This is a genomic window from Mycobacterium sp. 852013-51886_SCH5428379, from assembly GCF_001665575.1.
Taxonomy (GTDB): domain Bacteria; phylum Actinomycetota; class Actinomycetes; order Mycobacteriales; family Mycobacteriaceae; genus Mycobacterium.
The window spans coordinates 54,483-106,832 of the sequence record NZ_LZSU01000008.1 but is presented as its reverse complement, the minus strand read 5'-3'; the positions used below and the strand labels follow the sequence as shown (position 1 = coordinate 106,832).

37 protein-coding genes (1 of these 37 cut by a window edge) are annotated in these 52,350 nt (G+C 69.3%); 24 read left to right on the top strand and 13 right to left on the bottom strand.

The window, feature by feature from the left end; translation table 11 throughout:
• Positions 1 to 1,309 (bottom strand): septum formation family protein (locus A5757_RS02220; protein ID WP_082929268.1); only part of this gene is annotated, 1,309 nt, incomplete at its 3' end.
• A 105-nt stretch (positions 1,310 to 1,414) separates the two neighbouring features.
• Here A5757_RS02220 and serS point away from each other — a divergent pair.
• From serS to A5757_RS02200, 4 genes are read left to right on the top strand one after another with little or no spacing between them, the layout of a single operon-like run.
• On the top strand, positions 1,415 to 2,671 hold the full coding sequence (gene serS / locus A5757_RS02215; RefSeq protein WP_066828324.1) for a serine--tRNA ligase: 1,257 nt from the start codon (positions 1,415 to 1,417) through the stop codon (positions 2,669 to 2,671).
• A complete protein-coding gene (locus A5757_RS02210) occupies positions 2,668 to 3,474 on the top strand; it encodes a DUF5718 family protein (RefSeq protein WP_066828323.1) in 807 nt (268 codons plus the stop codon). Before serS ends, A5757_RS02210 begins: the two co-directional genes overlap by 4 nt.
• Positions 3,475 to 3,518: 44 nt before the next feature.
• Positions 3,519 to 4,667 carry a zinc-dependent alcohol dehydrogenase gene (locus A5757_RS02205; RefSeq protein ID WP_066828322.1) on the top strand — a complete coding sequence of 383 codons (1,149 nt, stop codon included), beginning with the start codon at positions 3,519 to 3,521 and terminating at the stop codon, positions 4,665 to 4,667.
• Positions 4,668 to 4,692: 25 nt separating this feature from the next.
• Positions 4,693 to 5,295 carry a hypothetical protein gene (locus A5757_RS02200; RefSeq protein WP_066828321.1) on the top strand — a complete coding sequence of 201 codons (603 nt, stop codon included), beginning with the start codon at positions 4,693 to 4,695 and terminating at the stop codon, positions 5,293 to 5,295.
• Here A5757_RS02200 and A5757_RS02195 read toward each other — a convergent pair.
• The gene (locus A5757_RS02195; RefSeq protein WP_066828320.1) at positions 5,261 to 5,593 is read right to left on the bottom strand and encodes a hypothetical protein; all 333 of its coding nucleotides are present in this window, start codon (positions 5,591 to 5,593) and stop codon (positions 5,261 to 5,263) included. The genes A5757_RS02200 and A5757_RS02195 overlap by 35 nt on opposite strands.
• Complete coding sequence (locus tag A5757_RS02190) at positions 5,590 to 7,152, bottom strand: Rieske 2Fe-2S domain-containing protein (RefSeq protein WP_066828319.1); 1,563 nt, start codon at positions 7,150 to 7,152, stop codon at positions 5,590 to 5,592. The genes A5757_RS02195 and A5757_RS02190 overlap by 4 nt, the downstream gene beginning before the upstream one ends.
• 115 nt (positions 7,153 to 7,267) lie before the next feature.
• Between A5757_RS02190 and A5757_RS02185 the strand changes: the two genes are divergently transcribed.
• From A5757_RS02185 to A5757_RS02175, 3 genes are read left to right on the top strand one after another with little or no spacing between them, the layout of a single operon-like run.
• On the top strand, positions 7,268 to 8,053 hold the full coding sequence (locus tag A5757_RS02185; protein ID WP_066828318.1) for a 1-acyl-sn-glycerol-3-phosphate acyltransferase: 786 nt from the start codon (positions 7,268 to 7,270) through the stop codon (positions 8,051 to 8,053).
• Between the two features lie 5 nt (positions 8,054 to 8,058).
• Positions 8,059 to 8,811, top strand: a complete 753-nt coding sequence (locus tag A5757_RS02180) for a 1-acyl-sn-glycerol-3-phosphate acyltransferase (RefSeq protein WP_066828317.1) — start codon at positions 8,059 to 8,061, stop codon at positions 8,809 to 8,811.
• Positions 8,808 to 9,623, top strand: a complete 816-nt coding sequence (locus A5757_RS02175) for a Cof-type HAD-IIB family hydrolase (RefSeq protein ID WP_066828316.1) — start codon at positions 8,808 to 8,810, stop codon at positions 9,621 to 9,623. The genes A5757_RS02180 and A5757_RS02175 overlap by 4 nt, the downstream gene beginning before the upstream one ends.
• Here A5757_RS02175 and A5757_RS02170 read toward each other — a convergent pair whose 3' ends face one another.
• Positions 9,624 to 11,246, bottom strand: a complete 1,623-nt coding sequence (locus A5757_RS02170; protein WP_066828315.1) for an N-acetylmuramoyl-L-alanine amidase — start codon at positions 11,244 to 11,246, stop codon at positions 9,624 to 9,626.
• 129 nt (positions 11,247 to 11,375) lie between these two features.
• Positions 11,376 to 12,302: a hypothetical protein gene (locus tag A5757_RS02165; protein ID WP_066828314.1), complete on the bottom strand. Its 927-nt coding sequence runs from the start codon at positions 12,300 to 12,302 to the stop codon at positions 11,376 to 11,378.
• A 186-nt stretch (positions 12,303 to 12,488) separates the two neighbouring features.
• Here A5757_RS02165 and glf point away from each other — a divergent pair, with 186 nt between their 5' ends.
• The 13 genes from glf to A5757_RS02100 all read left to right on the top strand — a co-directional run bounded on the left by glf (position 12,489) and on the right by A5757_RS02100 (position 33,750).
• Positions 12,489 to 13,709 carry a UDP-galactopyranose mutase gene (glf, locus tag A5757_RS02160; RefSeq protein ID WP_369815904.1) on the top strand — a complete coding sequence of 407 codons (1,221 nt, stop codon included), beginning with the start codon at positions 12,489 to 12,491 and terminating at the stop codon, positions 13,707 to 13,709.
• 15 nt (positions 13,710 to 13,724) lie between these two features.
• Positions 13,725 to 15,647 (top strand): glycosyltransferase, encoded by a 1,923-nt coding sequence (locus tag A5757_RS02155; RefSeq protein WP_066828312.1) that lies wholly within the window; start codon positions 13,725 to 13,727, stop codon positions 15,645 to 15,647.
• A gap of 3 nt (positions 15,648 to 15,650) precedes the next feature.
• The gene (locus A5757_RS02150; protein ID WP_066828311.1) at positions 15,651 to 16,196 is read left to right on the top strand and encodes a phosphatase PAP2 family protein; all 546 of its coding nucleotides are present in this window, start codon (positions 15,651 to 15,653) and stop codon (positions 16,194 to 16,196) included.
• Between the two features lie 4 nt (positions 16,197 to 16,200).
• Complete coding sequence (locus A5757_RS02145; RefSeq protein WP_066828310.1) at positions 16,201 to 17,118, top strand: decaprenyl-phosphate phosphoribosyltransferase; 918 nt, start codon at positions 16,201 to 16,203, stop codon at positions 17,116 to 17,118.
• Entirely contained in the window at positions 17,096 to 19,084 is a 1,989-nt protein-coding gene (gene zomB, locus A5757_RS02140) for a flagellar motor control protein ZomB (protein ID WP_369815903.1), read from the top strand. Before A5757_RS02145 ends, zomB begins: the two co-directional genes overlap by 23 nt.
• 474 nt (positions 19,085 to 19,558) lie before the next feature.
• The gene (locus tag A5757_RS02135; protein WP_066828309.1) at positions 19,559 to 20,602 is read left to right on the top strand and encodes an esterase family protein; all 1,044 of its coding nucleotides are present in this window, start codon (positions 19,559 to 19,561) and stop codon (positions 20,600 to 20,602) included.
• Between the two features lie 149 nt (positions 20,603 to 20,751).
• Positions 20,752 to 21,636 (top strand): alpha/beta hydrolase-fold protein, encoded by an 885-nt coding sequence (locus tag A5757_RS02130; RefSeq protein WP_066828338.1) that lies wholly within the window; start codon positions 20,752 to 20,754, stop codon positions 21,634 to 21,636.
• Between the two features lie 63 nt (positions 21,637 to 21,699).
• Positions 21,700 to 22,197 carry a hypothetical protein gene (locus A5757_RS02125; protein WP_231983857.1) on the top strand — a complete coding sequence of 166 codons (498 nt, stop codon included), beginning with the start codon at positions 21,700 to 21,702 and terminating at the stop codon, positions 22,195 to 22,197.
• A gap of 9 nt (positions 22,198 to 22,206) precedes the next feature.
• Positions 22,207 to 23,214, top strand: coding sequence for a cutinase family protein (locus A5757_RS02120; protein ID WP_066828308.1), 1,008 nt, complete (start codon positions 22,207 to 22,209; stop codon positions 23,212 to 23,214).
• A gap of 198 nt (positions 23,215 to 23,412) precedes the next feature.
• A complete protein-coding gene (gene fadD32 / locus A5757_RS02115; RefSeq protein WP_066828307.1) occupies positions 23,413 to 25,302 on the top strand; it encodes a long-chain-fatty-acid--AMP ligase FadD32 in 1,890 nt (629 codons plus the stop codon).
• Positions 25,303 to 25,341: 39 nt separating this feature from the next.
• Positions 25,342 to 30,858 (top strand): polyketide synthase Pks13, encoded by a 5,517-nt coding sequence (pks13, locus tag A5757_RS02110; RefSeq protein WP_066828306.1) that lies wholly within the window; start codon positions 25,342 to 25,344, stop codon positions 30,856 to 30,858.
• The gene (locus A5757_RS02105; RefSeq protein ID WP_066828305.1) at positions 30,855 to 32,426 is read left to right on the top strand and encodes an acyl-CoA carboxylase subunit beta; all 1,572 of its coding nucleotides are present in this window, start codon (positions 30,855 to 30,857) and stop codon (positions 32,424 to 32,426) included. The genes pks13 and A5757_RS02105 overlap by 4 nt, the downstream gene beginning before the upstream one ends.
• Positions 32,427 to 32,433: 7 nt before the next feature.
• A complete protein-coding gene (locus tag A5757_RS02100) occupies positions 32,434 to 33,750 on the top strand; it encodes a serine/threonine-protein kinase (RefSeq protein WP_066828304.1) in 1,317 nt (438 codons plus the stop codon).
• A gap of 15 nt (positions 33,751 to 33,765) precedes the next feature.
• On the opposite strand, the gene A5757_RS02095 is transcribed toward A5757_RS02100, so the two are convergent.
• From A5757_RS02095 to A5757_RS02070, 6 genes are read right to left on the bottom strand one after another with little or no spacing between them, the layout of a single operon-like run.
• A complete protein-coding gene (locus tag A5757_RS02095; protein WP_156618113.1) occupies positions 33,766 to 37,005 on the bottom strand; it encodes an arabinosyltransferase domain-containing protein in 3,240 nt (1,079 codons plus the stop codon).
• Positions 36,969 to 40,235 (bottom strand): arabinosyltransferase domain-containing protein, encoded by a 3,267-nt coding sequence (locus A5757_RS02090; RefSeq protein WP_066828302.1) that lies wholly within the window; start codon positions 40,233 to 40,235, stop codon positions 36,969 to 36,971. The genes A5757_RS02095 and A5757_RS02090 overlap by 37 nt, the downstream gene beginning before the upstream one ends.
• A gap of 24 nt (positions 40,236 to 40,259) precedes the next feature.
• Complete coding sequence (locus A5757_RS02085) at positions 40,260 to 43,520, bottom strand: arabinosyltransferase domain-containing protein (RefSeq protein ID WP_066828301.1); 3,261 nt, start codon at positions 43,518 to 43,520, stop codon at positions 40,260 to 40,262.
• Positions 43,513 to 45,339, bottom strand: coding sequence for a galactan 5-O-arabinofuranosyltransferase (locus tag A5757_RS02080; protein ID WP_066828336.1), 1,827 nt, complete (start codon positions 45,337 to 45,339; stop codon positions 43,513 to 43,515). Before A5757_RS02080 ends, A5757_RS02085 begins: the two co-directional genes overlap by 8 nt.
• A 37-nt stretch (positions 45,340 to 45,376) precedes the next feature.
• The gene (locus A5757_RS02075; protein ID WP_066828300.1) at positions 45,377 to 46,153 is read right to left on the bottom strand and encodes a decaprenylphospho-beta-D-erythro-pentofuranosid-2-ulose 2-reductase; all 777 of its coding nucleotides are present in this window, start codon (positions 46,151 to 46,153) and stop codon (positions 45,377 to 45,379) included.
• Positions 46,153 to 47,523, bottom strand: coding sequence for an FAD-binding oxidoreductase (locus tag A5757_RS02070; protein ID WP_066828299.1), 1,371 nt, complete (start codon positions 47,521 to 47,523; stop codon positions 46,153 to 46,155). Before A5757_RS02070 ends, A5757_RS02075 begins: the two co-directional genes overlap by 1 nt.
• A 70-nt stretch (positions 47,524 to 47,593) precedes the next feature.
• Here A5757_RS02070 and A5757_RS02065 point away from each other — a divergent pair, with 70 nt between their 5' ends.
• The 3 genes from A5757_RS02065 to A5757_RS02055 are packed head-to-tail and all read left to right on the top strand — an operon-like array spanning position 47,594 to position 50,270.
• Positions 47,594 to 49,426 (top strand): alpha/beta hydrolase, encoded by a 1,833-nt coding sequence (locus A5757_RS02065; protein WP_066828298.1) that lies wholly within the window; start codon positions 47,594 to 47,596, stop codon positions 49,424 to 49,426.
• Positions 49,423 to 49,962: an LppA family lipoprotein gene (locus tag A5757_RS02060; RefSeq protein ID WP_082929267.1), complete on the top strand. Its 540-nt coding sequence runs from the start codon at positions 49,423 to 49,425 to the stop codon at positions 49,960 to 49,962. Before A5757_RS02065 ends, A5757_RS02060 begins: the two co-directional genes overlap by 4 nt.
• Positions 49,959 to 50,270 carry an ESX-1 secretion-associated protein gene (locus A5757_RS02055; RefSeq protein WP_066828297.1) on the top strand — a complete coding sequence of 104 codons (312 nt, stop codon included), beginning with the start codon at positions 49,959 to 49,961 and terminating at the stop codon, positions 50,268 to 50,270. Before A5757_RS02060 ends, A5757_RS02055 begins: the two co-directional genes overlap by 4 nt.
• A gap of 3 nt (positions 50,271 to 50,273) precedes the next feature.
• Here the strand turns inward: A5757_RS02055 and A5757_RS02050 are convergent, their stop codons facing one another.
• Positions 50,274 to 50,669: a GtrA family protein gene (locus A5757_RS02050; RefSeq protein WP_066828334.1), complete on the bottom strand. Its 396-nt coding sequence runs from the start codon at positions 50,667 to 50,669 to the stop codon at positions 50,274 to 50,276.
• A 41-nt stretch (positions 50,670 to 50,710) separates the two neighbouring features.
• Positions 50,711 to 52,138 carry a PLP-dependent aminotransferase family protein gene (locus A5757_RS02045; RefSeq protein WP_066828296.1) on the bottom strand — a complete coding sequence of 476 codons (1,428 nt, stop codon included), beginning with the start codon at positions 52,136 to 52,138 and terminating at the stop codon, positions 50,711 to 50,713.
• A 49-nt stretch (positions 52,139 to 52,187) separates the two neighbouring features.
• Here A5757_RS02045 and A5757_RS02040 point away from each other — a divergent pair, with 49 nt between their 5' ends.
• Positions 52,188 to 52,350 carry the beginning of a carboxymuconolactone decarboxylase family protein gene (locus tag A5757_RS02040; protein ID WP_066828295.1) on the top strand. It continues 305 nt past the right edge of the window, so only the first 163 of its 468 coding nucleotides appear in the window; the start codon lies at positions 52,188 to 52,190; its stop codon lies beyond the right edge, outside the window.

Sequence of the window (52,350 nt, the reverse complement as noted above, 5' to 3'; positions counted from 1 at the left end):
AGATGTGTATAAGAGAGTTGAGGAACGTGTTGCCCTGACCGGGCGGTGCCCCCTCGGGCGGCGCGGGGGGTGCGGGCGATTCGGCGGTCTCCGACGCTGCGGGCACCGGCACGTGCGGTACGCCGGTCTCCTGGGTCTGCTGCGAGCTGGTGCTGCTACTGCTGCTCGAGTTGTCGGTGTACTGCGAGGACGTGTCGGAGACGTCGCTGTCGGGCATCGGGATGGGCGGCAGGTTGAGCCGCTCCTCCGGGATGTCCGGCGGCGGGACCGGGGGCTGACCGTTGATCTGCAGCGGGCCCTTCGCGCTGTTGAGCAGCGTGGACCAGCCGCCGTTGCCGAGCGTCGCGCCGATGCTGCACGAGACCTGGCGGCTGCCCGCCGACCAGCTCGGCAGTGAGACCGTGCTGTAGATCAGCGTCAGCGTGGTGTTGCGCAGTTCGATCGGTGCGAGGTACTCCTCGGTCAGCCGGGTGCAGGTGTCCTTGATGAAGGTGTCCTGCTCGGCCTCGGGCGGCAGTCCGCCGGGGAACCGCTCACCCACGTTGACCGAACCGGTGACCTCCATGGCGTGTGGGGCCGCGCAGTCGACGGGGATGTCGGTCGGCTGATTGGTGGTGGGGTCGATGCCGAGGCAGGTGCCCGTCGGCCACACCTTCGACTGATCGATGTCGGCGATCTTGCCCTGGAACGGGATCTGCTGGTTGTTGGGGCCGGGCAACTGCATGCCGCAGAGGATGCGGCGCTCGCCGGCCTGCCGCCACGCTTTGTCGCCGGACCACAGCATGCTGATGGTGAACCGGCTGTTGGGGTCGAAGCGCGGCCCGAGATAGCGCCGGACGGCGGCCTGGCACTGCTCCTGGCTGATCTGCTGGATGCGGGCCGGTGACGGCGGGGCGGCGTCCGGACCGTATTCGCTGCCCGGGAAGGTCCGCATGTCCACCGACTCGGCGACCTCGAAGCGGTGCTCGTTCGCGCAGTCGACGATTTCGGCGGAGTCCGGATTGCGGTCCGGCCAGTTGAGGCAGTCGCCGCTCTTGGCGTGGTTGAAGGTGGCGTTGCCGCGCGGGCCGAGCGTGATGGCGCTGGCCGTCAGCCCCGTGCCGTCCGCGCCCTGGCCGACGGGCAGCGCGGTGATGACCCCGGCGATCAACAGTCCGCCGAGTGCGGTCAGCAGCAGGGCCCGTCGGGTCGATGCCGCCTGCAGGCTCCTCCACCACGAACCCTGCCACCGAGAACTCAGGCTCCCCGGGCCCTCGGGCCCGTGGGGAACCTGATCGTCGTGTTCGGGTGCCACCTGCATCGGGTCCATTGTGACAGGCGTGTCGGGCTGTGTGACAAGTGATGCGTTTGTAAAGTTATGGGGTTGTGCCAGGCGCTCTGCCCAACGCAGCCGCACGAAAGTAAGGTTGCGGCCGTGATCGACCTCAAGCTGCTGCGCGACGATCCCGACGCGGTGCGTGCCTCGCAACGAGCCCGCGGCGAGGATCCCGCGCTCGTCGACGCACTCCTGCACGCCGACTCCGCGCGGAGGGCCGCGATCTCGGCCGCCGACAACCTGCGCGCCGACCAGAAGGCGGCCAGCAAACGGGTCGGCAAGGCGTCCCCCGAGGAGCGGCCCGCACTGCTGGAGGCCGCCAAGGCGCTCGCCGAGCAGGTCAAGGCCGCCGAGACCGCCCAGGCCGACGCGGACCGCGCGTTCACCGCGGCGCATCTGGCCATCTCCAACGTCATCGTCGACGGCGTCCCGGCCGGTGGTGAAGACGACTTCGCCGTGCTGGACGTGGTCGGCGAACCGCCGGTGCTCGACGATCCCAAGGACCACCTCGAGCTCGGGGAGTCACTCGGGCTCATCGATATGGAGCGCGGCGCCAAGGTGTCCGGGTCGCGCTTCTATTTCCTGACCGGCGTCGGCGCGCTGCTGCAGCTGGGCCTCATGCAGCTGGCGGTCCGGCTGGCCACCCAGAACGGGTTCACGCTGATGATCCCGCCGGTGCTGGTGCGTCCCGAGGTGATGGCGGGCACCGGCTTCCTCGGCGCCCACGCCGACGAGATCTACCACCTCGAGGCCGACGACATGTACCTCGTCGGCACCTCGGAGGTCCCGCTGGCCGGTTACCACTCCGGCGAGATCCTCGATCTGACCGACGGGCCGCGCCGCTACGCCGGCTGGTCGTCGTGTTTCCGGCGCGAGGCAGGCAGCTACGGCAAGGACACCCGCGGCATCATCCGGGTGCACCAGTTCGACAAGGTCGAGGGCTTCGTCTACTGCATGCCCGACGAGGCCGAGGCCGAGCATCAGCGGCTGCTCGGCTGGCAACGCGAAATGCTGGCGCTGATCGACGTGCCCTACCGCGTGATCGACGTCGCCGCAGGCGATCTCGGCATGTCCGCCGCACGCAAGTTCGACTGCGAGGCCTGGGTGCCCACCCAGCAGACCTACCGCGAACTGACTTCGACGTCGAACTGTTCGACGTTCCAGGCCCGCCGCCTGGCCACCCGCTACCGCGACGCCAACGGCAAACCGCAGATCGCGGCGACCCTCAACGGCACACTGGCCACCACCCGGTGGCTGGTCGCAATCCTGGAGAACCATCAGCAGCCGGACGGAAGCGTCCGCCTACCCGAAGCCCTGGTGCCGTTCGTCGGCGCCGAGGTATTGGAGCCGAAATGAACATCGACCTCGACGACATGCGCACGTGGTTCGGTTTCGGGGTGGCGGGCAACTTCGCCGGCCACCTCGAACAGGCCGGGGAGGCAAGCGATTTCGTCAGCGTCGTCGCCGAGCACAACGCCCCCAAGGGAATCTTCCCGTGGTACGTGCCGGGGCACGACGGTTTCCTCGGTGAGTTCCCGCTGTCCAGCGACGCCATCGTGCTCCCCGAGAGTGCCGAGCCGCTGAACCTGCAGATCGAACCCGAGGTCGCGCTGGCCTGCCGGGTGGACTGGGACGGCGATACCGTCGTGCGGCTGCGGCCGTTCGCGCTCGGCGCATTCAACGACTGCTCGATCCGCCGGCCCGGCGCCCCCAAGATCAGCCACAAGAAGAACTGGGGCCCCGCGTCGAAAGGCGTGGCGCCGTGGTTCTTCGACATCGACGACCTCACCCCGGACGGACCCACCGCCACGCTGCGGCTGGCGTGTTTCCTGCGCGGCGCCGACGGCACCGAACAGGCCTACGGTCTGGACAGCCCGCTGCTGGGTTACTCCTACTACGGTGAGATCCTGCTGGACTGGGTGGTCGAACGGCTGGCCAACCAGAAGGGCGCCGAGGGCACGCCGCTCGAGGACGTGGGCGCCCTGATGGCCGGCGCCGGCCACCCCGCGAACGTGCTGATCGGGATCGGCGCGACCCGGTACACCGAACTCGGCGAATCGACCTATCTGCAGCCCGGCGACGAGGCGATCGTGCGGGTCTACGACACCGAGTCGGCCCAGAGCTCGGAGCTGCGGCAGACGGTGTCCGCCCGCGGATAGCCGCCGCGGGGTTTGCGCCCTGTGCCGCCGGGTAGCACTTCGGCGTGAAGGCGATGGTGTACCGCGGTCCGTACAAGGTGCGGCTGGAAGAGAAGGCCCCTCCGAAGATCGAGCATCCCAACGATGCGATCGTGCGGGTGGAGCTGGCCGCGATCTGCGGCTCGGATCTGCACCTGTACCACGGCATGATGCCCGACACCCGGGTCGGCATGACGTTCGGACACGAATTCATCGGCGTGGTGCACGAGGTCGGTCCGTCGGTGCGCAACCTCACACCCGGCGACCGGGTGATGGTGCCGTTCAACGTCTACTGCGGGTCGTGCTACTTCTGCGCCCGCGGGCTGTATTCGAACTGCCACAACGTCAACCCCAACGCGACGGCGGTCGGCGGGATCTACGGCTACTCGCACACCTGCGGTGGATACGACGGCGGCCAGGCCGAATTCGTGCGGGTGCCGTTCGCCGACGTCGGGCCTGCGCTGATCCCGGACTGGCTGTCCGACGAGGACGCGTTGATGTGTACCGATGCGCTGGCGACCGGATACTTCGGCGCGCAACTCGGCGACATCGTCGAGGGTGACGTGGTCGCGGTGTTCGGCGCCGGACCGGTCGGGCTGTTCGCCGCCCAGTCGGCGTGGCTGATGGGCGCCGGCCGGGTGATCGTGATCGACCATCTCGAGTACCGGTTGGAGAAGGCCCGCACGATGGCCCACGCCGAGACCCGCAACTTCGCCGAATACGACGACATCGTGGTGGAGATGAAGAAGGCCACCGGATATCTGGGCGCGGACGTGGTGATCGACGCCGTGGGCGCGGAGGCCGACGGCAACCTGATCCAGCACGTGACCGCCGCCAAACTCAAGATGCAGGGCGGTTCGCCGATCGCGCTCAACTGGGCGATCGACTCGGTGCGCAAGGGTGGGACGGTCTCGGTGATGGGTGCCTACGGACCGATCTTCAGCGCGGTCAAATTCGGTGATGCGATGAACAAGGGCCTGACGCTGCGGATGAACCAGTGCCCGGCGAAAAGGCAATGGCCGCGGTTGTTCTCACACATCCAGAACGGCTACCTCAAGCCCAGCGAGATCATCACGCACCGTATCCCGCTCGAGCACATCGCCGAGGGGTACCACCTCTTCTCCGCCAAACTCGACGAGTGCATCAAACCGGTCGTCGTACCGTCTGCCGCCTGACCGCCAGCCGCCTGAGAGGGAAGCCATGACCTACACCGCCGCCCATCCGCCGGTCCCGTCGTCGGACGAATTGCGGGCCCGAATCCCGGGCTGGGGCGCCGATCTCGACCCCGCCGACCGGCCCGCAGTGCCCAAGATGCGATTCGAGGAGACCGGCGCGCACTGGGATTTCCCCGACCGTCAGCCCGAGTCGTGGCCGCGGGAACGGTCGATCGAGCACCAGTTCCTCACCCCGGTCTTCGGCACTTCGACGCCGCCGCGGTTGCTGTCCGGCGTGATCCGCAAGTACGCCTATGCCAAGCACAGCGAGACCAAGGCCGCGCACTGGCTGCTGCTGATCCTCGCCGACCGCGTCGACGCCTTCGAGCACCATCTGCAGTCGTTCGCGACGCTGCGGCCCGACAACCCGATCACCGAGACCGGCCTCAAGGCCGAGATCACCTACAACGGTGTTGCGGCCCGCACCAATACCACCCGTGTTGACCGCAACCATGCGTGGATCGACCCGGTGCTGGTCGGTGCGCCGTGGGTGGTCTCGACCGTCGTCGTCGGCCGGGGGGTCGCGCGCGGGGTGGGAAAAGTGGTGCGCCGCATCAACTCTCGAGCAGCTCGTCGAGCTGCGCGGTGAAATCGGCCGGATCGGCGGGGGTGAACGCCGGCCGCCACCGGTGGCCGTCGACGTCCAACGTGACCAGCGTCGACTTGAGCGGCCTTCGCATGTCCAGCGGCAACCACCGCCGCAGATCCGAGCTGCCCCACAGCCGGTAGCGGTGCATCAGGTTCAACGGTTCGGCGGTGTACCCGCGCACGTTCGACAGCGGGATGACTTTCGCGGTCCCGGACGGGAAGTGGTAGCGGCGCAACGTGATCGCTCGCTTGTCCAGCTGGACCTGCCCGTCGTCGTAGTACTGCCGCGGCGCGTTCACGGCTGCTCCGTGCGCAGTTCGTGGCCCTTGGTCGTCAAGCATCGTCCCGTTTCCAGATTCCATTGCCAGCCGTGCAGGTTGCAGGTCAAGGTGGCGCCCTCGACCACCCCGAACTTCGACAGGTCGGCCTTCAGGTGGGGGCAGCGGCGCTGGAACCGGTAGCCGCCCATGTCGATCGAGGCCGAATCGTCGTGCGCCTCGGCGAACCAGCCGTCGGCGTAGGCGACCCGTTCGTCGGTGAGGCATTTGAAGAATGTGTACAGATACTCGTTGTAACCGCCGACCCGCCAGGCTCGGAACCGGGTGGACAGGAAGATCGTGTTCACCCAGTCCGGTTCGCCGTCGCGGAGCACGGTGCGCACCAGTTCACTGCCGATCTCGAACCCGTACCGGAACTTCTCGTCTGCAATCGGTTCGCGCACAATGCGTTTCGGGAAGTCGATGACGACGGTCTCCTGATGGCCGCGGCCGGACAGCCGCAGTTCGACGGGATAGCCGATGCCGTCGCAGATCTGGTCGCTCTGCACCATGATCGGCTCGAACAGCGCGCGCAGCGGTTCGAGCAGCGGTTCACCCTCGGCGGGCGCCCACGACGCCTTCTCCGCGGCCAGGACCGGGGCCATCCGCTGCGCATACGCGGCGATGTAGTCGGCCTTGCCGGTGGTGAAGATCGCCTCCACCTCGTCGTCGGGCAGCGGGTGGCGCAGCGAATCCAGTTGGGAGCCCGTGAAATCCGCCGTCGATCCGGGAATCATCAGCAGGCCGCCGTCGTGGCCGTGCCGCTTCATCTGGTCCAGGAACACCACCTGGTCGGGGAAGATGTTCGCCGGATCGCCGTGGTCGTCGTTGAGGTCGCGCAGCGCGTCGTCGAGGAAGCACGGCGGCCCGGCCGACGGGATCACCCAGGTGGCGCCGACCTGCGCGATGTACTGCCTGCAGCGGTCCATTTGCCGCTGGCGCTTCTGGGTGCCGAAGGCCTCCTTGGCGCGGGCCGGCATGTCGTAGACCATCGGGTACCAGATCGCGCCGGAGTACTGCAGCATGTGGACGTCGATCTGACCGAAGTCCGCGGCCAGCACGTCGAGGTCGACCGGCCGGGCGTCGTTCATGTTGAACGCGGTGGTGACACCGTCGTCGACCACCAGTCCCGAGTCCCCGATCGGACCGTCGGCCGGTGCCCGCAGCGCGATGATCATCACGTCGAGATCGCCCTTGGGGCCGCTGACCGTGTGCTTGACCGAGTCGCTGGTCTCGAAGAACCGGTGAAAGCCCAGCTTCTCCAGCTCGCGGCGCAGATCCGGCACCGGGAAGTCCGGCAGCAGCACCACGGCGTCCTTGTTGACGTGGGCGCTCAGGTTGGCCGGGTCGAAGTGGTCCTTGTGCAGATGCGACACGTAGAGGTAGTCCACGTCGCCGAGCGCGTCCCAGTCGAGTGCGCTGTTGTCGGGGAAGGGGAACCACGACGCGAAATACGCCGGGTTGACCCACGGATCGCACAGAATGCTCCCCGCCTTGGTGTCGATCCGGAAGCCGGCGTGCCCGACGCTGGTGACCTGCACTTCTACTCTTCCCGTCCGTCCTGGGGGCATCCCCGGCGCCGTCGCTGTCGCCCGCCCAGTCTAGGCGTCCGGCAGCGCTGACCCCTGCTGGTGTGGCGCGCACTACGCTGGCGGTGTGGAACCGGTGTACGGAACAGTCATCCAGCTCGCCCGGCTGGCCTGGCGGATGCAGGGGCTGACCTTCACGGTGACCGGGGTGGAGAACCTGCCGAAGACCGGCGGCGCCGTGGTCGCGATCAACCACACGAGTTATTTCGACTTCACCTTCGCCGGGCTGCCCGCCTATCAGCAGGGGCTGGGGCGCAAGGTCCGCTTCATGGCGAAGAAAGAGGTCTTCGACCACAAGATCACCGGACCGATCATGCGCAGCCTGCGCCACATCGAGGTGGATCGCGACAGCGGCGCCGCATCGTTCGAGCACGCCTGCCAGGCGCTCGCGGCCGGTGAGCTGGTCGGCGTGTATCCCGAGGCCACGATCAGCCGCAGCTTCGAGATCAAGGAGTTCAAATCCGGCGCGGCGCGGATGGCGATCGCCGCCGGCGTGCCGATCGTCCCGCACATCGTGTGGGGTGCCCAGCGGATCTGGACCAAGGGCCACCCGAAGAAGCTGCTGCGGCCCAAGGTGCCGATCTCGATCGCCGTCGGCGAACCGATCGCGCCGACGCTGCCCGCTGCCGAGCTCAGCGCGCTGCTGCACCACCGCATGCAGCATCTGCTCGAACGGGTGCAGGACGCCTACGGTCCATACCCGCCCGGCGAGTTCTGGGTGCCGCACCGGCTCGGCGGCGGGGCGCCGACGCTGGCCGAGGCGAACCGGATGGATCTCGAGGAGGCCGCCCAGAAGGCCGCCGCACGCGAGGCCCGCCGTCAGGACCCGGGCCCGGCGGGGGCCTCGGGGTAGCGCCTATGGAGCCGGTCTTTCGTGCACTGGAGATCACCGCGGAGGCGATCACCAGGGTCACCGGAACCCGCATCGACTACCACGGCCTCGAACACATCCCCGCCCGCGGCGGGGCCGTGGTGGCCATCAACCACACCAGCTACGTCGACTGGCTGCCCGCCGCGCTGGCGATCAAGCGCCGCCGGCGGCGGCTGCGGTTCATGATCAAGGCCGAGATGGAGCAGGTGAAGGCGGTCGGCTTCCTGATCAGACACACCGGCACCATTCCCGTCGACCGGCGGGCCGGGGCAGGCGCCTACGCGGTGGCCGTACAGTCGCTGCGCGCCGGCGAGCTCGTCGGGGTGTATCCCGAGGCCACCATCAGCCGCAGCTTCGAACTCAAGGAGTTCAAGACCGGCGCGGTGCGGATGGCGCAGGAGGCGCAGGTGCCGATCGTCCCGCTCATCGTGTGGGGCACCCAGCGGATCTGGACCAAGGACCATCCCCGGGCGCTGGGCCGCCGCAAGATCCCGGTCGCCGTGCAGGTCGGTGCGCCGATCCCGCCGGCCGGCAGCCCCGACGACCTCGGCACCGCGCTGCGTGCCGCGATGACCGATCTGCTGGACCGGGCGCAGGCGGGGTATCCGCGCCCGGCCGGCGAGTACTGGGTGCCGCACCGCCTCGGCGGCAGCGCCCCGACACCGGCCGAGGCCCGGCGCCTCGAAGAAGCCGAGCTGGCCGAACGGGCCCGCAGGCGTACAGGAGAAAGCCCAGGATGACACTTCCCGCGATGATCGCCACCGACGTGGACGGCACGCTGCTCGACGACGCCGAACGGGTGTCCCCGCGCACCCGGGCCGCGGTGCACGCCGCGGTCGACGCCGGTGCGCAGTTCGTGCTGGCCACGGGTCGTCCGCCGCGGTGGATCGGCCCGGTGGTCGACGAGTTGGGGTTGGCGCCGATGGCGGTGTGCGCCAATGGCGCGGTGATCTACGACCCCTCGACCGACCGCATCGTGTCGGCGCGCACGCTGTCCATCGAGGCGCTGCAGGAGCTCGCCGACATCGCCACCCGCGTCATCCCCGGTGCGGGGCTGGCCGTCGAACGGGTCGGCCGGTCCGCGCACGACGCCGCGACACCGCAGTTCGTGAGCTCCCCCGGGTACGAACACGCATGGCTGAACCCGGACAACACCGAGGTGTCGATCGAGGATCTGCTCAGCGCGCCCGCGGTGAAACTGCTGATCCGCAAGGCGGGCGCCCGCAGCGCGGATATGGCCGCCGAGCTGATCGGGCACGTCGGCGCCGCCGGCGACCTCACCTACTCCACCAACAACGGCCTCATCGAGGTGGTGCCGCGGGGGATCAGCAAGGCCACCGGCGTCGACGAACTGGCCCGGCCCCTCGGGCTGATCGCCGCGGACGTCGTCACCTTCGGTGACATGCCCAACGACATCCCGATGCTGCGCTGGGCCGGGCACGGGGTGGCGATGGGCAACGCCCATCCGGAGGCGCAGGCCGCCGCCGACGAGGTGACGGCCCGCAACAGCGAGGACGGCCTCGCGCGGGTGCTCGAGCGCTGGTGGATGTAGCTAGCTGAGCGGGCTGATCGGGGCGCTGAAGCGTTCCAGCTGCACCGGCGGGGCGTGTGAGGACGCCGGCGGCAACTCGAGCGGCACACCGTCGATCACCCGGGTGACGTTGCCGGTCTCCCGGTCGAAGTTCAGCGTGCCGTGCTGGAAGTTCTGCTTGATCCACAGCGGTGTGTGGATCTCGCCGCTGGTCGGCAGGCCGAGCGCGCCGCGTTCGAAACCGAGGGAACCCCAGGCGTCGTAGATCACGCCGGTCACCGGGGCCGCACCGCTCTCGGGCGACCAGTAGATCGCGCCACGGTCGAAGCGCACATAGCGGGCGTTGCCGGCCCCGGGCGCCTCCGGGGTGGTGGGGGCGCCGAGCATGCTCGCCATCCCGCCCATCTTCGCCCACCGCTCGTGGATGGCGCCGCCGCGCAGCGATTCGGCGAGATCCTCCGGACCGGGCGGCTTGTTGAACCGGGCCGCGATCGCGCGCAGTTCGCCCATCGCGGCGTAGGCGGCGTTACCGGGGCATTCGGTGTTCCCCACGTCGCGGTGGGTGAAGATCGACGGCAGCGTCGGCGTCGAGCCCGCGGGGAAGTGGGTGAACGAACCGCCCGCCGAGGTCAGCACCGCCGTGCCCAGCGGATCGACGTGGTCGAGGCCCAGGCGCCAGCCCAGCAACCTGCCGGTGTTGCGCAGCTGGATCGGCGTGGGCGGCACCACCTCGAAGTTGCCCATCATCGCCACACCCCAGGTGTCGGTGTTGAACCCGCCGGTGTGCGAACCCGCGACCGGGCGGTCCATCCCGCCCGCGCGACCCTCGAAGACCTGGCCGTATTTGTCGACCAGAGCGTTGTAGCCGAGGTCGCACCAGCCCAGCGTGCGCGTGTGGTACTCGTAGATCGACCGGATCATGCCCGCCGAATCCTCGGGGGTGTAGTCGTTGCTGCCGGCCGTGTGATGCACGATGCCCGCGCGGACCGCCCGGTCGTAGTTCGGTGCGCCGCAACGCATCGACTCGTCGGCGCCCCACTGTGCGCGGGTGATGATCCGCGGCGGTACCCCGGGCGTCATGGCGGCGTTGGGCACGGGCAGCCCGTCGACCGGCGCTTGCGGCGGACTGATCAGCACGGCGTTGAGGTTCTGCGCGATCGGCTGTTCGACGTTGGCCGGGATGTAGCCGAGCGGGCGCTCATCGGCCGGTGTCCCAGCGGCAGGCGCGGCGCCGGTCGGCGCCGCGTCGGCGGGACGGGTGACCGCGATCTGCACGGTGTTGGTGCGACCGACGAACACCGGATCGGTGCCGCGCACCGCGGCAGTGTCCTCGCCGACGCCCTCGAGCGGTTCGGCGTCGTACCACGGCCCCCAGGACCCGTCGGCCTTCTTGGCCCGCACCCGCGCCGAGGTGCCGGTGAGATCGGCTGCGGTCAGGGCCACCATGGCGAACGGGGTGTCCTGATGGATCTCACGGATCGTCTCGCCGCCGCCGAGGCCCTCGAGGGGCTGTTCGGTCAGGATCAGGGGATCGACCGCCGGGGCCGCGGTGTCACCCGAATCGCCGTCGATCGCGAGCGGGAGCATGACGATCGTCGCCGCAAGAGCGGTGAAGAGAATCGGCACGGGGCGACGGGACAGCACGGGCTGATGTTACTAATGTGTCTTGTGTTACTGATGTTTCGACACGACCCAATTGGGTAGCGAATATCGGTTGCATGCAACGGCACCGCAGAGCACCGGGGCGTCTGCGGTGCCGTTCGGCAACAGGTCCTACAGGCCGGGCGGCGGCGGCACCGGCACCGGCACCGGGGGCGGTACCGCGCCCGGGGTGGCGGATTTGATCGCCCCGGTGATCGCCGGCATCAGCACGCCCTTGAGCAGGTCGATCGCCTGACCGGCGCCGAGCTGGTTCGCCGCGCTGGACAGATCGCTGAGCAGACCGCCGCTGGGCGCCGCCGTGGCCGGGGAGAGCGCCGCGAGCGACGGGTCCCCGAGGATCGGATAGGTGCCCAACGCGGGATCGGCCGTCAGCGGCGCCGAGATCGGGATCTCCCCGGGTGCGGTCAGCGCCGAGTTCGAGATGGGCGCCAGCGCCGGGTCCAGACCCGGCGCGGTCAGACCGGGCGCGGTCAGCCCGGACGGGTCGGTCAGCCCGGGGGTGGTCAGACCCGGTGCGGTGAGACCGGGTGCGGTGAGCCCCGGATCGGTGAGCCCGGGTGCGGTGAGGCCGGGATCGGTCAGACCCGGTGCGGTCAGACCGGGGGCGGTGAGGCCCGGGGCGGTCGCGGTGGCGGGCGGCACCGACAGGCCCGGTGCGGTGAGACCGGGTGTGGTCAACCCGGGCGCGGTGAGCCCGGGCGCGGTCAGCCCCGGTGGGGTCAGACCGGGCGGCGTCAGACCGGGAGCGGTCAGGCCGGCCCCGAGGCCGGGCGTCGTCACCACCGGCGAGGCGCTGGCCCCGCCGAGGATGCCGGTCGGCAGGTTGATCCCGAACTGCGACAGACCCTGGGACAGGGCGCCGAGCAGTTCGGTCGGCAGATCGGTCACCAGGGCGGCCTGCACGAATTCCCTCTGCTGAGGTTCGTCGCTCGGGCCGGACATATGGGTCACGGCGATTCCGGCGATCGGACTTGCCACGGCCACGGCGGCGAACGCGCTCATGGCTGACGAAGCCTTGCTGCGACGTCGGTTCGGCACGGAAGTCTCCTCAATATCTAACTACTGCAGGTACGGCCCGGCACGTGTTGGCGCCGACGTGATCGATGCTACGGCTGTGACTGGTGTGCCTAGAGTGACGATGCGTAATCGTGAGCTAATCGCGACCTTGTGTGCGAACCGGCTCGGGGGTTGCATGTCGGGGACTTTCGGGCCGGTCGGATACCCTTGCTGCCGATGACCGCTCCAGCTTCCGCCGGTCCATTCGACCTGATCGTCGTTGGTTCCGGCTTCTTCGGCCTGACGATCGCCGAGCGCGTGGCGACCCAACTCGACAAACGCGTCCTGGTCGTCGAACGGCGTGACCACATCGGTGGCAACGCTTACTCGGAACCCGAACCGCAGACCGGGATCGAGGTCCACCGGTACGGCGCCCACCTCTTCCACACCTCCAATCAGCGGGTGTGGGACTACGTGCGGCAGTTCACCGATTTCACCGGATACCAGCACCGGGTCTTCGCGCTCTACGACGGCCAGGCCTATCAGTTCCCCATGGGTCTCGGTCTGGTCTGCCAGTTCTTCGGCCGTTACTTCACCCCCGACGAGGCGCGCGCGCTGATCGCCGAACAGGCCGCCGAGTTCGACACCGCCGAGGCCACCAACCTCGAGGAGAAGGCGATCTCGCTGATCGGCCGCCCGCTCTACGAGGCGTTCGTCAAGGGGTACACCGCCAAGCAGTGGCAGACCGATCCCAAGGAACTTCCCGCGGGCAACATCACCCGGCTGCCGGTCCGCTACACGTTCGACAACCGCTATTTCAACGACACCTACGAGGGTCTGCCCGTCGAGGGCTATACGAAGTGGCTGGAGAACATGGCCGCCGACGACCGCATCGAGGTGCGGTTGGGCACCGACTGGTTCGACGTCCGCGACGAGCTGCGCGCGGCCTCACCCAACGCGCCGGTCGTGTACACCGGTCCGCTGGACCGCTACTTCGACTACGCCGAGGGCCGGCTCGGCTGGCGCACGCTGGACTTCGAACTCGAGGTATTGAGCGACTGCGGTGATTTTCAAGGCACACCCGTCATGAACTACAACGACGCCGACGTGCCCTACACCCGGATCCACGAGTTCCGGCACTTCCACCCCGAACGCGCCTACCCGACGGACAGGACCGTCATCATGCGCGAGTTCTCCCGGTTCGCCGACGCCGACGACGAGCCCTACTATCCGATCAACACCGAGTCCGACCGCGCGCTGCTCACGGCCTACCGCGACCGGGCCCGGGCCGAGACGGCCTCGGCCAAGGTGCTGTTCGGGGGCCGGCTGGGCACCTATCAGTACCTCGACATGCACATGGCGATCGCCAGCGCGCTGAACATGTACGACAACACCCTGGCGCCGCATCTGCGGGACGGCGGCCCGCTGCACCAAGCCCGAGAAGAGTGAGAAGGCAACCCCCACATGAGTGAGACCCCCACCGGCGCGCCCGCCGGCGACTCACGCGCCGTCAGCCTGCTGTCGCGCGTGATCCTGCCGCGGCCCGGCGAGCCCCTCGACGTCCGCAAGCTCTATATAGAGGAATCGGAAACAAACGCCCGCCGCGCGCACGCCCGAACCCGCACCACGCTGGAGATCGGCGCGGAGTCCGAGGTGTCGTTCGCGAGCTACTTCAACGCATTCCCCGCCAGCTACTGGCGCCGGTGGTCGATGCTGACGTCGGTGGTGCTGCGAACCGAGCTGACCGGCAGCGGCCGGGTCGACCTGTACCGCACCAAGGCCACCGGCGCCCGGATCTTCGTCGAGGGCAAGGCGTTCGCGAGCGACGCCGACCGCCCCACCGTCGTCGAGGTGGAGATCGGGCTGCAGCCGTTCGAGGACGGCGGCTGGGTCTGGTTCGACATCACCACCGACAGCGCTGTCACCCTGCACAGCGCCGGCTGGTACGCCCCGGTGCCCGCGCCCGGGGTGGCCAACGTCGCGATCGGCATCCCGACCTTCAACCGTCCCGACGACTGCGTGAGCTCACTGCGGGCGCTGACCAGCGATCCGCTGGTCGACGAGGTGATCAGCGCGGTGATCGTGCCGGACCAGGGCAACCGCAAGGTGCGCGATCATCCGGAGTTCGCGGAGGCGGTCGCGCCGCTGGGCGACCGGCTGTCCATCCACGATCAGCCCAACCTCGGTGGATCGGGCGGTTACAGCCGGGTCATGTACGAGGCGCTGAAGAACACGGACTGTGAACAGATCCTGTTCATGGACGACGACATCCGCGTCGAGCCGGACTCGATCCTGCGCGCGCTGGCCCTGAACCGTTTCGCCAAGACGCCGATGCTCGTCGGCGGTCAGATGCTCAACCTGCAGGAGCCCTCCCACCTGCACATCATGGGTGAGGTCGTCGACCGGGCGAACTTCATGTGGACCTCGGCGCCGTACACCGAGTACGACCACGACTTCGCCCGGTACCCGTTGAACGACAACAGCGACCGCAGCCAGCTGCTGCACCGACGCATCGACGTCGACTACAACGGCTGGTGGATGTGCATGATCCCGCGACAGGTCGCCGAGGAACTGGGGCAGCCGCTGCCGCTGTTCATCAAGTGGGACGACGCCGAATACGGGCTGCGCGCCGCCGAAGCCGGCTACCCGACCGCCACCATGCCCGGGACCGCGATCTGGCACATGGCGTGGAGCGACAAGGACGACGCGATCGACTGGCAGGCGTACTTCCACCTACGCAACCGGCTGGTCGTGGCGGCCCTGCACTGGGACGGCGACATCCGCGGCCTGGTCCGCAGCCATTTCAAGGCCACCCTCAAACACCTTGCCTGCCTTGAGTATTCGACCGTCGAAATTCAGAACAAGGCGATGGACGACTTCCTCGCCGGCCCGGAGCACATCTTCTCGATCCTCGAGAGCGCGCTGCCCGAGGTGCACCGCATCCGCAAGCAGTACCCCGACGCCGTGGTGATGCCCGCCGCCAGTGAGCTGCCGCCGCCGTCGCAGAAACTGCAGAAGATCGACCCGCCGGTCGCCAAACCGGTGATCGCCTACCACCTGATGCGCGGCATCGCGCACAACGTCACGAAGGCCGATCCGCAGCACCACGAACGCCCGCAGCTCAACGTGCCGACGCAGAACTCCCGATGGTTCCTGCTGTCCAAGTACGACGGCGTCACGGTGACCACCGCCGACGGTCGCGGCGTGGTCTACCGCAAACGGGACCGCGCGAAGATGCTGTCGCTGCTGCGACAGTCGCTGCTCCGGCAGCGCCGGTTGGCCCGCCGCTTCGACGACCTGCGCCACGTCTACCGCGAAGCGTTACCGGTACTGGCCAGCAAGCAGAAGTGGGAGACGGTGCTGCTCTCCCCGCAAGAAGTGCGATGACCGATGGTTGACGAACCGCGCGGCGAGGATGCCGCGCTCGTAGCGGTGCAGGCGGCCTTGACCGGCCGCGCCGGAGTCCTCACCGGTGCCCGCGCCCTCTCACACTTCGGGGAGCACAGCGCGGGCTGGCTGGCCGTCGCCGGACTCGGTGCCGTGCTGGACCCCGAGCGCCGCCGCGAGTGGGTGACCGCCGGCATGGGGGCCTTCGCCGCCCACGCCGCCGCCGTGGTGATCAAACGCGTGGTGCGCCGCGAGCGGCCGCACCATCCCGACATCGCGGTCAACGTCGGCACCCCCAGCCGGTTGTCCTTCCCGTCGGCGCACGCCACCTCCACCACGGCCGCGGCCCTGCTGATCGGGCGGGTCACCGGGCTGCCGCTGCCCGCGGTGCTGGTGCCGCCGATGGTGCTGTCCCGGCTCGTGCTCGGCGTGCACTATCCCAGCGACGTGCTGGCCGGGGTGGTCGTCGGCGCGGCGGTCGCCCAGGCGACATCCGCGGTGTCCGACGTGGTGGCTGCCGGAACCACCGACCGGCGTGGGAGACACTGATCCCGTGAGCGAACAAGCCCCAGCCGTCACCGGCCCGCCGAGCAGCCTGCCGGCCGGGATCGTCAAGGCGCTGCGCCCGCGCCAGTGGGTGAAGAACATCCTGGTGTTCCTGGCCCCCGTCGTCGCGCTCGGCGACGAGCGGTTCACCTACGACTACCAGCCGGTCCTGCTCAACGTGCTGCTGGCGTTCGTGGTGTTCTGCCTGGCGGCGTCGTCGATCTATCTGGTCAACGACGCCCGCGACGTCGAGGCCGACCGGCAGCATCCGACCAAACGGTTCCGCCCGATCGCGGCCGGGGTGGTGCCCGAGGGGCTGGCCTACGGGCTGGCCGTCGTGCTCGGGGTGCTCTCGCTGGGGATCTCCTGGCTGGTGACGCCAGATCTGGCGATCGTGATGGCGGTGTACATCGGCATCCAGCTGGCGTACTGCTTCGGCCTCAAACACCAGGCCGTGCTCGACATCTGCATCGTGTCGTCGGGCTTCCTGATCCGCGCGATCGCCGGCGGCGTCGCCGCGGACATCCTGCTGTCGCAGTGGTTCCTCCTGGTGATGGCGTTCGGCTCGCTGTTCATGGCCGCTGGTAAGCGTTACGCCGAACTGCAGCTCGCCGAGCGGACCGGCGCGAAGATCCGCAAGTCCCTGGAGAGTTACACCACCAGCTATCTGCGATTCGTCTGGACGTTGTCGGCCACGGCGATGGTGGTCTGCTACAGCCTGTGGGCGTTCGAACGCGACGGCGCCAACGCCGGCTGGTTCGCCGTCACCATCATTCCGCTCACGATCGCGGTGCTGCGGTACGCGGTCGACGTCGACGGCGGTATGGCGGGCGAACCGGAGGAGATCGCGCTCCGCGACCGGGTGCTGCAGCTGCTGGCGGTGGCGTGGATCGGAACCATCGGTGCCGCCGTTCTCCTCGGCTGAGGGCCGGCGGCTGCCGGTCATACCGCGCGCCACCGCGACCCGGCTGAGCCTGTGGGTGGGCGTGGTGGTGGTGGCCGCGATCTTCGGCTGGGGCGCGTGGCAGCGCCGGTGGATCGCCGACGACGGCCTGATCGTGCTGCGCACCGTGCGCAATCTGCTCGCCGGGAACGGTCCGGTCTTCAACGCGGGGGAGCGGGTCGAGGCCAACACCTCGACGGTCTGGTCGTACCTGGTCACCTTCGGCGCCTGGGTCGGCGGTTCGGTCCAGCTGGAGTACGTCGTGCTGACGTTCGCGCTGGTGCTCAGCGTGCTCGGGGTGGTGCTGGCCATGCTCGGTACCGCCCGGCTGTTCGCGCCGAGCCTGCACGGCCGGCGCGCCGTGCTGGTGCCCGCGGGCGTACTGGTCTACATCGCGGTGCCGCCGGCCCGCGACTTCGCCACCTCCGGGCTGGAGAACGGTCTGGTCCTGACGTACCTCGGCGGTCTGTGGTGGCTGATGGTGCGCTGGTCGCAGGCGCTGCGCGAATATCCCGGCGACGTCTACCGCTCGCCGGTCAGCCGGACCTTCGCCGCTGTGCTGGCCTTCGTGTCGGGGATGAGCGTGCTCGTCCGCCCCGAACTCGCGCTGATCGGCGTCGGTGCGCTGCTCATGCAGATGGTGGCGGCGCGCACGTGGCGCCGCCGGTTCCTCATCGTCGTCGCCGGCGGGCTGATCCCCGTGGCCTACCAAATCTTCCGGATGGGCTACTACGCCCTGATCGTTCCCGGCACCGCCGTCGCCAAGGACGCGTCGGGCGCCAAATGGTCGCAGGGCCTGACCTATCTGACCAACTTCGTCGACCCGTACGCCCTGTGGCTACCGCTGGTGCTGGTCGCCGCGCTCGGCGCACTGCTGCTGTTCATGCGCAGCAGGCCGGGCCGGTCCGGCTGGGTGCGGCACCGCTCCGCCCCCGGCTACACCCGGTTGGCCCGGCTGGTGCAGAGCCCGCCGGCGATCGTGGCGTTCTTCGTGCTCAGCGGTGCCGTGCAGGCGATCTACTGGGTGCGCCAGGGCGGCGACTTCATGCACGGCCGGGTGCTGCTCGCCCCGCTGTTCTGTGTACTGCTGCCGGTGGCGGTGATTCCGCTGGCGCTGCCCGACGGCACCCGGCGGCAGCTCGGCGCCGGCCATCTACTCGTCGGGGCGACCAGCGCGCTGTGGCTCGCGATCGTCGGCTGGTCGCTGTGGGCGGCCAACTCGCCGGGCATGGGCCCGGACGCCACCCGCGTCACCGACACCGGCATCGTCGACGAGCGCCGGTTCTATGCGCAGGCCACCGGGCATGCCCACCCGCTGACCGCCGCGGACTACCTCGACTATCCCCGGATGCGCGCCATGCTGGTGGCGCTGGAGAACACCCCCGACGGCGCGCTGCTGCTGCCCGCGGGCCACTACGACATGTGGGACGTCGTACCCGCGGTCCCGCCGCCACCCGACGTCCCGCCGAACTGGACCGGTCCGCACACCGTGTTCTTCACCAACCTCGGCATGGTCGGTATGAACGTGGGCCTCGACGTGCGGGTGATCGACCAGATCGGACTGGCCAATCCGCTGGCCGCGCACACCCACCGCCTGGAGAACGGCCGCATCGGCCACGACAAGAACCTCTTCGCCGACTGGGCCGTCGCCGAGGGGCCGTTCCTCAAGACCGAGGAGTATCTGCCGGTCTATCTCGACGAGGAGTGGGTGGCCCTCGCGGAGGCCGCGCTGAAGTGCCCGGCGACCGAGGCGATGCTGGCGTCGGTCCGAGCGCCGATGGGCCCGCGCCGCTTCCTGTCGAACTTCCTGCACGCCTACGAGTTGACCCAGTACCGCATCGACCGGGTGCCCATGTACGAGCTGATCCGCTGCGGGCTGCCGATCCCCGATCCCGTCGGCGCCGACACCCCACCGGAGTACACCGGTCTGCCGGCGACGGGACCCTAAACATTCGGCGGCAGTAACGACGGAGGCATGTCGGGGCGATATCCCCGGCAGGTGTGCCCGGCACACCGCGATGACCGCTGCCCGGACGCCTGGGAAAGGAGCGCAGATGCTTAGCACGCCGCGCCCGCGCCCGGCTGATCAACGCAATGTGATCTACGCCACGCCCGGTGTCACGGAATCATCTTCCGCCGCTGTCCGGAACCGCGTCGAGCTTCGGCAGGCCCCGGTCGACGGCACCGGCCTCACCTCCGGTTTTGCCCCGCGGGCCTGCACGGACGCGGAACTTCCCAGGGGCGCAACGGTGCGTTCCGAACGATGGGCGGATCGCCTCGGTCAACGGCGACGAGGCGGTCACGGCCCGGTTGCAGGAAAGAACGATCACATATTCGTGTGGTTGACTACACGAGCAACGCGGCCTGGGTCCGGTTCGACCGGCTACCGGCTGCGCTCACGACAGATGGGATAGGTAGGGGTATGAGTTTGGTTGGAAAGATGCGCGACGCGGTGAAGGCCGTGCCGCGCCGGCTGGCGATTGCAGCAATGGCTGCAGCCGTCGTGCCCGGTCTGGTCGGTGTCGCGGGGGGCACGGCGACCGCCGGTGCGTTCTCGCGGCCGGGGCTGCCGGTCGAGTACCTCATGGTCCCCTCGGCAGGCATGGGCCGCGACATCAAGGTCCAGTTCCAGAGCGGCGGACCGAACTCTCCGAGCGTCTACCTGCTCGACGGTCTGCGTGCCCAGGATGACTTCAACGGCTGGGACATCAACACCGCGGCGTTCGAGTGGTACCTCGACTCGGGTCTGTCGGTGGTCATGCCGGTCGGCGGCCAGTCCAGCTTCTACGCCGACTGGTACAAGCCGGCGTGCGGTAAGGCCGGTTGCTCCACCTACAAGTGGGAGACCTTCCTGACCTCCGAGCTGCCCGCCTACCTGGCGTCGCAGCGGGGCGTGAACTCCAGCCGCACCGCGGCCGTGGGTCTGTCGATGGCCGGTTCGGCGGCGCTGACCCTGGCGATCTACTACCCGCAGCAGTTCCAGTACGCGGCGTCGCTGTCGGGCTTCCTGAACCTGTCCGAGGGCTGGTGGCCCATGCTGGTCGGCCTGTCCATGGGTGACGCCGGCGGCTACAAGTCCGAGGACATGTGGGGCCCGTCGAGCGATCCGGCCTGGAAGCGCAACGACCCGATGGTCAACATCGACCGCCTGGTCGCCAACAACACCCGCGTCTGGGTGTTCTGCGGTAACGGCAAGCCGGGCGACATCAACGGCCAGGTCGCCGGTGACAACTTCAACGCGAAGTTCCTCGAGGGCTTCACCCTGCGGACGAACGAGACGTTCCAGGAGAAGTACATCGCCGCCGGTGGCAAGAACGGCGTCTTCAACTTCCCGGCCGCTGGTACGCACAGCTGGGAGTACTGGGGCCAGCAGCTCCAGCAGATGAAGCCGGACATCCAGCGCGTGCTGGGTGCCACCCCGCAGCCGTCCCCGGCCCCGCCGGGTGCGCCTGCCCCGGTCGGCTGACCGGCAGAACGATCCGCTGACGGCGGCGATCCCCTTCGGGGGGTCGCCGCCGTTCGCCGTTTGACGTCCTTTCCAGCTCACCCCGTCGGGTCGGTGTGATTCACTTCCTACGGGCCGGGGAAGCGCAACCGAAGAGGGTGGAGACGAAGATGCGTGCGTTGTTGCGGGCGATCATGACGGTGGCGCTGGCCGCCGGACTGCTGTCGGCCACCGAGGTCTCCGCCGCCAAGGCCGACGCCGTCGAGTACCTGATGGTGCCGTCGGCCGCGATGGGCCGCGCCATTCCCGTCGCGTTCCAGGGCGGCGGTCCCCACGCGGTCTTCCTGCTCGACGCGTTCAACGCCGCACCCGACGTCAGCAACTGGGTGACCGCAGGCAACGCCATGGGCACCTTCGCCGGCAAGGGCGTCTCCGTCGCCGCCCCGGCCGGCGGTGCGTGGAGCCTGTACACGAACTGGGAGCAGGACGGCAGCCGGCAGTGGGAGACGTTCCTGTCCAGCGAACTGCCCGACTGGCTGGCCGCCAACAAGGGTCTGTCGCCGGGCGGCCACGGCATCGTGGGCGCCGCACAGGGCGGTACCGGTGCGCTGATGATGGCCACGTTCCACCCCGACCGGTTCCGCTACGCCGGATCGCTGTCCGGTTTCCTCACGCCGTCGGCGACCGCCATGAACGGCGCCATCACCGCGGGCCTGATGCGCTACGGCGGCGTCGACACCCGCAACATGTGGGGGCTGCCGCAGCTCGGCCGGTGGAAGTGGCACGACCCCGATGTGCACATCCAGCTGCTCGCCAACAACAACACCCGGTTGTGGATCTACAGCCCGATGACCACCAACTGCGTCGACCCCGCCGCGATGATCGGTTACTGCGATCAGGCGCAGGGCAGCGCGCGGACCTTCTATCAGCACTACCGCGCAGTCGGTGGCAGTAATGGACACTTTGACTTCCCGACTGCCGGCGAACACGGCTGGGGTAGCTGGGCACCGCAGCTCGCTGCACTTTCCGGTGAACTCGCGACCGCAATCCGATAACAGTTGGTCATTTAGCGAAGTGACTGGCGCAGTCCGACTTTCGGCAGCCGGTACCGTGGTGGAGTGCAGCAGACGGTCCTGGCGGTGTCCCGTGGAGGTGAGCGCACCCGTCGGTTCCGTCGCCACGCGTCAGCCGTGCTGCTGGCCTGCTGCGCGCTGACCCCGGTCGCCTGCAGCGACGTGGTCGGTAGCGAACCCCTGTCGTCCGCGGACGCCCTGCGGCCCGATCTACCGGTGCAGGCGGGAGACCTGCCGGAAGCGCCGCACGCCGCCGGTACCGCAGGCGGGCTGCGGGTGACGCGGGAGCAGCGGGTCTATCTCGACGGCCTCGCCGCCGCGGGAGTGGTATCGAGCAGCGACCTGCGTGCCCTGAGCATCGGCTCCTCGGTCTGCCAGGCGCGTGCTGCGAAACAGTCCGATCAGGCGGTGTGGGAGTTCATCCTGCCGCTGGTGCGCAGCGAGGTGCGTGCGGTCCGTCCACCGTCGGTGGCCATCACCCGGGGTGAGGTCGACACGGCGACGGCCAACTACATTCGTGTCGCCACCGAACGACTCTGCTAGTAGGAGAACATGGCGAAGAACAGCCGACGAAAACGTCACCGTCTCCTCGCCCTGGCCGCGGCCGGGGCGATGGTGCTTGTCGTGGTGCTGGTGGTCGCCGTCATCGTCGTGGTGATGCGCAGGCCGGACACCCCGCAGACCGCGCTGCCGCCGTCGGCGATCCCGCCCACCGGCGCACCGTCGACCGGTAAACCGCGTCCCGAGTTCCAGGACGCGAGCTGCCCCGACGTGCAGCTGCTGTCGATTCCGGGCACCTGGGAGTCGTCGCCGCAGCTCGACCCGTTCAACCCGACGCAGTTCCCGATCGCGCTCCTGCTGGGCGTCACCAACCCGCTGCGCGCGGAGTTCGACACGTCCCGCGTCGAGATCTACACCGTCCCGTACACCGCGCAGTTCCACAATCCGTTCTCGGCCGACAAGCAGATGTCGTACAACGACAGCCGATCCGAAGGCACGCAGGCTGCGGTCAAGGCGCTGACCGACATGAACAACCGCTGCCCGCTGACCAGTTACGTCATCGTCGGGTTCTCCCAGGGCGCGGTGATCGCCGGCGACCTGGCCAGCGACATCGGCAACGGCCGCGGCCCCATCGACCAGGATCTGGTGCTCGGTGTGACGGCCATCGCCGACGGTCGCCGGCAGACCGGTGTCGGACAGGACGTCGGACCGAATCCGCCCGGCGTGGGGGCGGAGGTCACGCTCGCCGAGGTCCCGACGCTCTCGGCGCTGGGGTTGACGATGTCGGGTCCGCGGCCCGGTGGTTTCGGACAGCTCAACGACCGCACCTTCGAGATCTGCGCACCGGGCGATCTGATCTGCGCGGCGCCGGAGTCGGCATTCTCGATCGTCAACCTGCCGCAGACGCTGGAGACCCTCGCGGGCGGCGCCGGCCAACCCATCCACGCGATGTACGCCACACCGCAGTTCTGGAACCTCGACGGCCAGTCGGCGACCGAGTGGACGTTGAACTGGGCGCGGAACCTGATCGAGAACGCGCCGCAACCAAAACATGGTTGACACGTGACCAAGTTGATTTGGCGCGTGCTTGCAGGCGCATTACATTAAGAGATAACTAAGACCAAATTACGACCGGTCGGCGCGATGCGTCGAGGTCGGCGCGTGCACCAGGCCGAGTAGCCTTGGGAAGGTTTGGGGTCCGCGCAGGTAGACCAGACGGAGCCGCGCAGACAGCTGCGGCTTAAACAGGAGAGTCAGATGGCCTTTCACAATCCGTTCATCAAGAACGGACTGATCAAGTTCCCTGACAACGGCAACTTGGTTCGTCACGTCGAACGATGGGCGAAGGTGCGTGGGGACAAGCTCGCCTACCGCTTCCTGGACTTCTCCACCGAGCGGGACGGCGTCGCGCGGGATCTCAACTGGAACGACTTCGGCGCCCGCAACCGCGCCGTCGGTGCCCGGCTGCAGCAGGTCACCCAGCCCGGCGACCGCGTGGCGATCCTCTGCCCGCAGAACCTCGACTACCTTGTCGCGTTCTTCGGCACCCTGTACTCGGGCCGTATCGCGGTGCCGCTGTTCGATCCGAACGAGCCCGGCCACGTCGGCCGGCTGCACGCCGTGCTGGACGACTGCCACCCGTCGGCGATCCTGACGACCACCGATGCCGCCGAGGGTGTGCGCAAGTTCTTCCGCACCCGGCCCGCCAACCAGCGCCCCCGCGTCATCGCCGTCGATGCGGTGCCCGACGAGGTCGGGGCGACCTGGGAGCCGGTCGACGTGACCCAGGAGACCATCGCCTACCTGCAGTACACCTCCGGGTCGACCCGCATCCCGACGGGCGTGCAGATCACCCACCTGAACCTGGCCACCAACGTGGTCCAGGTGATCGAGGCGCTCGAGGGCGAGGAAGGCGACCGGGGCGTGTCCTGGCTGCCGTTCTTCCACGACATGGGTCTGATCACCGTGCTGCTCTCACCGATGCTCGGCCACTACATCACCTTCATGACGCCCGCGGCGTTCGTCCGCCGTCCCGGCCGCTGGATCCGCGAGATGGCGCGCAAGGAAGGCGACACCGGCGGCGTCATCTCGGTGGCCCCGAACTTCGCGTTCGACCACGCCGCCGCCCGCGGGGTGCCCAAAGAGGGTGAACCGCCCATGGATCTGTCGAACATCAAGTGCATCCTCAACGGCAGCGAGCCCATCTCGGCGGCCACCGTGCGCCGGTTCAACGAGGCGTTCGGACCGTTCGGGTTCCAGCCCAAGGCGATCAAACCGTCCTACGGTCTGGCCGAGGCGACGCTGTTCGTCTCCACCACCCCGATCAGCGCCGAGCCGCGGATCATCACCGTCGACCGCGACGAGCTCAACAACCACCGGTTCGTCGAGGTCCCCGAGGATTCGCCGAAGGCCGTCGCCCAGGCGGGTGCGGGAAAGATCGGCGTCGCGGAGTGGGCGGTCATCGTCGACCACGACACCGCCACCGAGCTGCCCGACGGCCAGATCGGCGAGATCTGGATCAGCGGACAGAACATGGGCACCGGTTACTGGGGCAAGCCCGAGGAAACGCAGGCCACGTTCCAGAACATCCTCAAATCGCGCACCGAGCCCAGCCACGCCGCCGGGGCCCCGGACGACGCGACCTGGGTACGCACCGGCGACCTCGGCGCGTACCACGACGGCGAGCTCTACATCACCGGCCGCGTCAAGGACCTGGTGATCATCGACGGCCGTAACCACTATCCGCAGGATCTCGAGTACTCGGCGCAGGAGGCCACCAAGGCGCTGCGCACGGGGTTCGTCGCCGCGTTCTCGGTGCCGGCCAATCAGCTGCCCGACGAGGTGTTCGACAACGCGCACGCCGGTCTGAAGCGCAATCCCGACGACAGCTCCGAGCAGCTCGTCATCGTCGGTGAGCGGGCGCCGGGGGCGCACAAGCTCGACATGGCGCCGATCGCCGACGACATCCGCGCGGCCATCGCCGTGCGCCACGGTGTGACGGTGCGTGATGTGCTGCTCACCCCGGCCGGCGCCATCCCGCGCACCTCCAGCGGCAAGATCGGCCGGCGCGCCTGCCGGTCGGCGTACCTGGACGGCAGCCTGCGCACCGGGAGGGTCGCGAACGCCTTCCCCGACGAGACCGACTGATCACGAGCTACCGCCAGGGGCGGGCGAAAGAGAACGAACATGTCTGAGACACCCCAGAATTCGCCGGACCCGAAGCTCATCGCACAAGGTGATGAGGGCGCGCTGCGCCCGGCCCAGGTCGACATGACGGTCGCCGAGATGCGCGAGTGGCTGCGCAACTGGATCGCCAACGCGACCGGGCAGAACGCCGAGAGCATCGACGAGCAGACCGCGATGGTCGAACTCGGACTGTCCTCCCGCGATGCGGTGGCGATGGCCAGCGACATCGAGGACCTCACCGGGGTGACGCTGACGGCCACGGTGGCGTTCCGTCATCCGACCATCGAATCGCTGGCGACGGTGATCATCGAGGGTGAGCCCGAACGAGCCGACGACGGCGCGGACGACGAGGACTGGTCGCGGGATGTCGATGAGGACATCGCGAACATAGCCATCGTGGGTATCGCCACCCGCTTCCCCGGCGATATGAACACCCCCGACCAGATGTGGCAGGCGCTGCTCGACGGCCGTGACGCCATCACCGATCTGCCCGAGGGACGCTGGGAGGAGTTCCTGGCCGAACCGCGGATCGCCGAGCGCGTCGCGAAGGCCTCCACCCGCGGCGGCTACCTCGCCGACATCAAGGGTTTCGACGCCGAGTTCTTCGCGCTGTCGAAGATGGAGGCCGACAACATCGATCCGCAGCAGCGGATGGCGCTGGAGCTGACCTGGGAGGCGCTCGAACACGCCCGCATCCCGGCGTCGAGCCTGCGCGGTGAGCGCGTCGGCGTCTACATCGGCGCGTCGAACAACGACTACAGCTTCATGTCGGTGGCCGATCCGACCGTCGCGCACCCGTATGCCATCACCGGCACCACCAGCTCGATCATCGCCAACCGGGTGTCGTACTTCTACGACTTCCGCGGTCCGTCGATGGCGATCGACACCGCCTGCTCGAGTTCGCTGGTCGCCGCCCACCAGGGCGTGGCCGCGCTGCGCGCCGGTGAGGCCGACGTCGCCGTGGTCGGCGGCGTCAACGCGCTGATCACGCCGCTGGTCACGATCGGTTTCGACGAGGTCGGCGGCGTGCTGGCCCCGGACGGCCGGATCAAGTCGTTCTCCCAGGACGCCGACGGCTACTCCCGCGCGGAGGGTGCCGGCATGCTGGTGCTCAAGCGGTTGAGCGACGCCCGTCGCGACGGCGACGACATCATCGCCGTGATCGCGGGCAGCGCGGTCAACCACGACGGCCGGTCCAACGGTCTGCTCGCACCGAACCCCGATGCGCAGGCCGAGGTGCTGCGCAAGGCGTACAAGGACGCCGGGATCAACCCGCGCGACGTCGACTACGTCGAGGCGCACGGCACTGGCACGATCCTCGGCGACCCGATCGAGGCCGACGCGCTCGGCCGGGTGGTCGGACGCAACCGTCCCGCCGACCGGCCCGCGCTGCTCGGCGCGGTGAAATCCAATGTGGGACACCTGGAGTCGGCCGCAGGTGCCGCGAGTCTGGCGAAGGTGGCGCTGTCGCTGCGCAACGACAAGCTGCCGCCGTCGATCAACTACACCGGCCCCAACCCCTACATCGACTTCGACGCCCAGCGGCTCAAGGTCGTCGACTCCGCCAGCGACTGGCCCCGCTACAGCGGCCACGCGATCGCCGGTGTGTCGGGCTTCGGCTTCGGCGGCGCCAACGCGCATCTGGTGTTGCGCGAGGTGCTGCCCGCCGATCTGGTCGAACCCGAACCCGAGCAGGTGGTCGAGGCCACCGCCGCGCCGAACGAGGCCACCGCCGTGTACGTGGGCGGGGTGCGGATGGACGAGTACGGCGAGTTCATCGATGAGGACGACCAAGACAACGGAGCCGACGCTTCCGCTCATTCCGTCGCGGCCGCCGAGCCCGAGTACGAACTGCCCGGCATGACCGACGAGGCCAAGCGCCTGCTCGAGGCTGCCCGCGAAGAGCTCGAAGCGCAGGAGCCCCCGGTCCCGCTTGTGCCGCTTGCGGTTTCGGCGTTCCTGACATCGCGTAAGCGCGCCGCCGCGGCCGAACTGGCCGACTGGATCGACAGCGAAGAGGGCCGGGCGTCGTCACTCGAGGCGATCGGCCGGTCGCTGTCGCGGCGCAACCACGGCCGCTCGCGGGCGATCGTGATGGCCCGCGACCACGACGAGGCGGTCAAGGGGCTGCGCGCGCTCGCCGAGGGTAAGCAGAACCCCAACGTGTTCGCCGCCGACGGTCCGGTCACCAACGGTCCGGTGTGGGTGCTCGCGGGATTCGGTGCGCAGCACCGCAAGATGGGCAAGAGCCTGTACCTGCGCAACGAGGTGTTCGCCGACTGGATCGACAAGGTCGACGCCTATGTGCAGGACGAGCGCGGACACTCGATCCTGGAACTGATTCTCGACGACGCGATCGACTACACCGACGAGACGACCGAGCTTCCGATCGAGAAGGTGCAGCTGGTCATCTTCGCGATCCAGATCGCGCTCGGCGAACTGCTCAAGCATCACGGCGCGAAACCCGGTGCGGTCATCGGCCAGTCGCTCGGCGAGGCCGCCGCGGCGTACTTCTCCGGCGGTCTGTCGCTGGAGGACGCCACCCGCGCCATTTGCTCGCGCAGCCACCTGATGGGTGAGGGCGAGGCGATGCTGTTCGGCGAGTACATCCGGCTGATGGCGCTGGTGGAGTATTCGGCCGACGAGATCAAGACGGTCTTCAAGGAAGATGAGGCCTACCCGGATCTGGAGGTGTGCGTCTACGCCGCCCCCACCCAGACCGTTATCGGCGGACCGCCCGCGCAGGTCGACGCGATCATCGCGCGGGCCGAGCAGGAGGGCAAGTTCGCCCGCAAGTTCCAGACCAAGGGCGCCAGCCACACCACCCAGATGGATCCGCTGCTGGGCGAGCTGGCGGCCGAGCTGGTCGGCATCACCCCGCATCCGCTGCAGACCGGCTACTACTCGACGGTGCACGAGGGCAAGTTCCTGCGTGCGGGCTCCGAGCCGATCCACGACGTCGACTACTGGAAGAAGGGGCTGCGCCACAGCGTCTACTTCACCCACGGCATCCGCAACGCCGTCGACAACGGGCACACCACGTTCCTGGAACTGGCGCCGAATCCGGTGGCGCTCATGCAGGTCGGGCTCACGACGGCGACCGCGGGCCTGCACGACGGCCAGCTGATCGCGACGCTGGCCCGCAAGCAGGACGAGGTCGACTCGATGACCGCGGCCATGGCGCAGCTGTTCGTGCACGGCCACGATCTGGATCTGCGGACGCTGTTCCCGCGCAGGCACCGCGGCCTGGCCGGGGCGCTCGACTACGCCGACATCCCGCCGACGAAGTTTCGGCGTAAGCCGCACTGGCTCGACGTGCGGTTCAGCGGCGACAACTCGGGCGTCATCCCGGGCAGCCATGTGGCCACCCCGGACGGAAAGCACGTGTGGGAGTACTCGCCGCGTGGCGCCGTGGACGCGCAGGCGCTGGCCGGTCTGGTGAAAGCCGCTGCCTCGCAGGTGTTCTCGGATGCGACGGTCACCGCGGCCGAACAGCGCGCGGTGCCCGGCGACGGCGCCCGCCTGGTGACCACGCTGACCCGCCATCCGGGTGGGGCGTCGGTGCAGGTGCACGCGCGGATCGATGAGTCGTTCACGCTCGTCTATGACGCCATCGTCACCCGCGGCGGCGCCGCGGTGGCGCTGCCCGCCGCCGTCGCGACCGGAACCGTTGCGCCGCAACTCGAATCGCCGGTCCCGGCCGAACCCGAACCCGACGACGCGGCCATCCTGTCCGACAACCTGACTGCCGGTGCGAATCTCGGTGCGGGCCTGGGCAAGTGGTCGCCGGACTCGGGCGAGACGGTGCACGACCGGCTGGGCACGATCGTCGGGTCCGCGATGGGCTATGAGCCCGAGGATCTGCCGTGGGAGGTGCCGCTGATCGAGCTCGGACTGGACTCGCTGATGGCGGTGCGGATCAAGAACCGCGTCGAGTACGACTTCGACATGCCGCCCATCCAGCTGACCGCGGTGCGCGATGCCAACCTCAACGCCGTCGAGAAGCTCATCATCTACGCGATCGAGCACCGCGACGAGGTCGCCCAACTCGCCGAGCACCAGAAGGGCATGACGCCCGAGGAGATCGCTGCGGCACAGGCCGAACTGATGGGCGGCGCGAGCACTGTCGCCGAGCTCGAGGAGAAGCTGGCCGAGGCCGGTCACCCGCTGGGCCAGGAGGAAGCCCCGGAACAGGCCGCCGTGATCAGCGGCGCCAATCCGGCGACGGCCGCCACGCCCGCACCCGACCCGCAGGCCGAACCGTCCACCCAGGATCAGGACGCGCCGCTCCCGCCGCCGCCCTCGGATCCGTCCGGCCCCACGCCGGCCGACATCCCGCCCCCGCCGACCGATCCGTCGGGGCCATCAGGTCCCTCGGAGTCCACGGTCGCCGCCGCGTCGAAGGTGCTGACCCAGGAGGCCGTCACCGAGGCGCTCGGCGCGGACGTGCCGCCGCGCGACGCGGCCGAGCGGGTCACGTTCGCGACGTGGGCGATCGTCACCGGTAAGTCGCCGGGCGGCATCTTCAACGAGCTGCCGAAGGTCGACGCCGCCACCGCGGCCAAGATCGCCGAGCGCCTCACCGAACGCGTCGACGAGGGCACCATCACCGCCGAGAACGTCACCTCCGCCACCACCATCGAGGACCTCGCCACCACGGTGCGCGACTACCTCGAGGGCGGCAAGGTCGAGGGCTTCGTCCGCACCATCCGCGCCCCCCGCGAGGGGAGCACCAGCATCCCGGTATTCGTGTTCCATCCCGCCGGCGGATCGACCGTGGTGTACGAACCGCTGCTCAAACGGCTGCCGCCGGATACCCCGATGTACGGGTTCGAGCGGGTCGAGGGTTCCGTCGAGGAACGTGCCGCGGAGTACCTGCCGAAGCTGATGGAGCTCGGCGGCAAAGGCCCGTACATCCTGGCGGGCTGGTCGCTCGGCGGCGCTCTCGCCTACGCCTGCGCGATCGGACTCAAGCGCGCGGGCGCCGACGTGCGGTTCGTCGGGCTCATCGACATGGTGCGGCCCGGTGAGGAGATCCCGCAGACCCGGGAGGAGACGCGCGCCCGCTGGGACCGCTACGCCCGGTTCGCCGAGCGCACGTTCAACGTCGAGATCCCGGAGATTCCCTACGAGGAACTCGAGGAACTCGACGACGAGGGGCAGGTCCGCTACGTGCTCGACGTGGTCAGCCAGAGCGGGGTGCAGATCCCGGGCGGCATCATCGAGCACCAGCGCACGTCGTACCTCGACAACCGGCTGCTCGAAACTGCGGAGATCCAGCCCTACGACGGGCACGTCACGCTGTACATGGCCGACCGCTACCACGACGACGCGATCTTCTTCGAACCGCGCTACGCCATCCGCCAACCCGACGGCGGGTGGGGGGAGTTCGTCGAGGATCTGGAGATCGTGCCGATCGGGGGTGAGCACATCCAGGCGATCGACGAGCCGTACATTGCCAAGGTGGGCGCCCATATGAGCGAGGCGATCAACCGGATCGAGAGCGAGGCCAAGTGACGGAAGCACCAGTCGAGACCCGCGCGCAGACCACCGCCGAGAAACTCGCCGAGCTTCGCGAGAAGCTCGAGCTGGCCAAGGATCCGGGTGACGAGAAGGCCAAGGCGCGCCGGGACAAGAAGGGGTTGCCCAGCGCGCGGGCCCGTATCCACTCGCTGCTCGATTCGGGCAGCTTCCTCGAGATCGGCGCGCTGGCCAAGACCCCCGGCGATCCGAACGCGCTGTACGGCGACGGCGTCGTCACCGGCCACGGCACCATCGACGGCCGTCCGGTCGGGGTGTTCAGCCACGACCAGACCGTGTTCCAGGGTTCGGTCGGCGAGATGTTCGGCCGCAAGGTCGCCAAGCTCATGGAGTGGGTGGCCATGGTCGGCTGCCCGATCATCGGCATCAACGACTCGGCGGGCGCCCGCATCCAGGACGCGGTGACGTCGCTGGCCTGGTACGCCGAACTGGGCCGCCGCCACGAGCTGCTGCGCGGTCTGGTCCCCGAGATCTCGATCATCCTGGGCAAGTGCGCGGGCGGCGCGGTCTACTCGCCGATCCAGACCGACCTCGTCGTCGCGGTACGCGATCAGGGCTACATGTTCGTCACCGGGCCAGACGTCATCAAGGACGTCACCGGTGAGGACGTCTCGCTCGACGAACTCGGCGGCGCCGACGCCCAGGCCCGCTACGGCAACATCCACCAGGTCGTCGAGGACGAGGCCGCGGCGTTCGCCTACGTCCGCGACTACCTGTCGTTCCTGCCGCCCAACACCTTCGACGACGCGCCGGTGGTCAATCCCGGACTGGAACCGGAGATCACCCCGCACGATCTCGAGCTCGACACGATCGTGCCGGACGCCGACAACATGGCCTACGACATGCACGAGATCCTGCTGCGGATTTTCGACGACGGCGACGTGTTCGACGTCGCGGCCAACCAGGGGCAGGCCATCATCACCGCGTTCGCGCGAGTCGACGGCCGCACGGTCGGCGTCATCGCAAACCAGCCGATGTACCTGTCGGGCTCGATCGACAACGAGGCGTCCGACAAGGCCGCCCGATTCATCCGGTTCTGCGACTCTTACAACCTGCCGCTGGTCTTCGTCGTCGACACCCCGGGCTTCATGCCGGGCGTCGAACAGGAGAAGGGCGGCATCATCAAACGCGGCGGCCGGTTCCTCAACGCCGTCGTCGAGGCCGACGTGCCGAAGGTGACGATCACGATCCGCAAGTCCTACGGCGGTGCGTACGCGGTGATGGGCTCCAAGCAGCTCTCGGCGGATCTGAACTTCGCCTGGCCGACCGCCCGCATCGCGGTGATCGGTGCGGAGGGCGCAGCGCAGCTGCTGGTGAAGCGGTTCCCCGATCCGACCGCACCCGAGGTGCAGAAGATCCGCGCCGAGTTCATCGAGGGCTACAACCTGAACATGGCCACGCCGTGGATCGCCGCCGAACGCGGCTTCATCGACGCGGTCATCGAACCGCACGAGACCCGGCTGCTGCTGCGCAAGTCGATGCGCCTGCTGCGGGACAAGCAGATCCAGCGCGTGCAGCGCAAACACGGTCTGACGCCGATCTAGCCGCCCGATGGCACTCACAGAGGGCGAGGTGATCGCCGGCTACACGGTCGTGCGGTCGCTGGGCGCCGGCGGAATGGGCGAGGTGTACCTCGCCCAGCATCCGCGACTGCCCCGCAAGGACGCCCTCAAGGTGCTGTCGGCGGCGGTGAGTGTCGACGACGAGTACCGCCATCGGTTCCTGCGCGAGGCCGAGATCGCCGCCACCCTCTGGCACCCCCACATCGTCGCGGTCCACGACCGCGGCGACCACGAGGGCCGGCTGTGGATCTCCATGGACTACGTCGAGGGCACCGATGCGGCACGGTTGCTCGTCGAGCGGTATCCGAACGGTCTGCCCGCTGCCGATGCGCTGCGCATCGTCACCGCGGTCGCCGGCGCGCTCGACTACGCCCATCAACGCGATCTGTTCCACCGCGACGTGAAACCCGCCAACATCCTGGTCGCCGATTTCGGCGCACCGCACGAACGCGTACTGCTGGCCGACTTCGGCATCGCGCGACGGGCCGACGACACCGGTGGTCTGACAGGCACGAACATGACGGTCGGCACGGTGGCCTACGCCGCGCCCGAACAGCTGCTGGGGCAACCGCTGAACGGGCGGGCCGATCAGTACGCGCTGGCCGCGACCGCCTACCAGCTGTTGACCGGCCGCCCGCTGTTCCAGCACTCCAACGCCGCGGTGGTGATCAGCTCGCATCTGACGGCCGACCCGCCGCCGATCGGGATCGCGCGCCCGGAGTTGTCGGGACTCGGCCCGGTGTTCGAGAAGGCGCTGGCGAAGTCACCGGATCAGCGGTTCGAACACTGCATCGACTTCGCGCACGCCCTGCAGCACCACATCGGGGTGGACGACGCCACCGGACCGACCGTCTCGGCGAAGGCCACGCCCCCGCCGCCGAAGGCGCAAACCACCGCATCGCGCACCGGCCACCGCGGCTGGCTGGTCGGCGCGGGTGTGCTCGCGGTGGTGGCGATCGGCGCCGCCGCGGCAGCCGCATGGCTGATGGGCCGCGAGAGCGAGGAGTCGGCCCAACGGGCCCAACCGGCGCAGCCGGCGCTGCCCGTGGTGGTGATCGGGGCGAACTGCTCGACGATGGGCGCCGCGGGGGTCACCCAGACCGGTGACCAGGCCTACTGCGCCGAGCTGACCGACACCAACCAGACCATCTGGTCGAAGTACGAGGGCCAGTTCGACAGTCCCTCGGTGCCCACCGGGATGGACGCCGAACAGGCCAATATCCGGGTGTGCATCGAACAGACGCACAAGTCGGCCGACGAATGCGCCCAGGACATCGACCGGCACAACGCCAACTCGCAGAGCTGACGAACCCCGACCGCGCTACGGCTTGAAGCGCATCGGCCCCGGGCTCCACAGCCCCGAGTGCGTCGACTCACCGAGGTCGATCTCGGCCGGTTGCGCATCGACGATCGTGTCGAACCGGCGCAGCGAACCCCAGTCCTGACCCCAGTCGTTGGACAGGTACGTCGACATCACCGACGCCCGCAGCAGCAGGTCGGTGACACCCAACAGGCCGCCGTTCTGGCCGTCCTGCCAGGTGTCGGTGCTCTGCAGCTTGGCGTAGTAGTCCGGTGAGATCCGGAACTTCGGCACCTCGGTCACGCCGTTCGCGTGCAGCATTGGCTGCTGGCACGGGAACGCCAGCCCGACCGCCCAGTCCATCAGCACCGGCTCCTCGGAACCGACGTACTCCTGCACCGAGCGCAGCTCGGGCACCCGCGGCGGCGTGACCGCGACCCAGTCGCCCTGGCCCAGCGAAAGGTCCTCGGCGACGACGCGGACCGCGACGGCGTCGTTCGGGATCTGCGCCCGCGGGTAGCGCAGGTTGCGCCACGACGGCGTCGGGCCGATGTCGTACGGGCTGACCCGGCCCGCGGGCACCGGCGCCCCGTCGGGACCACGCGTCGCGTACTCGAGGTCCACCGTCTGACCGGAGGTGAAGGCGTTGGCGACGCTGGTGCCCGCGATCGTGCCCGCCGCGGTGATCACCACGAGGGGATGCGCGTCGTCGGCCGGCGGCAGTTCGTACCACGCCGACGCCAGCCGGCTCTCCTGCTGCACGTCCGTCGAATACGTGCCGGCCACCGGGACCCGCGCCGGGTCCAGCCCGTAGGGCAGCGGCACCGTCGAGCCGTTGACGCCCGGCCGCGCCAGCTTGACCGGCTTGTTCCAGTCGTCGTCGGTGCCCGGCTGCGGGTTGTTCAGCCGGATGGCCTCGGCGATGATCCGGTCGGGCACGCCGTTGGGGGTGAAGCCCGCGGCGTCGGTGCCGCCGAGCGGTCCGAGGGGGCCCCAAGGGGATTGGCCGGGGCCTCCGGGCAGCGCGCGCAGGAAGCCGTCGTTGGAGTCCGGTTCGACGAGCACGTCGTCGGCCAGTCCGCAGCCGCCGGCGAAGGCGCGGATGTTGGCCCAGCCGTTGGAGTAGGTGGGGTACTGCCGGATGACGCCGATCGCCATGCTCGCGACCATGAACAGCACCATCAAGCCGGCGGCGATCGGGATCGGTGCCTTGGTGAGCGTGTCGACCACGCGGGAGTCCTGTTTGGCCCCGACGTGGAGCAGGAACGCCCAGACCGTCGCGATCCCGCACAGCACGAACAGCACGGCGCTGACGGTCACCCCGCCCAGTTGCGGCACCGACGTGTTGAACGGGGCGCCGAAGTTGGAGACGTACCACCAGCCGTTGGTGGACGCGAAACACATCGCGAGTACGAACAGCACCGCCGCGAGGAACGCCATCCGGTTGCGCGCCGACCGCAGCACCACTGGACTGACCAGCACCGTGGCCAGCGCGGCCATCGCACCGCCCACCGCGGCGAACAGACCGAAGTGGTGGATCCACTTGGTGGGGGTGAACATCAGGAAGAAGATCGTGGCGAAGATGACGCCCATCAGCCGCCACGCCGGTCCCCGCGCGACGCCGGGCACCCGCTTGCGCCGCAGCATGATGAACAGCGACGAGAACAGGCACAGCGCGGTGAACAGGAACGCCACCCGTCGCGCGATCGCGCCGTCGACCGTCGGCAGGATCAGGTAGTAGTAGCGCAGGTTCTCGGTGTACCACTCCTGGCTGGGGCCGATCGCGGTGCGGATCCTGGTGGCTTCGAGGACGGTGGCCAGCGTCTGGTCGGCGAACACCACGGCCAGCACCACGGTGCCCGCGGCCAGCAGCGGCGCGATCAGCGGCCAGGTGCCGACCAGTCGGCGACGGCGCATCAGGATCCGCAGGATGGGCCGGCCACCGGCCAGCAGGGCGGCGACCGCGATCAGGCCCGTCGGCTGGATGCCGAGGGTGAACGCCGCGGAGGTGATCGCGAGGGCGGCCGGGGTGAGTCGGCCCGAGGTGATCGCACGTTCGATCAGCACGTAGGTGATCAGCGCGCCGGTGGCGATCTGACCTTCCGGACGCAGTCCGTTGTTGAACGGCATCCACGCGCCCAGCAGCACGAAGCCGGCCGCCCACAGTGCCGGCCTGCTCGCGATCACTGCGGGTCCGAGGCGCGGCAGCACCTCGCGGGACAGCAGCAGCCAGCAGACGATCGAACAGATCAGATCGGGCAGCCGGATCCAGATGCTGGCCGTGCTCACCTGGGTCATCAGCGCCAGCACGTTGTAGTACCAGCCGAACGGGTCCTCGGGGCTGCCGAACCAGCGGAAGTAGTTCGACATGTAGCCGGCGTGGTCGGCCACGCGGGCCATCTGCAGGATGTAGCCGTCGTCGGAGGAGTTGGCGCCGATGACGTACCAGACGGCGAAGCCGCCGAGCACCACGCCGTCGACGGCGGTCAACGTGCGCCACCGGGTCGGGATCAGCCGGTGCATCCGCCTGCCGTCGAGGCGGTCCAGCCGCCACAGCGCGAGCAGTGCGATCGCGGTACAGATGATCGCCAGCAGGATCGCGGCCAGCTTCAGGGCGGTCGGCTGGGTGGTGTAACGGGTGTCGATCTCGGCGGAGAACGACATGCCCGGCGGGGCGGGGCCGGTGAGGTCGGTGAAGACGCCGACGATCGCGGGCCGCAGATTGGGGTCCGGGTAGCCGGTGCGCTGCGGTTGGCCGGCGTTCTCGCCGGAGTCCTGGGTCAGCCCGACGAAGTCGGCGTAGGTGCCGTCCAGGTTCGAGGTGATGTCGATCCTGGAACATCCGGGCGCAGAACGGTCCCCGGCGACGCGGTCGCGTTCGACGCTGGCGACGACGACGTTGCGCACGATCACGTCGACGCGCTCTTCACCGACGTTGACCAGCATCGCGTTCAGCGCGGCGTCCCGGCCCTCGGCGGGCGCGGTGCCCAGCACCAGACCGCCGTCGGCGGGCATGTCGCGGACCACCGCGCACGGGATCGACGCGGTCAGACTCACCGGCGACAGCGACATCAGCGGAGCGGTGACGTTCTCGGCCCGGCCGTCCTGGGGCCAGTTCAGCGTCGCGGTGGTCTGGACGACGGGCAGCAGCGGCACCGCGACCGCGGCGATGAAGCCGAGCAGTCCGGCGATCGTGGCGACCCAGCGCGCGATTCTCACGTCGTTCACGGGAGGGCCCTGATCGGTCCGCCGCGGCTCCAGCCGAACACTCGCGTCGACCCCTCCTCGATGACGGCGTCGGGCGCCTCGTCGGCGGGCACCACCCGCAGGTAGCGCTCGAGCGAACCCCAGTCCCGGTACCAGTCGCCGGACAGATACGTCGGGATGGCCTCGGTACGCAGCAGCGCCTGGATGAACAGGAACGGGCCGCCGTCCTCAGCTGCCTGCCACTGGTTCGACGACACGACGATCTGCTTGAAGTTCGGCATGATCCGGTACTCGGGCAGTTCCGCGACGCCGAGGCGTTCGGAGAACGGCCGCTGGCACGGGAAGTTGGCCGCGGTCGCGATGTCCATCAGCACCGGGGTCTGATTACCGAGGTACGCGTCGGCCGTCTCGAGCACCGGCACCCGCGGCGGGGTGAACCCGAACCACTGGTCCTCCGACAGGTTCGGATCGTCGGCGACGATGCGGGCCACGTTGGCCTCCGGCGGCGCCCACGCCAGCGGGAAGCGCAGGTTGCGCCACGCCTTCTGCTGGAAGACGTCGATCGGCTGGACCTCGCCGAGTGCCTGGTAGGAGCCGTCGGGCCGGTGCACGCCCCACTGCAGTTTCAGCGACTGCCCGTAGTTGAACGAGCCGTCCTCGTTGTACCACCAGATCGCGCCCGCGGCGGCGACGGTCACCAGGGGCCGGTCCGGGGTCCGCGGGGGCAGTTGGTACCAGGCCGAGGTGGCTTTGGCGGCGACGTCGTTCTCCCCGAAGCTGCCCATCACCGGGGTGGTGGCGGGGTCGAGCCCGAACGGCAGGAACACCCGTGATCCGTTGACGCCCTCGGGTCCGTAGCCGCCGCCGGTGCCCGCGGCGAAGCCGACGCCGATGTTGGGTTTGTCGACGGGGCCGTCGGTGTTCGGGGTGCCGGGGTTGGCGCCGACGGGTTCGGCGGGTTCGAGGGTGTCGCTGACGCCGTTGGGGGTGAAGCCGACGGGATCCTCGCCGCCCAGCGGACCGTACTCACCGAAGCGCTGACCGGGCACCGGCGTCAGCATTCCCGCGTTGGTGTCGGCCTCGACGAGGACGTGGTCGGCCATCGCGCAGCTGCTGCCGGACAGACCGGATGTCAGCGCGGCCAGATTCGACTGGCCGATCGTGTACACGGGGTAGCGGCTCACGGTCGCCTTGAGCATCGAGCCGAGTTCGAGCACGACCATGATGACCGCGACCACGAGCAGCGGGGTGGACGCCAGCGCACGGTTGCGGCCTGTGTCGGCGACCTGGGTGTGCCCGGCGTAGTCGATGCGGAAGTGCAGCCAGCCGGCGAGCAATCCGGCGGCGATCGCCAGGACCAGGAAGATCGTCGTCACCGGGAAGCCGACGATGACGGGTTGTTTGTCGAACCACGGCACGCCGTAGTTGGCGTTGTAGAACCAGCCGTTGATGCCCGAGGTCGCCCACGCCAGCACGAACAGCAGCGCGGTCACGTACAGCGCCAGATTGCGTCGGCTGTGCAGGCCGACGCGGGCGAATGCGAACGCCGTCACCCCGCCGAGCGCCCCTGCCAGCCCGGCGAACACACCGAACTGCACGGCCCACTTGGTCGGGGTCAGCGTCAGCAGCAGCAGCCCGAACCCGGTGGTGCCGAGCAGCCGCCACACCGGTCCGTTGACGGCGCCGGGCAGGCTGCCGCGGCGCAGCAGCACCGCGATCAGCCCGAACAGGCACAGCAGCAGGATCAGCACCGAGAACCGGCGGGCCAGCGATCCGTCGACGCTCTCCTCGACGGTCAGCCAGTAGTAGCGCAGGAACTCCTGGTACCAGGGGATGGTCGGTCCGACGACGTACTTGATGCGGACGGCCTCGGCGACGCTGGCCAGCGTCTGGTCGCGGAACACCACGACGAAGATCAGCGACGCCGCGGCGGCCAGCGGGGCCAGCGACGCGAGCAGCCCGCCGGCCGGACGCCGCAGCGCGACCAGATGCGTCACCTGCCGGGCTCCGACCAGCAGCGGCGCCAGCGCGACCAGACCCTGCGGCGCCAGCGTCACGCAGAACACGGTGACGACGATGCCGACGGCGTACGGCCACAGCCGTCGCGTCCCGACCGTCTGCTCCACCAGCAACCAGACCAGCGTCACCCCGAACGCGATCAGCGGTTCGGGCCGCAGCCCGTTGTTGAACGGCAGCCACGCCGCCAGGAACACCGCACCCGCGGTCAGCATCGCGACCCGGTTGTGGGCGACGCGGCGGCCCAGCCGGGGCAGTGCGCAGCGGCTGATCAGCAGCCAGGTGGCGATCGCGGCGGCGGTGGCGGGCAGCCGCAGCCAGACGCTGTCGGTGCTGACGGCCGCCAGCTGCGACAGCAGGCTCTGATACCAGTCGAACGGGGCCTCGGTCGCCCCGAAGAAGCGGTAGTAGTTGGCGGTGTAGCCGGCCTCGCCGGCGATCCGGGCGATGGTGGTGTTGTAGCCGTCGTCGGAGGACTGCGCCCCGACGACATGCCAGATCAGCAGACCGGCGACGACGGCCGCGTCGGTCAGCCAGGTCCACAGCCCGGCCCGCCAGAACCGGACGAATCCGCGGGGGACCGCGCGCCCCACGCCGCGGTCCAGCAGCGCCAGTGCCACCAGGGACGCGACGACGCAGAGCACGCCGAGCACCATCACCAGCAGCTTGAGCGTGGTCGGGGTGGTGATGAACCGGGTGTCGACGTCGATGCGGGCCCGCAAGCCCTCGGTGGGCGCCACCTCCAGATCCGTGAACACCCCGGAGACCTGCGGGCGCTTGTCGGGCGGCAGCGTGCCCGTGGCGCCGGGGATGCCGACGAAGTCCGCGCCGACGGAGCCCCGCCCATCAGCTTGGCCGGCCCACACCCGCAACTCACTGCACGCGCCGGAGTCGACGGCCGCGCGGGGCGCGACCGCGGCGACGGTGTCTCGGAACGCGACGTAGACATCGTCGGCGTTGGCGCGGACGAACAGGCCGTTGCGGCCGGCGTCGATCCCACCCGGCGGATTGGTGGAGAAGACCAGTCCGCCGTCGTCGGGCAGGGTGCCGATGGCCGGGCAGGGAATGGCGACGTCCAGCGCCTTCGGCGCACCGGAGACCAGCGGCGCGGTCAGGTCACCGACGAAGCCGTCCTCGTTCGGGGCCTGCGGCCACAGGATCGTGGCGGTGGTCTGCTGCACCGGCAGCAGCGGCACCACTGCACACAGCAGTACGCCCGCCAATCCCGCCAGGACGGCGATCAGACGGGCGATGCGGTGTGCGGGCACGAGCGTCGATGGTAGGCGACGGACCTAGTGACGCAGCGGCGCCGGGCTCCAGAGTCCGCTGCGCGTGGCCGAACCGAGATCCAGCCGCGCCGGTTCGGCGTCCGGGTAGAACGGCGTCAGCCGCTGCAGGGAGCCCCAGTCGCGGGACCAGTCGTCGCGCAGATAGGTCGGCAGGGTGGTCGGGCGCAACAGCAGTTCGGTGATGCCCAGCGGGCCGCCGCCCAGGTAGTCCATCACCGGCGAGTTCGCCTCGGCGCCGAATCGGTCGGGCAGGATCCGCCACTCGGGCACCTCGATGACACCGTTGCGGTGGTCGAACGGGCGCTGACACGGGAACGCCAACCCGACCAGCCAGTCCAGCAGCACCGGATCCGCCGAGCCGACGACGTCCTGCAGCGTCTGCAGCTGCGGGATACGGGGCGGCGTCAGCGCGATCCAGTGCTCGGGGGACAGGTCGTCGTCGTTGGCGACGAGCCGGATCCGGGTCGCCTCGGTGGGGATCGCCGACAGCGGCGCACGCAGGTTCCGCCACGCCGGGGACGCGCCCACGTCGTCCAGGCCCACGCTGCCGCCCGGTTGGTCGGCGTCGGCGCCCGCGTCGGTGGCCCACTGCACCTCGACCTCGCCGTAGTCGAACCGGCCCGCGGCGGCGACGGCGATGACGCCGTCGAGTTCGTTGCGCTCGGGCAGCCGGTACCACGCCGACCGCAGCGTCGCGGGCTGTTGGGTACCGGCACGCCAGCTGCCCAGCACCGGGGTCCGGGACGCGTCCAGGCCGAACGGCAACCGGGCGCGGGAACCGTTGACGCCGGCCTGCGTGGTGGTGCCGCCCTCCGTACCTGCCTGAGCGCCGGTCTCGCCGTCGCTGTCGCCGTCGGTGTCGGCGAAGTTGGTGGCGCCGGGCTGATTGGCAACCGCGTCGGCGGAGATGTCGGACGGGATGCCGTTGGGGCTGAAGCCCTGAGACGTGCCGGAACCGAGCGACTCTGCGACCGGCACGCCGACGGGTGCCAGCACCCCGGCGTTCGGGTCCTGTTCGACCATTACGTCCTCGGCCAGCCCGCACGTCTTACCGGTCAGCGCCTCGAGGTTGGACCGCCCGACGCTCCACGCCGGGTACTGGTTCACCATCGCCATCGTCAGCGACACCACCTCGAAGATCACCACCAGCCACGCGCCGATCGCCAGCGGGCTCTGCACCGCGGTCTGGAACCGCCGCCGCCCCGGCGGTGAGGTGTCCCGCCCGGAGAAGTGGAACCACGCCGCGGCCAGCAGCGCCAGCACCGAACAGCCCAGCAGGATCGTGGTGAATCCGAATCCGACGCTCGGGAACGAGTTGCTCCACGGCACCCCGAAATTCGACACGTACCACCAGCCGTTGACGGTCGCGAACGACAGCGCCGCGACGAACAGCACGGTCGCGGCGAACATCGCCCGGTTACGCCGCGAGCGCATCGCATAGGACGCCACCGCGACGGCGGCCAGCGCGCCGAGGCATCCGGCCAGGCCCGCAAACACCCCGAAGTGGTGGGTCCACTTCGTCGGGGTGAACATCATGGCCAGGAACGAGATGATCGTGATCCCGACGATGCGCCTGCTGGGTCCCGCCGCGGTGCCGGGGATGCGGCCCTTGCGCAGCGTCATCGCGACCGACACCGCCAGCGCGAGGAGCAGGGTGAGCACCGCGAACCGGCGTGCCACCGACCCGTCGGGACTGGTGGTGAACAGCCGCGAATAGCGGATGTGTTCGTCGAACCAGGCCAGGCTGGGTCCGACCGAGGATTTGAAGCTGCTGGCCTGCAGCTCACCGACCAGGGTCTGGTCGCGGAAGATCAGGATCGCGGTGAGCGTGCCCGCCGCCAGGATCGGCGCCAGCAGCGCCAGATAGCCGAACCGGGACACATGGCGCGCCACGATCGTCTTCAGCGGGCCGATGGCCACCAGCAGCGCGCCGATGGCGGCGATGCCGGTGGGGCCGGAGAACAACGTCAGCGCGCCGATGATGATGGCGACCGCGACGGGCAGCAACCGGCTGGTGGCCACGCCGCGCTCCACCGAACACCAGGTGAGCAGGATGCCCAGCGCGATGATCGGCTCGGGACGCAGCCCGTTGTTGAGTGGCAGCCAGAACGCCAGGAACATGCCTGCGGCCGTCCACGCCGCGGCGCGGTTGTTCTTCACCGCATGCCCGAGCCGCGGCAGCACCTCGCGGGAGATCAGCCACCAGCACGCCAGCGCCATCAGCAGGGTGGGCAGCCGCATCCACACGCTGGCGGTGCTGACGTGCGACCACAGGGCGAGCAAGTCGTAGTACCAGCCGAACGGGGCTTCCGGCGTGCCGAACCAGCGGTAGTAGTTGGCCATGTAGCCGGCGTTCTCCGACACCCGCGCCATGGTCAGGATGTAGCCGTCGTCGGCGGTGTTGGCGCCGACGAAGTGCCACCACACCAGCACGGCGGCCACCAGACCGTCCAGCGGGCGCAGCGACCACCAGCGGGCGGGCAGGAAGCGGCGGTGCCGCATCCCGTCGTCGGTGTCCAGCACGTGCAGCGCGCCGAGAGCGACGAGCGTCAGCACGACGCCGACGATCATCACGAGCAGTTTGAGCAGGGTGGGCGAGCTGCTGTAGCGGGAGTCGACGGTGGCGGAGAACTGCAGACCCGGCGGCGCCGGACCGGACAGATCGGTGAAGACGCCGACGATCTGCGGCCGGAAGTCGTAGCCGCCGCGCTCCCCGCGCAGCGGGCCCCCGGGCTCCTCACCCGGGTCGACGTCATCGGGACCTTCGACCAGCCCGACGAACTCGCCCGTCACCTGATCGGCCCGCGCGGTGAACACCAGCTCCCGGCAGTCCGGGCCCAGCACCTCGGCCAGCGGCGCGCTGACCACCGGGGTGTTGCGCACGATGACGAGCAGATCGTTGTTGACGCGTTCGATGAGCAGCCCGCGGTCGATGGCCTTGGGCGCCTGCTTGGGCACGGTGGACAGCAGGACGTTGCGGCCACCGGTCAGCCCCGCGGCGGCCTGGCAGGGCACCGTGATGGTCAGGTCGGTCGCGACGTATCCGATCAGCGGGGCGTCGACGCTGCGCAGCACGCCGTCCTGCGGCCAGTTCAGCTCGACGGTCGTCTGCTTGACCGGCAGCAGCGGGGTCGCCAGCGCCATGGCCGCACCGAGCAGCCCCGCGACGATGGCGATCAGACGTGCGGTGCGGTGATTGCTCCCGGCAGCCGCACCCCCTGAGGTCACGGGGCTAGATGGTAACCGCCCGGCGGGCTCAGCCATCGACCGGTTTGCGGATGGCCAGCACGAACGGGCCGATGTCGGTGACGGCGAAGCGCGGATCCTCGAACAGCGCCGCGTCCAGCTTCACCTGGTACCGCTTGACGTTGGGATCGTTCGGATAGACGTCGCTGGCCAGCCGCAACGTGTACGAATCGGCCGCGCCGCGGCGCATCAGGAACACCGTGGGCGGCTCCCAGGGCAGCGCGTCCAGCGCGTCGACGAAGTCGTCGGGGGTGGACAGCATCGCCCAGCTCTCGATCGCGTCGGCCCGCGCGTCGAACTGTGCCAGCGGATTGGCGTAGTGCGACGTCAGCCCCTGGAAGCCGTAGTAGGGGTAGTACGACAGGAAGCTGTAGTCGGCGGTCAGCACCACGGTCTCGCTGCGCGGCCGCCCGGTGATCTCGACGATCTTCTCGTCGACCTCGCGGTAGTAGCGTTCGGAGCCCGGCGGCCTGCGGTCGGCGCGCTCGCCGTAGCCGTCGGTGTCGGTGTAGGCGACGGTGATGTCGTTGCGCAGCACGTCGGGGATGTCCTGGCTGAACGTCAGCGCGCCGATCGCGCCGATCACCCCGGCGGTGACCAGCAGCCGCCTGCTCGAGAAGCTGTCGGCCAGCGCGCGCGCCGCCTCGACGAACCCGAACGCCCCGGCCGCGCCGAGCAGCACCACCAGCGTCGGCTGCAACCGGAACGACAGCAGCGTGGTGCCGGCCAAGGTGGTCAGCATCGACAGCAGCGCCCACCCGTACACCGCCAACACCGCGACGGCCAGCGCCCCCGCCCGCGTCGACGTCCGGGCCCGCACCGCCAGCCAGATGGTGCCCACCAGGCAGAGCGCACCGAGCAGCGTGAAGCTCAGCATCGGGAACGACAGCACCGCGCCGTCGTCGGGCAGGTAATGCATCGCGGTGCCGCTCTCGGCGGGCGTGCCCCTGGCCGCAGCCAGCAGGTACGGGCCCCAGCCGATCAACCCGATGGCGCCGCCGATCACGGCGATCACCAGGCCGCGCAGCAGCGGTGCCCAGGAGCGACGGGCGATCGCAAGGGTCAAACCCATGATCGCCAGCGTGAACGCCGCGTAGCCCAGCAGCAGGGTGTAGAACAGCGCGGCCACACCGAGGAAGATCCCGACACCCACCACCGCCGCCCAGCCGGAATGGCCGTTGCCGCGGGCCCGCAACCCCGACCACGCCAACACGAACACCGGCGGCAGCAGCACGGCGATGATCGCGGCGTACGGCTCGGCCGGCGAGTAGGCCAGCATCACCGCTGTGGTGGCCGCCGTGACGATCAGCGCGTGGCTGAATCGGATCATCGCGGCCCACAGCACGAACGCAAGCACCACCGCGACGCTGATCGAGATGATCGACCACGGTTTGAACATCTCCCACGCCGGTGTGCCGGAGAGCGCGGCCAGTCGCCCGCCCAGCCAGAACCAGCCCGGCGGATAGAACGGCGGCAGGCCGTAATAGGTCATGTCGTGCAGCGCCGCGGTGTCGGCGAAGCGGGTCAGGTACTCGGTGCGGAACTGCTGATCCACCGAGATCCCGAACAGATAGAGCCGGGTGGCGCCCAGCGGCATCGCCAGGGTGACGACGGTGAACGCGGTCAGGAACACCACCGACGCCAGCCACGCGAGGTGTCTGCGACCCAGACGGTATATCCAGCCGGCCGCCAACAACCCTGCGAGCGTGCCGAATTGGCCGACGGTAGTCAGGGCGTGCAGCTGATTCGACGAGTTGTACGCCGGCCATTCGACCCGCGCGATGGCAGCCATCGCGACGACGGCCAGCACGGCGGCGATCAGTGCCGCCACCACCATCTGGCTCAGCGTGGCCAGGACCCGAGTGCGCACCGGATCAGATAGGCAGCTTGCGGAAGATCGGCCGCGGGATGTGGCGCAGCACCATCATCACGTACCGGAACGCCCCGGGCGCCCAGACCAGATCCTTCCCCTTCGCCGATGCGGTCACCGCCAGTTCGGCGACGTACTCCTTGTCGACGGTCAGCGGCGCTTCCTTGACGTGAGCGCTCATCCGGGTTCGAACCTGGCCGGGCCGGATCACCAGCACGCGAACGCCGTACTCGCGCAACGCCTCTCCGAGGCCGAGATAGAACCCGTCGAGTCCGGCCTTGGTGGAGCCGTACACGAAGTTCGACCGCCGCACCCGTTCGCCTGCCGCCGAGCTCATCGCGATGATCTGGCCGTAGCCCTGGGCGCGCATCTTCTCGCCGACCAGCACCCCGACCGACACTGCGGCGGTGTAGTTGATCTCGGCGATCTGCACGGCCTTGCGCTGGTTCTGCCAGAGCTCCTCGGCATCACCGAGCAGGCCGAACGCGACGATCGCGACGTCGATATCCCTGGGGCCATCGCTACCGACCCAAATCTTTTCGATGACGTCCGGGTGGGTGTCGGTCTGGACCGCGTCGAAGTCGACAACCTCGACGGATTTCGCTCCCGCGGTGCGCATCTGGGCCACCGCGGCGTCGCGGCCGGGATCGCCGGGCAGGGCCGCCAGGATGATGCGGGCCGGCGCGTCCCGCAGATAGCGCTCGCAGATCGCCAGCCCGATCTCCGAGGTGCCGCCGAGCAGCAGGATGGTCTGAGGATTACCGACAGCGTCGATGACCACTAGAGGAGCTCCAAGCGTCGGGCCATGTCCGAGGCGAACACGCCGTCGGGGTCGACCGCGCGGCGCACGGCGATCCATTCGTCGATACGCGGATACATGGCGTGGAAGGTTTCGGCGGTGGTGCGGGAGTCCTTGGCGGTGTAGAGCCTGCCGCCGAACTCGAGGACCCGCTGGTCGAGGCCGTTGACGAAGTCGCCCAGCCCCGGCTTGATCGGGAAGTCCACGCAGACGTTCCAGCCGGGTATCGGAAAGCTCAGTGGCGCTTCGTTTCCCGGGCCGAAGAGCTTGAACACGTTGAGGAACGAATGGTGCCCGGAGCGCTGGATGTCGAGGATGATCGCCTTGAACTCGTCGACAGCCTCGGTGGGTACCACGAACTGGTACTGCAGGAACCCGTTGGAGCCGTAGGCGCGGTTCCACTCTCCGAACATGTCGAGCGGGTGGTAGAACTGCGTCAGATTCTGGATCTTGCCCCGGTAGGTGCCCGATTTGCGGTACCAGAGTTCACCGATCGGGCCGAACGTCCACTTGTTGGCCAGCCCGTTGGGGAATACGTCGGGGAACGTCAACAGTTGCGGCGCATCGAATCTCAGCGGATCGCGGCGGAGCTTCTTCGGCAGCTGGTCGAGCGTGGCCAGCGAGCCGCGGGAGATCGCGGCGCGGCCCAGCTTCGGGGGCGCGCTGATGGCGTCGAACCAGGCGCTGGAGTAGCTGTAGTCGGCCTCGCTGCCGTCGCTGTGGAACGCGATGGTCTCGTCGAGGCTTGCGGTGACGTCACCGTCGGCGATGAAGTAGGCCGTCTCGGTCGGCGTCATCTCGATCGTCGCCCGCAGGATGATGCCGGTCAGCCCGTTCCCCCCGACGGTGGCCCAGAACAGATCGGACTCCGCGCCGTTGGGGGTGATGCGGCGGACGGAGCCGTCGGCGGTGAGCAGTTGCATCGAGCGCACGTGGTTACCGAAGCTGCCCGCGCTGTGGTGGTTCTTACCGTGGATGTCGCAGGCGATCGCGCCGCCCACGGTGACCTGACGGGTTCCCGGCAGCACCGGCACCCACAGCCCCATCGGCAGCGCGGCGCGCATCAGCTGGTCGAGGCTCACCCCGGCGTCCACGTCGACGAGCGCATTGTCGCTGTCGATGGTGTGGATGCGGTTGAGCGCGGTCATGTCGATGACCAGGCCGCCGCCGTTCTGGGCGTTGTCGCCGTAGGAGCGTCCGAGTCCGCGGGCGATCACACCCCGTTCGGGGTCGTCGGCGACCCGGGCGACCGCGTTGGCGATCACCTCCGGGTCGGGCGTCGACAGCACCTGAGCGACGGTGGGCGCAGTACGGGCCCACCCGGTCAGCCGCCGGGTCGTGGTCTCGGACATCGTGACGAGGGTACCGCCTCTGCTCCATGCGCCCAGGTAGCGTGTTCACCGATGCAGGCCGGGGGCGTGAATGCAGCTCAGTGATATCGACTCGTGGAATGTCGGCGCGCTGCAGTCCATCGCGTTCGAGCTCGGTGACGAGCTGAAGACCATCGAGGGCGTCGCCGCCGATCTGGACCTGATCTCCCGGTTGCCCGGTTGGGATTCTCCGGCCGCCGACGCCGCGCGCGGCAAGATCGGCGAGACCAGGGGCCGGGTGCTCGACGACGCCGCGGTGATCGGGGCCGTCGCGCAGCTGGCCGAGGAGACCGGCGCCGCGGTGACGAAGTTGCAGACCGAACTGGCCGCGATCCGCGCCGACGTCGCCGCCCAGGGCGGCTTTCTGCATCTGGCCGACAACGGCGACGTCACCGTCAGCGGACCGCCCGACATCCGCGAGGAACTCAAACCGATCGCCGAGAGCCTCGAGGCCCGCGCCCAGGCGCTGATCCACCAGGCCGAGGACGTCGACGCCGACTGCGCCGAGGTGTTCGGACACGTGCAGAACGGCGACATCACAGCGCGGGAGGCCAAGGACGTCCCGTCGGCCCAGGAGGTGGGCCGCGACCAGTCGGGTCTCTCGGCGCCGTATCCGCCGGAGGGTGAGGGCACCACACCCCGGGACGTGACGGCGTGGTGGAACGCCCTCTCCGAGGAGGAACAGCGCAAGGTCATCGCCGAGCACCCGGACTGGATCGGCAACCGCGACGGTGTTCCGGTGCCGGCGCGCAGCGAGGTGAACAAGGCTGCACTCGATCGGGAACTCGCCGCCGCGCAGCGCGACGTGGACGCGATTCCGACGCTGCAGGAGTATCTCCGCGATCACGGCGGCTTCGGACCCGGCTCGTATCTCAAGGAGAACGAGTACAACCGGATGGTCAGTGAGCGGCAGGGTCGCCTCGACAACGCCAAGGCGATGCAGCAGGCACTGTCCAACAACGGCGACGCCGCCAAGGGGTACGACCCGAACAAGTACCTGATGATGCTGGAGTTCCCCGAGGACAGACAGCCGAAAGCGGCGATCGCCGTCGGCAACCCCGACACCGCCGAGCACGTCGCCGTCAGCACGCCGGGGGTGGGCACCACCCCGACCAGCCTGCCGGACATGGTCAACGAGGCCACGGCGCTGCGGGACGAGACCGGCAACCAGCTCGACCGGGCGGGCCGCGGCGACGAGGAGGTGGCGACGATCGCCTGGCTCGGCTATGAGCCGCCGCAGAAGGACATCTCGGTGGTGGAAGCCGGCTTCGAGGATCGGGCGAACGAGGCGGCACCCGATCTGGCGGAGTTCTACCGCGGCATCAACGCCACCAACGAGCACGGATCGGATGTGCACCTGTCGGCGTTCGGCCATTCATACGGTTCGTTGACCACAGCCCAGGCGCTGGTCGAGGTCGGGGAGGTCGGGGTCGTGGACGACGCCGCGTTCTACGGCTCGCCGGGGCTGGGCCATACCAACGAGATGGACACCAAGATCGGCGTGCACGGCGTGCCTTACGAAGTGGCCGCACCGATCCGCGACGAGGCCGACATGTTCCTGCCGGACGGGCACGGTTACGTGATGTCGGCGCCGGAGGACCCCATCTCCGGCGATCCGAACTGGAAGGGCCTACCGCTGCCCTCGGCGGGCGATCTCGGTCAGTTCGGGCCGAATCCGCTGACGCTGCCGCTGGAGCAGCTTTCGTCGAACGCCGCGACCTCGCCCGCCGACAACGTCGCGCGCGAGGGTGCCGAGACGCATTCCGACTATCCGCGCATGGGCAGCAACGGCGACCTGCGCACGACGGGTTACAACCTGGCGATCATCGCCGGTGGTCTGGCGGACGTGCCCATCAGCGGCGGAGGGGACAGGTTGGTGCGATGAGACGGATATTGGTGTCCTGGGTGGCCGCGATGGCCGGGACAATGGTGTTGGTGACCGCCGGCTGCGGCGGCAGCGGCGACGACTATGACTCTCCGATCGTGAACGAGGACGTACCCGTGGCAGACATCGCCGACCTTCCCGACGTCGACCAGACCCGGGCGCAGATGCTCGACCTGATCGAGCAGGTACGGGCGGAGGTCGTCCGGTTGGTGCCCGCGACCGACCCGTGGACCTGGAACCGCGAGGAGTCGACCGCCGGCTGCACCCAGGACAGCACCGGGGCCAAGGGCGTGGCGGTGTACTTCCCCAACCTCGTCTCCGAGCATCCGTTCAGCGACGCCGAGTGGGCGCAGGTGTATCCGGCGGTGCAGCGGCTGGCTGCGGACGCCGGGCTGACCGGCGGGTCGGAGATGCAGAACAGCACCGGCAATCACGACGTGCGGTTCCACAGCGACGACGGTCGGACGCTGACCTTCGGTTCGCAGGCGGCGTCGGTGATCTCGGCGACCATCGCGTGCCGCAGGGACGTCCCGTGAGTGGGCCGAACGTCTACGTCGAGACCGCGCAGGTGCGCCTATCGGCCGATCAGATGGACGTCGTCGCCACGGAGGCGTCGACCAGTCGCGACGCGGTGGCCGGAAGCATCGCCGGCCAGGAGTCGGCGTGGAAGACCGCCGGTAAGCCGGGGTTCGCGAAGTTCGTCGACATCCTCGAAGAGCAGGCTCAGCGGTTGCGCACGGACCTCACCGACCTCGGGGACAAGCTGCGCGCGGCCGCGGACGTCTACGACCGGCAGGATCAGGAGGGCGGTTCGGCGATCGACGAATCCGTCCGTTACCGCTGATCCCTATTTCAACCGGAAAATCACGGCGCGCTGCACCACGAAGTTGATCACCGTCGCGGTGCCCTGCGCGATCACGAACGCGACCGGCACCCGCCAGGGCTTGTCGTCCCAGGCCATGTAGAAGACGTAGTTGATGCCGACCTGTACCGCGTACGTGGTGGCATAGAGCGCGCACACCGCGATGAAGCGGCCGCGGCTCGGCGGGGCCTGGAAGGTCCAGCGCCGGTTGATCAGATAGGCGGTGGTGGTGCCGGCGATGAAGCTCAGCGTCTTGGCGAGGTTGACGTGCAGCCCGACCTCGAGCAGCAGGACGTAGAGGCCGAAGTCGACGATCGCCGAGAGCCCGCCGGTCAGCAGGAACCGCCACACCTGCGTCGACAGCGACAGATTCGGCGACATCGGGGGCTCGGCCACCCGGGCAGCTTACGGCGGGCCTCCGGTCACCGTGCCAGCCCGGATGCGGTCAGCACGTCGCACAGCGCCTCGACGGCGGCGCCGAAGGCGGATTCGGCGGGGGTGCCGAAGCCGATGACGACGCCGTCCGGGGCGGGCACCTCGGGTCCGGCCGCGGGATGCCGCATGATCGCCAGCCCCGAGCACGCGATCCCGGCCTCGCCGGCGCGGCGCAGCACCAGTGGTTCCGCACCATCGGGCAGCGTCAGCAGCAGGTTGTGGCCGGCGGACAGGCCGCGGACCTCGACGTCGAAGCGGGTGAGCGCATCGACGAGCAGGTCGCGCCGGCGCCGGTAGCGGATCCGCATCCGGCGGATGTGGCGGTCGTACTGGCCGCCGCGGATGAACTCGGCCATCGTCAACTGGGCGATGGCGTCGACGTAGAACTGTTCGCCGCCGGCGGCGGCGAGGACCGGGTCGACGAGTTCGTCGGGCAGCGCCAGCCAGCCCAGCCGCAGCGCCGGGGCCAGGCTCTTGCTTGCCGAGCCGACGTAGACCACGCGTTCGGGTGCCAGGCTCTGCAGAGCGCCGACGGGTTGGCGGTCGTAGCGGAATTCGCCGTCGTAGTCGTCGTCGATGATGAAACCGCCGCTGCGCTGCGCCCACTCGACGGCGGCGGTGCGGCGGGCAGGGTGCAGCGGCATCCCGTGCGGGCTGTGGTGGGCCGGGGTGAGTAGTGCGGCCGGCACATCGAGCGCGGCCAGGTCGTCGACGGCAGCGCCGTGGTCGTCGAGTCCGATCGGTACCGTTGATCCGCCCAGCGCGGCGATGGCGTCGCGAAAAATGAAGAGCCCGTACGCTTCCACGGCGATCGGGCGGCCGGGGGCGGTGCGGGCGAACACTCGGGTCAGGAGTTCGACGCCGTGGCGGGCGCCCGCGCAGACGACGATGTTCTCGGCGCTGGTGCGGACGCCGCGCACCCGGGCCAGATAGTCGGCGAGCGCTGAGCGCAGTTCGGGGCGGCCGCGGGGATCGCTCATCCGCAGCGCCTCGTTCGGGGCATTGGTCAGAGCGCGGCGGGCGGCGGCCAGCCAGGCGTTGCGCGGGAACTCGGCGACGTCCGGTGATCCGGGCATGAGGTTGTGGCGCGGGGTGACGCGGGTGCCGCGCGGGCGGGACGGCTGTTGGCGCGCGGCGGTGTTGACCACCCAGGTGCCCGCGCCCTGCCGCGATGCCAGCCAGCCCTCGGCGACGAGTTCGGCGTAGGTGTCGGCAACGGTGTTGCGGGCGATACCCAGGTCGCCGGCCAGGGTGCGCGACGGGGGAAGCACCGTGCCCGGGGCGAGCCGTCCGGAACGCACGGCCTCGCGGAGGGCGTCGAGGAGTAGGTCACGCACGCCGCGGGCGCCGGGCCGGATCACCTCGCGCAGGTCGAGGTGTAGATCGCGCGCGCCCGAATTGGCCCACGAAGTCATGACCTGATTGAACCAGACCGTTGGGCCGATGGCGGCTTACGTTCAAGGTATGACAACGACACTGGACACCAAGCAGACCCGCATCTCGATGCTCAAGAACGCGCCGGAGCTCTACGACGCGATGATGACGCTCTCGAGTGCGTCGGCCAAGGATCTCGAACCCGAGCTCGGGGAGCTGATCAAGATCCGCGCTTCGCAGATCAACCGCTGCG

Excerpts from the sequence above, each read along its gene's own strand:
- A5757_RS02210 (WP_066828323.1), top strand. The coding sequence starts at position 2,668 with ATGAACATCGACCTCGACGACATGCGCACGTGGTTCGGTTTCGGGGTG.
- A5757_RS02200 (WP_066828321.1), top strand. The coding sequence starts at position 4,693 with ATGACCTACACCGCCGCCCATCCGCCGGTCCCGTCGTCGGACGAATTG.
- A5757_RS02180 (WP_066828317.1), top strand. The coding sequence starts at position 8,059 with ATGGAGCCGGTCTTTCGTGCACTGGAGATCACCGCGGAGGCGATCACC.
- A5757_RS02175 (WP_066828316.1), top strand. The coding sequence starts at position 8,808 with ATGACACTTCCCGCGATGATCGCCACCGACGTGGACGGCACGCTGCTC.
- A5757_RS02155 (WP_066828312.1), top strand. The coding sequence starts at position 13,725 with ATGAGTGAGACCCCCACCGGCGCGCCCGCCGGCGACTCACGCGCCGTC.
- A5757_RS02150 (WP_066828311.1), top strand. The coding sequence starts at position 15,651 with ATGGTTGACGAACCGCGCGGCGAGGATGCCGCGCTCGTAGCGGTGCAG.
- A5757_RS02135 (WP_066828309.1), top strand. The coding sequence starts at position 19,559 with ATGAGTTTGGTTGGAAAGATGCGCGACGCGGTGAAGGCCGTGCCGCGC.
- A5757_RS02130 (WP_066828338.1), top strand. The coding sequence starts at position 20,752 with ATGCGTGCGTTGTTGCGGGCGATCATGACGGTGGCGCTGGCCGCCGGA.
- A5757_RS02120 (WP_066828308.1), top strand. The coding sequence starts at position 22,207 with ATGGCGAAGAACAGCCGACGAAAACGTCACCGTCTCCTCGCCCTGGCC.
- fadD32 (WP_066828307.1), top strand. The coding sequence starts at position 23,413 with ATGGCCTTTCACAATCCGTTCATCAAGAACGGACTGATCAAGTTCCCT.
- pks13 (WP_066828306.1), top strand. The coding sequence starts at position 25,342 with ATGTCTGAGACACCCCAGAATTCGCCGGACCCGAAGCTCATCGCACAA.
- A5757_RS02100 (WP_066828304.1), top strand. The coding sequence starts at position 32,434 with ATGGCACTCACAGAGGGCGAGGTGATCGCCGGCTACACGGTCGTGCGG.
- A5757_RS02085 (WP_066828301.1), bottom strand. The coding sequence starts at position 43,520 with ATGGCTGAGCCCGCCGGGCGGTTACCATCTAGCCCCGTGACCTCAGGG.
- A5757_RS02080 (WP_066828336.1), bottom strand. The coding sequence starts at position 45,339 with ATGGTGGTGGCGGCACTGATCGCCGCCGTGCTGGCCGTCGTCGCGATG.
- A5757_RS02070 (WP_066828299.1), bottom strand. The coding sequence starts at position 47,523 with ATGTCCGAGACCACGACCCGGCGGCTGACCGGGTGGGCCCGTACTGCG.
- A5757_RS02065 (WP_066828298.1), top strand. The coding sequence starts at position 47,594 with ATGCAGCTCAGTGATATCGACTCGTGGAATGTCGGCGCGCTGCAGTCC.
- A5757_RS02060 (WP_082929267.1), top strand. The coding sequence starts at position 49,423 with ATGAGACGGATATTGGTGTCCTGGGTGGCCGCGATGGCCGGGACAATG.
- A5757_RS02050 (WP_066828334.1), bottom strand. The coding sequence starts at position 50,669 with ATGTCGCCGAATCTGTCGCTGTCGACGCAGGTGTGGCGGTTCCTGCTG.
- A5757_RS02045 (WP_066828296.1), bottom strand. The coding sequence starts at position 52,138 with ATGACTTCGTGGGCCAATTCGGGCGCGCGCGATCTACACCTCGACCTG.